56 protein-coding genes, 1 pseudogene and 1 riboswitch (2 of these 58 running past the window's edge) are annotated in these 55,981 nt (G+C 71.5%); of the genes and pseudogenes, 32 read left to right on the top strand and 25 right to left on the bottom strand.

From position 1 onward, the window contains the following. Both IPM43_11855 and IPM43_11850 read right to left on the bottom strand, forming a co-directional pair. Positions 1-172, bottom strand: the 5' end (the start) of a protein-coding gene (locus IPM43_11855; GenBank protein ID QQS24104.1) for a NifU family protein. 458 nt of this gene lie to the left of the window's left edge; the window shows 172 of its 630 coding nt (coding positions 1-172); the start codon lies at positions 170-172; the stop codon falls past the left edge of the window. A gap of 42 nt (positions 173-214) precedes the next feature. Then, positions 215-988 (bottom strand): SDR family oxidoreductase, encoded by a 774-nt coding sequence (locus tag IPM43_11850; protein QQS24103.1) that lies wholly within the window; start codon positions 986-988, stop codon positions 215-217. 18 nt (positions 989-1,006) lie between these two features. Between IPM43_11850 and IPM43_11845 the strand changes: the two genes are divergently transcribed. The 11 genes from IPM43_11845 to IPM43_11795 all read left to right on the top strand — a co-directional run bounded on the left by IPM43_11845 (position 1,007) and on the right by IPM43_11795 (position 11,321). Beyond that, positions 1,007-1,984, top strand: coding sequence for a cation transporter (locus tag IPM43_11845; GenBank protein QQS24102.1), 978 nt, complete (start codon positions 1,007-1,009; stop codon positions 1,982-1,984). After that, positions 1,981-2,919 carry a DMT family transporter gene (locus IPM43_11840; protein QQS24101.1) on the top strand — a complete coding sequence of 313 codons (939 nt, stop codon included), beginning with the start codon at positions 1,981-1,983 and terminating at the stop codon, positions 2,917-2,919. The genes IPM43_11845 and IPM43_11840 overlap by 4 nt, the downstream gene beginning before the upstream one ends. Then, positions 2,883-2,992, top strand: a riboswitch (TPP riboswitch). Its footprint overlaps the gene before it by 37 nt. Further along, a complete protein-coding gene (locus IPM43_11835; protein ID QQS24100.1) occupies positions 2,981-3,673 on the top strand; it encodes a thiamine diphosphokinase in 693 nt (230 codons plus the stop codon). It overlaps the preceding riboswitch by 12 nt. Then, complete coding sequence (locus tag IPM43_11830) at positions 3,673-4,776, top strand: thiamine ABC transporter substrate-binding protein (protein QQS26447.1); 1,104 nt, start codon at positions 3,673-3,675, stop codon at positions 4,774-4,776. The genes IPM43_11835 and IPM43_11830 overlap by 1 nt, the downstream gene beginning before the upstream one ends. Next, a complete protein-coding gene (locus IPM43_11825) occupies positions 4,752-6,404 on the top strand; it encodes an iron ABC transporter permease (GenBank protein QQS24099.1) in 1,653 nt (550 codons plus the stop codon). Before IPM43_11830 ends, IPM43_11825 begins: the two co-directional genes overlap by 25 nt. Then, the gene (locus IPM43_11820) at positions 6,401-7,129 is read left to right on the top strand and encodes an ABC transporter ATP-binding protein (GenBank protein QQS24098.1); all 729 of its coding nucleotides are present in this window, start codon (positions 6,401-6,403) and stop codon (positions 7,127-7,129) included. Before IPM43_11825 ends, IPM43_11820 begins: the two co-directional genes overlap by 4 nt. A 12-nt stretch (positions 7,130-7,141) precedes the next feature. After that, a complete protein-coding gene (locus IPM43_11815) occupies positions 7,142-7,738 on the top strand; it encodes a hypothetical protein (protein ID QQS24097.1) in 597 nt (198 codons plus the stop codon). Further along, complete coding sequence (locus IPM43_11810; protein QQS24096.1) at positions 7,735-8,763, top strand: Gfo/Idh/MocA family oxidoreductase; 1,029 nt, start codon at positions 7,735-7,737, stop codon at positions 8,761-8,763. The genes IPM43_11815 and IPM43_11810 overlap by 4 nt, the downstream gene beginning before the upstream one ends. Position 8,764: 1 nt before the next feature. Continuing rightward, positions 8,765-9,232 carry a GNAT family N-acetyltransferase gene (locus IPM43_11805; protein ID QQS24095.1) on the top strand — a complete coding sequence of 156 codons (468 nt, stop codon included), beginning with the start codon at positions 8,765-8,767 and terminating at the stop codon, positions 9,230-9,232. A gap of 69 nt (positions 9,233-9,301) precedes the next feature. Beyond that, entirely contained in the window at positions 9,302-9,568 is a 267-nt protein-coding gene (locus IPM43_11800; protein ID QQS24094.1) for a hypothetical protein, read from the top strand. A 10-nt stretch (positions 9,569-9,578) separates the two neighbouring features. Next, positions 9,579-11,321, top strand: a complete 1,743-nt coding sequence (locus IPM43_11795) for a hypothetical protein (protein ID QQS24093.1) — start codon at positions 9,579-9,581, stop codon at positions 11,319-11,321. Positions 11,322-11,334: 13 nt separating this feature from the next. Here the strand turns inward: IPM43_11795 and IPM43_11790 are convergent, their stop codons facing one another. Further along, positions 11,335-12,030 carry a maleylpyruvate isomerase N-terminal domain-containing protein gene (locus IPM43_11790; protein ID QQS24092.1) on the bottom strand — a complete coding sequence of 232 codons (696 nt, stop codon included), beginning with the start codon at positions 12,028-12,030 and terminating at the stop codon, positions 11,335-11,337. Between the two features lie 41 nt (positions 12,031-12,071). Here IPM43_11790 and IPM43_11785 point away from each other — a divergent pair, with 41 nt between their 5' ends. Continuing rightward, the gene (locus IPM43_11785) at positions 12,072-12,965 is read left to right on the top strand and encodes an EamA family transporter (protein ID QQS24091.1); all 894 of its coding nucleotides are present in this window, start codon (positions 12,072-12,074) and stop codon (positions 12,963-12,965) included. Between the two features lie 13 nt (positions 12,966-12,978). Here IPM43_11785 and IPM43_11780 read toward each other — a convergent pair whose 3' ends face one another. Genes IPM43_11780 through IPM43_11770 form a run of 3 tightly spaced genes read right to left on the bottom strand, consistent with a single transcriptional unit; the run spans position 12,979 to position 15,745 of the window. Continuing rightward, the gene (locus tag IPM43_11780; GenBank protein QQS24090.1) at positions 12,979-13,764 is read right to left on the bottom strand and encodes an ABC transporter ATP-binding protein; all 786 of its coding nucleotides are present in this window, start codon (positions 13,762-13,764) and stop codon (positions 12,979-12,981) included. Beyond that, positions 13,761-14,873: an iron ABC transporter permease gene (locus tag IPM43_11775; protein ID QQS26446.1), complete on the bottom strand. Its 1,113-nt coding sequence runs from the start codon at positions 14,871-14,873 to the stop codon at positions 13,761-13,763. Before IPM43_11775 ends, IPM43_11780 begins: the two co-directional genes overlap by 4 nt. Next, positions 14,807-15,745 (bottom strand): ABC transporter substrate-binding protein, encoded by a 939-nt coding sequence (locus IPM43_11770; GenBank protein ID QQS24089.1) that lies wholly within the window; start codon positions 15,743-15,745, stop codon positions 14,807-14,809. The genes IPM43_11775 and IPM43_11770 overlap by 67 nt, the downstream gene beginning before the upstream one ends. A 266-nt stretch (positions 15,746-16,011) precedes the next feature. On the opposite strand from IPM43_11770, the gene IPM43_11765 reads away from it, so the two are divergent. From IPM43_11765 to IPM43_11755, 3 genes are read left to right on the top strand one after another with little or no spacing between them, the layout of a single operon-like run. Beyond that, on the top strand, positions 16,012-16,584 hold the full coding sequence (locus IPM43_11765) for a bifunctional adenosylcobinamide kinase/adenosylcobinamide-phosphate guanylyltransferase (protein QQS24088.1): 573 nt from the start codon (positions 16,012-16,014) through the stop codon (positions 16,582-16,584). Beyond that, positions 16,566-17,573, top strand: a complete 1,008-nt coding sequence (gene cobT / locus IPM43_11760; protein ID QQS24087.1) for a nicotinate-nucleotide--dimethylbenzimidazole phosphoribosyltransferase — start codon at positions 16,566-16,568, stop codon at positions 17,571-17,573. Before IPM43_11765 ends, cobT begins: the two co-directional genes overlap by 19 nt. A 7-nt stretch (positions 17,574-17,580) precedes the next feature. Continuing rightward, positions 17,581-18,336, top strand: a complete 756-nt coding sequence (locus IPM43_11755) for an adenosylcobinamide-GDP ribazoletransferase (GenBank protein ID QQS24086.1) — start codon at positions 17,581-17,583, stop codon at positions 18,334-18,336. A gap of 12 nt (positions 18,337-18,348) precedes the next feature. Here the strand turns inward: IPM43_11755 and IPM43_11750 are convergent, their stop codons facing one another. Together IPM43_11750 and IPM43_11745 are read right to left on the bottom strand one after the other, a co-directional pair. Continuing rightward, positions 18,349-19,602, bottom strand: a complete 1,254-nt coding sequence (locus IPM43_11750) for an aminotransferase class I/II-fold pyridoxal phosphate-dependent enzyme (GenBank protein QQS24085.1) — start codon at positions 19,600-19,602, stop codon at positions 18,349-18,351. Beyond that, positions 19,547-20,762: pseudogene (locus IPM43_11745) on the bottom strand (pyridoxal phosphate-dependent aminotransferase). Before IPM43_11745 ends, IPM43_11750 begins: the two are co-directional and overlap by 56 nt. 27 nt (positions 20,763-20,789) lie before the next feature. Here IPM43_11745 and IPM43_11740 point away from each other — a divergent pair. Continuing rightward, on the top strand, positions 20,790-21,929 hold the full coding sequence (locus IPM43_11740; GenBank protein QQS24084.1) for a phosphoserine transaminase: 1,140 nt from the start codon (positions 20,790-20,792) through the stop codon (positions 21,927-21,929). Between the two features lie 4 nt (positions 21,930-21,933). Continuing rightward, complete coding sequence (locus IPM43_11735; protein ID QQS24083.1) at positions 21,934-22,830, top strand: PAC2 family protein; 897 nt, start codon at positions 21,934-21,936, stop codon at positions 22,828-22,830. A gap of 138 nt (positions 22,831-22,968) precedes the next feature. On the opposite strand, the gene IPM43_11730 is transcribed toward IPM43_11735, so the two are convergent. The 5 genes from IPM43_11730 to IPM43_11710 all read right to left on the bottom strand — a co-directional run bounded on the left by IPM43_11730 (position 22,969) and on the right by IPM43_11710 (position 28,725). Further along, positions 22,969-24,282, bottom strand: a complete 1,314-nt coding sequence (locus IPM43_11730) for a bifunctional o-acetylhomoserine/o-acetylserine sulfhydrylase (protein QQS24082.1) — start codon at positions 24,280-24,282, stop codon at positions 22,969-22,971. Between the two features lie 83 nt (positions 24,283-24,365). Continuing rightward, positions 24,366-25,394, bottom strand: a complete 1,029-nt coding sequence (gene ilvC / locus IPM43_11725; protein QQS24081.1) for a ketol-acid reductoisomerase — start codon at positions 25,392-25,394, stop codon at positions 24,366-24,368. Further along, a complete protein-coding gene (gene ilvN, locus IPM43_11720) occupies positions 25,394-25,945 on the bottom strand; it encodes an acetolactate synthase small subunit (protein QQS24080.1) in 552 nt (183 codons plus the stop codon). Before ilvN ends, ilvC begins: the two co-directional genes overlap by 1 nt. Next, on the bottom strand, positions 25,942-27,690 hold the full coding sequence (locus IPM43_11715; GenBank protein QQS24079.1) for an acetolactate synthase large subunit: 1,749 nt from the start codon (positions 27,688-27,690) through the stop codon (positions 25,942-25,944). The genes ilvN and IPM43_11715 overlap by 4 nt, the downstream gene beginning before the upstream one ends. A gap of 192 nt (positions 27,691-27,882) precedes the next feature. Beyond that, a complete protein-coding gene (locus IPM43_11710; GenBank protein QQS24078.1) occupies positions 27,883-28,725 on the bottom strand; it encodes a bifunctional 5,10-methylenetetrahydrofolate dehydrogenase/5,10-methenyltetrahydrofolate cyclohydrolase in 843 nt (280 codons plus the stop codon). A 122-nt stretch (positions 28,726-28,847) separates the two neighbouring features. Here IPM43_11710 and IPM43_11705 point away from each other — a divergent pair, with 122 nt between their 5' ends. Together IPM43_11705 and IPM43_11700 are read left to right on the top strand one after the other, a co-directional pair. Then, entirely contained in the window at positions 28,848-30,176 is a 1,329-nt protein-coding gene (locus tag IPM43_11705) for an inositol-3-phosphate synthase (protein QQS24077.1), read from the top strand. After that, a complete protein-coding gene (locus tag IPM43_11700) occupies positions 30,176-30,589 on the top strand; it encodes a DUF3054 domain-containing protein (GenBank protein QQS24076.1) in 414 nt (137 codons plus the stop codon). Before IPM43_11705 ends, IPM43_11700 begins: the two co-directional genes overlap by 1 nt. Before the next feature lie 87 nt (positions 30,590-30,676). On the opposite strand, the gene ilvD is transcribed toward IPM43_11700, so the two are convergent. Continuing rightward, on the bottom strand, positions 30,677-32,395 hold the full coding sequence (gene ilvD, locus IPM43_11695; protein QQS24075.1) for a dihydroxy-acid dehydratase: 1,719 nt from the start codon (positions 32,393-32,395) through the stop codon (positions 30,677-30,679). Between the two features lie 11 nt (positions 32,396-32,406). Further along, positions 32,407-33,672 (bottom strand): MFS transporter, encoded by a 1,266-nt coding sequence (locus tag IPM43_11690; GenBank protein ID QQS24074.1) that lies wholly within the window; start codon positions 33,670-33,672, stop codon positions 32,407-32,409. Positions 33,673-33,846: 174 nt separating this feature from the next. On the opposite strand from IPM43_11690, the gene IPM43_11685 reads away from it, so the two are divergent. The 6 genes from IPM43_11685 to IPM43_11660 are packed head-to-tail and all read left to right on the top strand — an operon-like array spanning position 33,847 to position 38,816. Further along, the gene (locus tag IPM43_11685) at positions 33,847-34,764 is read left to right on the top strand and encodes an SDR family oxidoreductase (protein ID QQS24073.1); all 918 of its coding nucleotides are present in this window, start codon (positions 33,847-33,849) and stop codon (positions 34,762-34,764) included. A 52-nt stretch (positions 34,765-34,816) separates the two neighbouring features. Next, complete coding sequence (locus IPM43_11680; protein ID QQS26445.1) at positions 34,817-35,986, top strand: acyl-CoA dehydrogenase family protein; 1,170 nt, start codon at positions 34,817-34,819, stop codon at positions 35,984-35,986. Beyond that, positions 35,983-36,747, top strand: a complete 765-nt coding sequence (locus IPM43_11675; protein ID QQS24072.1) for an SDR family oxidoreductase — start codon at positions 35,983-35,985, stop codon at positions 36,745-36,747. The genes IPM43_11680 and IPM43_11675 overlap by 4 nt, the downstream gene beginning before the upstream one ends. A gap of 50 nt (positions 36,748-36,797) precedes the next feature. Beyond that, positions 36,798-37,538: an enoyl-CoA hydratase/isomerase family protein gene (locus IPM43_11670; protein ID QQS24071.1), complete on the top strand. Its 741-nt coding sequence runs from the start codon at positions 36,798-36,800 to the stop codon at positions 37,536-37,538. A gap of 43 nt (positions 37,539-37,581) precedes the next feature. After that, entirely contained in the window at positions 37,582-38,259 is a 678-nt protein-coding gene (folE, locus tag IPM43_11665) for a GTP cyclohydrolase I FolE (protein QQS24070.1), read from the top strand. A gap of 2 nt (positions 38,260-38,261) precedes the next feature. Further along, positions 38,262-38,816: an NUDIX domain-containing protein gene (locus IPM43_11660; protein QQS24069.1), complete on the top strand. Its 555-nt coding sequence runs from the start codon at positions 38,262-38,264 to the stop codon at positions 38,814-38,816. Here IPM43_11660 and amrA read toward each other — a convergent pair. From amrA to IPM43_11640, 4 genes are all read right to left on the bottom strand, one after another. After that, complete coding sequence (gene amrA / locus IPM43_11655) at positions 38,797-39,423, bottom strand: AmmeMemoRadiSam system protein A (protein QQS24068.1); 627 nt, start codon at positions 39,421-39,423, stop codon at positions 38,797-38,799. The genes IPM43_11660 and amrA overlap by 20 nt on opposite strands. Beyond that, positions 39,420-40,229 carry an AmmeMemoRadiSam system protein B gene (gene amrB / locus IPM43_11650; protein ID QQS26444.1) on the bottom strand — a complete coding sequence of 270 codons (810 nt, stop codon included), beginning with the start codon at positions 40,227-40,229 and terminating at the stop codon, positions 39,420-39,422. The genes amrA and amrB overlap by 4 nt, the downstream gene beginning before the upstream one ends. A gap of 11 nt (positions 40,230-40,240) precedes the next feature. Beyond that, positions 40,241-41,350: an AmmeMemoRadiSam system radical SAM enzyme gene (amrS, locus tag IPM43_11645; protein ID QQS24067.1), complete on the bottom strand. Its 1,110-nt coding sequence runs from the start codon at positions 41,348-41,350 to the stop codon at positions 40,241-40,243. Between the two features lie 72 nt (positions 41,351-41,422). Continuing rightward, a complete protein-coding gene (locus IPM43_11640) occupies positions 41,423-43,165 on the bottom strand; it encodes an amidohydrolase family protein (GenBank protein QQS24066.1) in 1,743 nt (580 codons plus the stop codon). A 120-nt stretch (positions 43,166-43,285) separates the two neighbouring features. Here IPM43_11640 and IPM43_11635 point away from each other — a divergent pair, with 120 nt between their 5' ends. Further along, positions 43,286-44,224 (top strand): NAD-dependent epimerase/dehydratase family protein, encoded by a 939-nt coding sequence (locus IPM43_11635; protein ID QQS24065.1) that lies wholly within the window; start codon positions 43,286-43,288, stop codon positions 44,222-44,224. Continuing rightward, complete coding sequence (locus IPM43_11630) at positions 44,214-44,774, top strand: hypothetical protein (GenBank protein QQS24064.1); 561 nt, start codon at positions 44,214-44,216, stop codon at positions 44,772-44,774. The genes IPM43_11635 and IPM43_11630 overlap by 11 nt, the downstream gene beginning before the upstream one ends. A gap of 4 nt (positions 44,775-44,778) precedes the next feature. Here the strand turns inward: IPM43_11630 and IPM43_11625 are convergent, their stop codons facing one another. The 4 genes from IPM43_11625 to IPM43_11610 form a co-directional block, all read right to left on the bottom strand. Further along, positions 44,779-45,432, bottom strand: a complete 654-nt coding sequence (locus IPM43_11625; protein QQS24063.1) for an acetyltransferase — start codon at positions 45,430-45,432, stop codon at positions 44,779-44,781. Between the two features lie 32 nt (positions 45,433-45,464). Beyond that, complete coding sequence (locus tag IPM43_11620) at positions 45,465-46,613, bottom strand: acetyl-CoA C-acetyltransferase (GenBank protein ID QQS24062.1); 1,149 nt, start codon at positions 46,611-46,613, stop codon at positions 45,465-45,467. A gap of 84 nt (positions 46,614-46,697) precedes the next feature. Further along, complete coding sequence (locus IPM43_11615) at positions 46,698-47,900, bottom strand: lipid-transfer protein (protein ID QQS24061.1); 1,203 nt, start codon at positions 47,898-47,900, stop codon at positions 46,698-46,700. Then, positions 47,900-48,508 (bottom strand): OB-fold domain-containing protein, encoded by a 609-nt coding sequence (locus IPM43_11610; protein ID QQS26443.1) that lies wholly within the window; start codon positions 48,506-48,508, stop codon positions 47,900-47,902. Before IPM43_11610 ends, IPM43_11615 begins: the two co-directional genes overlap by 1 nt. On the opposite strand from IPM43_11610, the gene IPM43_11605 reads away from it, so the two are divergent. Genes IPM43_11605 through IPM43_11595 form a run of 3 tightly spaced genes read left to right on the top strand, consistent with a single transcriptional unit; the run spans position 48,507 to position 50,640 of the window. Further along, positions 48,507-49,817, top strand: coding sequence for an NAD(P)/FAD-dependent oxidoreductase (locus IPM43_11605; GenBank protein ID QQS24060.1), 1,311 nt, complete (start codon positions 48,507-48,509; stop codon positions 49,815-49,817). The genes IPM43_11610 and IPM43_11605 overlap by 2 nt on opposite strands. Then, positions 49,814-50,131, top strand: a complete 318-nt coding sequence (locus tag IPM43_11600; GenBank protein QQS24059.1) for a TusE/DsrC/DsvC family sulfur relay protein — start codon at positions 49,814-49,816, stop codon at positions 50,129-50,131. Before IPM43_11605 ends, IPM43_11600 begins: the two co-directional genes overlap by 4 nt. Before the next feature lie 5 nt (positions 50,132-50,136). Next, the gene (locus IPM43_11595; GenBank protein ID QQS24058.1) at positions 50,137-50,640 is read left to right on the top strand and encodes a DsrE/DsrF/DrsH-like family protein; all 504 of its coding nucleotides are present in this window, start codon (positions 50,137-50,139) and stop codon (positions 50,638-50,640) included. Positions 50,641-50,662: 22 nt separating this feature from the next. On the opposite strand, the gene IPM43_11590 is transcribed toward IPM43_11595, so the two are convergent. Continuing rightward, positions 50,663-53,278, bottom strand: coding sequence for an acyltransferase (locus IPM43_11590; protein ID QQS24057.1), 2,616 nt, complete (start codon positions 53,276-53,278; stop codon positions 50,663-50,665). A 115-nt stretch (positions 53,279-53,393) separates the two neighbouring features. On the opposite strand from IPM43_11590, the gene IPM43_11585 reads away from it, so the two are divergent. Continuing rightward, complete coding sequence (locus tag IPM43_11585) at positions 53,394-54,542, top strand: acyl-CoA dehydrogenase family protein (GenBank protein ID QQS24056.1); 1,149 nt, start codon at positions 53,394-53,396, stop codon at positions 54,540-54,542. Positions 54,543-54,545: 3 nt separating this feature from the next. After that, the gene (locus tag IPM43_11580) at positions 54,546-55,508 is read left to right on the top strand and encodes an acyl-CoA dehydrogenase family protein (GenBank protein ID QQS24055.1); all 963 of its coding nucleotides are present in this window, start codon (positions 54,546-54,548) and stop codon (positions 55,506-55,508) included. Here IPM43_11580 and IPM43_11575 read toward each other — a convergent pair. Then, positions 55,505-55,981 carry the 3' portion of a DUF4389 domain-containing protein gene (locus IPM43_11575; GenBank protein QQS24054.1) on the bottom strand. The gene runs 963 nt beyond the window's last position, so only the last 477 of its 1,440 coding nucleotides appear in the window; its start codon lies beyond the right edge, outside the window — the gene reads right to left on this strand; it ends in the stop codon at positions 55,505-55,507. The two genes, IPM43_11580 and IPM43_11575, sit on opposite strands and share 4 nt — an antisense overlap.

Below are 55,981 nucleotides of genomic sequence, written 5' to 3'. Positions count from 1 at the left end.
ACAGGTCGTAGGTGAAGTCCTCACCCGGGCGGCTGACGACCTCGAGCCGTAGCCCGAGGCTGTCCGCGTCGGGTTCGTCCTCGCGCAGCTCGATCAGCTTGGCGAGCGCGGAGGCGGTGATGGTGACGATGAGATCGCTGCTGTCGGAGGCAGCGGCGAGCGGACTACTCATGCCCGTCCACGCTATCGGCGGGTCGCGCGCTCGCACCGGGGGTCAGCGGCTGCCGCCTCCGTCGCACTCGATGCGCTGGCCGGTCACGTACCCGGCGCCGTCGCTGCACAGCCACAGCACGACCTTGGCCACGTCGAGCGGCTGGCAGACCCGCCCGAACGGCGACCCGGCGTCGAGACTGCGCAGGTCGTCGAGGTCGCTGCGGCCGCTGACCGCGCGGGCGAGGCGAACCCCCATGTCGGTCTCGACGAGGCCGGGGGCGACGACGTTGACGTGGATGCCGTGGCGGCGCTCCTCCTTCGCGAGCGTCAGCGCCAGCGCCTCGAGGGCCGCCTTGCCCATGTTGTACGGCGCCCCGTTGGCCCCCATGAACGTCGTCGCCACCGACGACACCATCACGATGTCGCCCCGCTCGCGGGTGCGCATCGACGGCAGCACCAGGCGGCAGAGGTGGTGCGGGCCGAGCGCGTGCGTGGCGACGACGCGCACCAGCTCGCTGGGTTCGGTATCGGCAACGGCAAGTCCACGTGACGCGATGCCGGCGTTGCACACGAGCAGATCGACGAACCCGTAGTCGGCGATCACCGCGTCGACCATCGCGGCGTCGGCGTCGGCATCGTCGACCGACGCCGCATACGCCGACGCCTGCCCACCGGCGGCGCGGATCGCGGCCACCGTCTCGTCGGCCGATGCGCCGTCACGGCGGTAGTTCACCGCCACCGCAGCGCCCTCCGCCGCCAACAGCTCGGAGATCGCCCTGCCGATGCCCCGGCCGCCGCCGGTCACGAGCGCCACTCGGGCGTCCAGTGCCCCCATCGCTTCCCCCTCTTCCTCATGCGCGGGGATGCCGCGCCGCAGGCTGCAGCTGCCCGCCTGTGCCATCCTTGCAGGGTGCAACAAGGCAGCCGCAAGGCGATCTTCGCCGCGTTCTTCGCCAACCTCGGCATCGCCATCGCCAAGTTCGTCGGGTTCTTGGTGACCTCCTCCGCCTCGCTCCTCGCCGAGGCCGCCCACTCGCTGGCCGACACCGGCAACCAGGCCTTGCTGCTGCTCGGCGGCAAGCGCGCCCGCCGCCAGGCCACCCCGGAGCACCCCTTCGGCTACGGGCGCGAGCGGTACTTCTGGTCGTTCGTCGTGGCGATGGTGCTGTTCAGCATGGGCGGGCTGTTCGCCCTCTACGAGGGCATCGAGAAGCTGCGCCACCCCCACGAGACCGAGAACCTCGGCATCGCGATCGGCATCTTGGTGTTCGCGATCGTGCTCGAGACCTTCTCGCTGCGCACCGCGGTCAAGGAGACCCGCCACGTGAAGCCCGCGGACATGGGCTGGTGGCAGTTCATCCGCCACTCCAAGCAGCCCGAGCTGCCCGTTGTCCTGCTCGAGGACACGGGTGCCGAGATCGGGCTGTTCTTCGCCCTCGCGGGTGTGCTGCTCGCGCACTTCACGGACGAGCCCCGCTGGGACGCCGCGGGCTCGATCGCGATCGGCGTGCTGCTCGTCGTCATCGCGTTCGTGCTCGCGATGGAGATGAAGGGCTTGCTGATCGGCGAGTCGGCGGCAGCCGGCGACCAGCGGCGCATCGTCGACGCGCTCGAGGCCTCGCCGCCGGTGCGGCGGCTGATCCACCTGCGCACCGAGCACATCGGACCAGAAGAGCTGCTCGTCGCGGCGAAGCTCGAGTTCGATGGGGCGTTGTCGGTGGCCGAGCTCGCCGCCGCGATCGACGAGACCGAGGTCTGCCTGCGCGCCGCAGTTCCCACCGCCCGTGTCGTCTACATCGAGCCGGACATCCATCGGGACCCTGAAAGGTGAGCCCGGGGCCCAACGGCCGGGCTCCGTCGCACCAGGCACTCGGCCTACTTGCCGTCGGTGTGGCAGTGCTGGCCTTCTCGGTGTCGTCCTCGATCGTGAAGTGGGCAGGCGTCCCCGGCTCGGTGATCGCGTTCTGGAGGATGCTCGCCGCGATCGTCGTCTGGTGGGTGATCGCTCGCGTCGCGGGCCAGCGCGTGACCTGGGACAGCACCCGGCGCACGCTGGTGCCGGGGCTGCTCTTCGGCGTCAACCTGGCGGCGTTCTTCACCGCGGTGACGATGACGAGCATCGCCCACGCCGAGTTCCTCGGCGCGCTGACCCCGCTCGTGCTGATGCCCGCCGGTGCGAGGCTGTTCCACGAGCACGTCGAGCGCCGCGCCCTGGCGTGGGGACTGGTCGCCGTCGTCGGCGTCGCGATCGTGCTGTTCGGCGGCTCGTCCACCGGCACCGCGTCGGTGCGTGGCGACCTGCTGGTGCTCGTCGCGATGCTGCTCTGGGCGGCATACCTGCTCGCCACGAAGCGCGCCCGCCAAGGGATGACGGTCAGCGAGTTCATGGCCTCCGTCACCCCGGTGGGGACGCTCGCGCTGATCCCGATCGTCGCGGTGCGCGGAGGCGTCACCGAGATGACGGCGCGGGGCTGGGTGGCCACGATGGCGCTCCTCGCGCTCACCGGGGTCGGCGCTCACGGCCTGATCGTGTTCGCCCAGCGCCACGTGCCGGTGGCGACGATCGGCGTGATGCAGGTCGCCCAGCCGGCGCTCGCGGTGGGGTGGGCGTTCGTCATCCTCGGCGAGACGATCCGCCCCGTGCAGATCGTCGGGATGGTGCTCGTCGTCGCCGGGCTCACGCTCTTCACGTTGGTCAGCACACGCGCCGGCGCGGCTAGCCTGAGCTCGTCTGACGACGGGGAGCTCGCAGGTCCGGCGGGCTGAGAGGGTGGTCGCCACCACCGACCCGAGACCTGATCTGGGTAATGCCAGCGGAGGGAGTCGAGTGGCCACGAGGCGTAGCACCCCAGCCGGACAGCGGTCCGCGGTCGTGGTCATCGGCGGCGAACCGCCCGACCCACAACTCGCCGGCCGGATTCCCGACGGCGCCGACGTGATCTGCGCCGACTCCGGGTTGGACCATGCACTCGCCCTCGGGCTCGACCCGGCGGTGGTGATCGGCGACCTCGACTCGGTCAGCGCCGCCGGGCTCGAGCAGGCCCGCCGCGCGGGCGTCGCCGTGCTGGAGCACCCGTGCGACAAGGACGCCACCGACACCGCGCTGGCGCTCGCGCTCGCCGCCGACCGCGGCTACGGACGGATTGTGGTGTTGGCCGGCGGAGGGGGACGCCTCGACCACGCCCTCGCCGCATTGCTCGCCCTCGCCGACCCCGACCTCGCCGAGGTCGGCGAGCTCGAAGCCTGGTTCGGGAGCACGCTCGTACGTGTGCTCCACGGGCCGGCCGAGACGACGGTCGAAGCGGTTCGGCCCGGCGCGACGGTGAGCCTGCTGCCCCTCGCCGGCACCGCCCACCAGGTGACCACTACCGGGCTGCGCTGGCCGCTCGACGGCGAAGACCTCCCCGCCGGCACCACACGCGGGGTCAGCAACGAGCTGGCAGGGCGCACCGCCACCGTGTCGGTCGCCGCCGGGGTGCTCGCCGTCGTCGTCCCGCAGGAGGAGGCCGAACAGTGCTGATCCGACGCTCGCTCCCTTCGCTCGCGGCCCTCGCCGCCCTCGCCACCCTCGCCACCCTCGCCACGGTCGCCTGCGGCGGCGACGACACGACCGACGACACGACCAACGACACGACCGACGACACGACCGACGCGCCGGCCAGCTTGACGCTGCTCTCCTACGACTCGTTCACGCCGCCCGAGGACGCGTTCGACGAGTTCACCGCCACCACCGGGATCGAGGTGGAGCTCGCCCTCGGCGGCGACGCCGGAGAGCTCGTCGCGAAGGCGGTGCTCACCGCCGGCAACCCCGAGGGTGACGTGCTGTGGGGCGTCGACAACACGCTGCTGTCACGCGCGATCGAAGGTGAGGTGTTCGAGCCGTACGAATCGACCGTCGCCGGGCTGGACCCCGAGCTGAGCGCGCTGGTCCCCGGCCACGAGCTGACCCCGGTCAGCTTCGGCGACGTCTGCATCAACTACGACGTCGAAGCGCTCGACGCGCTCGGCCTCGTACCACCTGCGGACTTCGCCGATCTCGTCGACCCCGCCTACGCCGACCTGCTCGTCGTGCCCAGCGCGGTCACCTCGTCGCCGGGGCTCGCGTTCTTGCTCGCCACCGTGGCCGAGCTGGGCGACCCCGGCTGGCAGCAGTGGTGGGAAGAGCTGCGCGAGAACGGTGTTCTCGTCGTCGACGGGTGGTCGGCGGCCTACGGCATCGAGTTCACCAGGGCCGGCGGTGACCGCCCGCTCGTCGTCAGCTACGGGTCGAGTCCCCCCGCCGAGGTGCTCTTCGCCGACCCGCCCCTGCCCGACGGCTCCCCCGCGCCGACCGGCGTGGTGGAGGCGACGTGCTTCCGCCAGGTCGAGTTCGCGGGCGTGCTGCGCGGCACCGAGCACGAGGCGGCGGCGGGCCTGCTGGTCGACTACCTGGCCTCACCCGCCTTCCAGGCGACGATGCCCGAGACGCTGTTCGTCTACCCGGCCAACACCGCTGTCGAGCTGCCGCCGTCGTTCCAGCAGCACGCCGTGATCCCCTCCGACCCGCTCCGGCTCGATCCCGACGAGATCGCCGCCGGCCGCCAGCAATGGGTCGACGAATGGACGGCCATCGTGCTGCGGTGACCGACCGCTACCCGACCCGGCTGCTCGTCGCGTTCGCCGCGGCGCCGGTGGTGTTCGTCGGCCTGCTGTTCGTGTGGCCGCTGGCGGCCATCCTCGCTCGCGGGTTCGACCTCGGCGTGCTCGCCGACCTCGTGCGCAACCCCGGCATCCGCTCGGTGGCCTGGTTCACCCTGTGGCAGGCGATCGTCTCCACGTTGGCCACCCTGGTCGTCGGGATGCTCCCCGCGTTCTTGATCGCCCGCTACCGCTTCGCCGGCCGGGGCGTGCTGCTCGCGATCGTCACCGTGCCGTTCGTGCTGCCCACCGTGGTCGTCGGTGCCGCGTTCCTCGCGCTCAGCCCGGAGCGCTTCGACCGGACGGTCTGGAGCATCCTCGCCGCCCACGTGTTCTTCAACATCGCCGTCGTGGTCCGCACCGTCGGCACGCTGTGGGAACAGCTCGACCCCGACCTCGCCGCTGCCGCCCGGACCCTCGGCGCGTCCAACTGGCAGGTGGTGCGCCACGTCACGCTGCCTCTGCTGCGCCCCTCGATCGTCGCCGCGGCGTCGATCGTGTTCCTGTTCACGTTCACATCGTTCGGCGTGATCCGCATCCTCGGCGGCCCCGCCCGGGCGACGATCGAGGTGGAGATCTACCTGCGCGCCGCGCAGCTCGGTGACCTGCCCGGGGCCGCCGGGCTGGCCGTCGTGCAGCTCGTCGCCGTCGGATCGTTGCTCTGGTGGTGGAGCAGGGACCAGGCCAGAACCGCGGTCCCGCTCGCCCTGCAGGCCGGTTCACCCCGCCGCCGGCCGCGCCCGGGGCGGGAACGGCGGCTCGTGATCGGGGGCGCCTTGCTGACAGGGGTGACCATGCTCGTGCCCGTGGTCGCGCTGGTGCTGCGCTCGTTCCGCGTCGGCGACCAGTGGTCGCTCAGCGCTTGGCGGCTCGGATCGGCCGAGTCCCAAGGCGCCTCGGCAGCTGCGCAGACATGGGACGCCGTGGCCACCTCGTTGCGCTACGCCTGTGCCGCGGCGATCGTCGCGCTCGTGCTCGGCGCGCTCGCGGCGTTCGCGATCGCCGGTAGCGGGCGGGCCGGACGGGCCCTCGACGTCGGCTTGATGCTGCCCCTCGGCACCTCGGCGGTCACGATCGGCTTCGGCATATTGATCACCTTCGACGAGCCGCCCCTCGACCTGCGCGACTCGGCGTGGCTCGTGCCGCTCGTGCATGCACTGGTCGCGGTGCCGTTCGTGGTCCGCGCCGTGCTGCCCGTGCTGCGCGCGTTACCCGCCGACCTGCGCCACGCCGCGAGCACCCTCGGGGCCGCTCCGCTGCGGGTCTGGCGCGAGATCGAGCTGCCCCTCGCCGCCCGCGGTCTCGCCGCCGGCGCAGCGTTCGCCTTCGCCGTCTCGCTCGGCGAGTTCGGGGCGACGAGCTTCCTCACCCGCCGTAACCGCGAGACGCTGCCGATCGCCATCGGCCGCCACCTCGGTCGGCCCGGTGAGCTGGTGCAGGCCGAGGGGTACGTGCTGGCCGTGATCCTGCTCGGCCTCACCGTGGCAGCCGTCGCGGCGCTGGGCATGATCGGTGCCCGCGACGTGATCGGCGAGGCCGACGCGCGAGCTCTCCGGCAGGGGTCGCGGCAATGACCCCGCGGGTGGGTGCCGAGGGGCCGGCGGCGTTGGAGGTCGTCGACGTGTCCGTGAGCTTCGGCCCCCGGACGGTCCTCGACCGGGTGTCGTTCGATGTCGCTCCGGGTGAGACGGTGGCACTGCTCGGCCCGTCGGGTTCGGGCAAGAGCACGCTGCTGCGCGTGATCGCCGGCCTCCTCCACCCAGACGGTGGCCAGGTGTTGATCGGCGGTCGGGAGGTCACCGAAGCGCCCACCCACCTGCGCGGCGTCGGCATGGTGTTCCAGGACGAGCAGCTCTTCCCCCATCGCGACGTCGCCGCCAACATCTCGTTCGGGCTACGGATGCAGCGCGCTCGCTCGGCGGAGATCGCGGCCAGGGTGGGGGAACTGCTCGACCTGGTCGGCCTGCCCGGTTTCGACCATCGCCGGGTGACGGAGCTGTCCGGCGGCGAGGCGAAGCGCGTCGCGCTTGCGCGCGCCCTCGCGCCACGGCCACGGGTGCTGCTGCTCGACGAGCCGCTGACCGGGCTCGACGCCGAACTGCACCGGCGACTCGTCGGCGACGTCCGGCGCATCCTCAGCTCCGCGGGCACCACCGCGGTGCACGTCACCCACGACCGAGACGAGGCCGTCACGCTCGCCGACCGGGTGCTGCAACTCGCCGACCTCGCCGACCTCGGCGACCTCGGCGACCTCGGCGATCTCGGCGACCGCAGCGACCTGGACGATCTCGGTCGATAGCGTCGAGGGTCGATGCGCCGACTCGCCACGCTCCTCGCCTGCGGGGCGATCGCCCTGCTCGCTTCCTGCGGTGGCGACGACGAGGCCGGCGACGACGCGACTTCGGCACCACCCACACCGACAGGCGCGACGACCACGACGGCACCGCCCGAACCCCCGTTGCCCCCGATCGAAGGCGTGCTGCGGCTGCGGGCGGTCCTCGCGCCGCTTCCGGTCGACGGCATGTCGCTCAACCCGATGGGCGGCGACGATCCCGACACGACCGTCATCGCGCCGGAGAACGCCACCGGGCTCGCCTACGAGCTCGGCCCGAGCGTGCTCGACGAGTCCGCGGTCGTGCAGGCGACGTCGGGCCTGGTCGAGGGCCAGTGGTCGGTCACGATCCTGCTCTCCCCGGTCGGGTCGGCCGCCGCCGACGACCTCGCCGGCCGCTGCGTGGCGCAGGATCCGACGTGTCCCCGCGGCCAGGTCGCGTTCACCGTCGACGGCTTCGTCGTCTCGGCACCGGTCATCTCCCAGCCCGTGCTCGGACCGGAGCTGGTCATCTCCGGCAGCTTCTCCGAGGCCGAGGCCGAGGCCCTCGCCGCGGCGCTCGGCGGCGCGGCATGACGCTGCGCATCGGCTTCCTCGGCGCCGGCCTGATCGCCACGTTCCATTCCAAGATGCTGCGCGGCGCGGGAGCGGAGATCGACCGGGCGGGCGTGTTCGACCCCGATTCCGAGCGAGCTCAGGCCTTCGCGGCCGCCAGCGGCCATCACGCCTGCGGCTCCGCGGAAGAGGTGCTCGACGGCTGCGACGCGGTGTACATCTGCTCGTGGACGTCCGAGCACCACCGGTTGCTGGCCGAAGCCGCTCGGCGAGGTGTCCACGTCTTCTGCGAGAAGCCTCTCGCCACCAACCTCGCCGAGGCCGAGCTGATGGCCCGCATCGCCGACGAAGCAGGCATCGTGCACCAGGTCGGGCTGATCCTGCGGCGCTCGCCCGCCTACCTGTTCGCCCGCCAACTCGTCCACGAGCCTGCCGCGGGGGCGGTGATGGCGGTCACGTTCCGCGACGACCAGTACATCCCGATCCAGGGGCAGTACGGCTCGACGTGGCGCAGCGACTCCGACCTCGCCGGCTCGGGCACGCTGCTGGAACACAGCATCCACGACGTCGACATGTTGCGCCACGTCGTCGGCGAGATCGACGTCGTCAGCGCCCACCAGTCCAACTTCCACGGCCATCTCGGCATCGAGGACGCGGTCGCCGCTTCGTTCCGTTTCGAGGGAGGCGCCACCGGCACGCTGCTCAGCGTGTGGCACGACAATCTGGCGCGCCCGAGCATGCGCCACTTCGAGGTGTTCTGCGAGCGCCGCTACGTGGCCCTCGACGGCGACGACTGGTTCGGCCCGGTGCGCTGGACGGATGCGAGCGGCGAGCAGGGCTCCCTCGGCGGCGAGCAGCTCGCCGCGCAGGCGGTCGACCTGGCCGATGGAGAGCTCAACCCCGACCTCGCGTTCGTCGCCGCGATCCGCGACTCCCGGCCGGCCTGGCCCGACCTGCACACCGCCGTCGCCGCTCACCGGGTGGTCGACGCGATGTACCGGTCGGCCCACATCGCGGGCGACGCCGTGCGCGTCACGGCCGGCTGAGATGGAACACAGCAGCGATGGCGATGCCGGCTGGCGGGTGAGCTCTGTCCCCGCGGCGGCCACTCACGGACTTCGCCGAACGGTGCTGCGCAACGGCACGCCGGTGAGCACGGTCACCTATGACGGCGACGACGACGCCGACACGGTGCACCTCGCCGTGCTCGCTTCCGGCGGCGAGATCGTCGCCGTCAGCACGTGGCTCCTCGACCCGTTCCCCGGCGAGGCCTCCCCCGCAGTGCGCTTGCGCGGCATGGCGGCCATGCCGGAGCACCGCGGCGAGGGCCACGGGTCACGTCTGCTCGCCGCCGGCATCGAACACGCCCGCAACGTCGGAACGGACACGGTGTGGGCCAACGCCCGCGACACCGCGCTCGGCTTCTACCTGCTTCACGGGTTCGAGGTGGCCGGCGAGAGCACGATCGACGAGACGACGGCACTGCCCCACCGCCTGGTGCGCAAGCAGATCTGAACACGGCTGCCGCGCCTCGCCCGCTCGCCCCCACACACCTGGGTGAGCGACCACCGGAGGGAGGCGACAGTGACCACGGCCGAAGAACTGGAACGCCGCGCGCTCGTTGGCGAGCGGCTCGCGCGCTCACTCGCGGGCGTCGAGATCGACAGCTTGCTGCGCGCCAGCGGGCCGGACACGTGGATCGGACCCACTGCCGACGAGCTCTGTCGCCTGCTGCGCGTCACCCGCGCGGAGCTCGCGGCAGCAACCTCCGACGCCAGGGCCGCGGCCCGCCGCCTGCATCTCGAGGCCCGCGCCGCACTGGCGCGGGAGTTGTCGGGACCGGGGCTCTGAGTTGGGCGGCATGCTCGCGTTCGACCGGGCGCGTGTGGACGCGCTGAGGCGGATGCTCGACGCGGCGCTCGGCGACCTCGACGCCGCCGCCTCCGTCGGCGCGGCGTCGCCCGAGCTCGCTTCGGCGGCGGGAACGGCCACCGCCGCGCGCCGGCGTCTCGCGCCGTGGCTCGATCGCCTGCGCGGACTGTCGACGTGTGCGGTGATGGAGGGCTACCGGCCGATCGCGCCCGACCCAAGCGACCTGGAGCATGCCCACCTCCTCGCGCTCGCTTCGCTGCCGGGATGGAGCTTCAGCACCGATCCCGCGGCCGGGCCGGGCAGCGGCGCGCGCGGGCTGCGCGGCGCGGAGTCGCTCGGGCACCAGCTCGCGCAGGGGGACCAGCTCGACGAGCTGCTCGACGGGGACGGGGTCGACGTGCTGGCGCGCCGGGCGGCGGAGATCGCGCGTTCCACCGAGGAGAGCGAGCACTTCCTGCACGAGCTCGGCACCGCGGGTCTGCTGCGGCTCGTCGACGCGCTCGGACGACGCCTGCAGGACGCCGAGCTGTCCGCCGCGGGCCGAACCCCCGGTGCGGACCGGGCGCCGGTCACCCGGCTCGAACGCACCCTGGTGCTGCTCGGCGAGGTGGTGGCGGCCGCCGGCCAGATCGGCACGGCGGTCGCCGTCGCGCGCCACGGTGACCCCCACGGCGCGGCGGTGCTCCTTCAGGGTGCCGAGCTCCGTGGCGGCGCGCTCGGGCTGGCCGTCGCCGAGATCCTGGTGCGCTGGTCCCGCGGTGGGCGCCCGTGGTGGATCGACCGGACGACGTCCGCCGCCACCGTCGCCGAACGGGTGCTCCCGCTTCTCGCCGGCGATCCCGAGGCGAGCGGGGTGGCGGTGGAGCGCCTGGTGCTCGACGGCGCTGTCTTCGCGCTGATGTTCGGGGCGCGTGATCCGCACCTCGCGTTCGCTGTCGTCCACGCGGCCACCGATCCGGCGACCACCGACGAGCGCCGCGCGGGTGTGCGCCTGCTCGGGCTGCTCGACGCGCTGCGCGACATGGTCGCCGACCCCGACTTCGTCGAGGCCTCCCGCCTCGACTGGTCCGTCGTCAACCAGTGGCACGCGGTGCGAGCTGCCCTCGGCGCGGTCGTCGCGCCGTGGCAGCTCCACCTCTCCCTGCTCGCGCCGCGCTGGGGTCGCCGCCCGGTGGACACCATCGGGCACCTGGTGTGGGTCGCCGACGATCCGCGCAGCGCCACTGCTCTCGCGGAAGGGCTCGGCCTGGCCGTCGCCCTGGCCGCCACCGGCCTGCCCCACGCCCGCGACGAGCGCCGCCAGGTCGTCGACGACATCGCCGGCGCGATCGGTGCGTCGGCCGAGGTGCTGCGTGACGCCGAGATCGACGAGTGGTCCGAGCGCAAGGCCCAGATCGCGGCCGTGGCTCTGCTCGCCGACCGGGTGCCGCTGGTCTCCCACCCGCTGGCCAAGCTGGCCAAGGGGATCGGGCTGAAGCTGCTCGCCAGCCGCCTCGCCGGCGACGGAGACGAGGTGGCGGACACCGCGCTGTGGGCCGAGCAGGACCGGCTGGCACTGATGGCCAGCCTGCTGGCGAGCGCGCTGCTGGTCGAGGCCGTAGCTGCCGGGCGGATCGACCCGTTCAGCCTGGAGCTCGACGAGGACGACGCGCTGGAGCTACAGCACGCCGCCGATGCCGTCTCCAACGCCGCCGGCCGCGGAGACGCGCTCGCCGCGGCGGCGTCGAACTGAGCCGGGCCGCGCTCTAGCGCATCAGGTCGGCAGGGGGGACACCGGGCAGCGCCAGTCGCCCGAGCAGCCAGGCGAGCTGGTCGTGTTCGGTCAACGCGGTGATCTCGGCGGGAAGTTCGCCGAGTCCCATCGGCCGGCGCGCCTTCCAGGCCATGCGCATGCGCGTCATCTCCGCCCGCACGTAGTCGCGTGGCCACTCGCCGGGAGCACTCGCCCCGGGCACTCCCGAGCCGAGGTCGTGGCGGTGCACCTCCACCTCGCGCCGGCGTCGGAACGGCAGGTCGGCGACCGCGATCAGGGCGCCGTCGGTGCCGCGCCCGTGTCCGGTCCAGCCCTCCGGTGTGCATGCCGCCCAGGCGTCCTCCAACAGCTGCGCCGAGCGACGCAGATCTTCGACGAGCGCGTCTGCCGACCGGGCTGCACCCTGGTCGATCTCGGCGGCGCGGGCCGCTCGCGAGTCGCCGCCGGGGAACGCGGGGTACTGCTCGGCGATCTCCCCCCGGCTCGCGGCGTCGAGCATCCGTCGGTGGCCGTCGGCGTTGCGGGCGATGTGGGTGAGCACATGGCCGACGGTCCATCCGGGCAGCAGCGAGGCGAGTCCGACGTGAGCGTCGCCGAGGCGCTCACCGCCGTCGTGGCCGCTGAGGGCGGCGAGCAATCGTTCGTGCGAGCGACGGGCAGCCTCGACGTCGGCAGAGATCGCGCGCATCGGTTCGCAACGTAGCTCTCCGGCGGTGCAGCCTGGCGGTGATGTGGGTCCCTGTCACGCTCCTCGCGACAGTGATCCAGGTGGCGCGCACCGCGTCGCAGCAGAAGCTGCGCGCGGTGCTCTCGGTGAGCGCCGCCGGGTTCGTCCGCTACGTGTTCGGGGCTCCGCTCGCGCTCGCCGCGTGTGCCCTCGTGTTCACCATCGGCGGGCGCGACCTGCCCGGCATTCCCTGGCGGTTCTGGCCGATCGTCGCCGCCGCCGGCATCGCGCAGGTGCTCGGCACCGTGGCCCTGATCACTGCGTTCGACCGCCGCGACTTTGCGATCGGCACCGTGTACGCGAAGACCGAGGTGATCCAGGTCGCGCTGTACTCGGCGCTGTTCCTCGGTGAGCCGCTACAACCGCTCGGCTGGGTGGCCGCGCTCGTGTGCATCGCCGGCGTGGTGCGCCTGGCCACCCCGCCAGGGGCGCCACTGCGGGCGCTGCACCACCTCGGCGACCGTGCCGCGCTCGCCGGGCTGGCTGCCGGCGGGCTGTTCGCACTCGCGGCCGTCGGCATTCGCGCCGCGTCGACGTCGCTCGGCGACGACCCCGCGGTGATCCGCGCGCTGGTCACGGTCGCCGCGATGAACACCATCCAGACGCTGTTCAACGGCGCCCAACTCGCGTTCGCCGAGCGGCAGCAGGTGGTGACGGTGTTCCGGCACTGGCGCTCCACGGTGCCCGTCGGCGTGCTCTCCGTGCTCGGCTCGTCGGCATGGGCGCTCGCGATGACGCTCGAGAACGCGGCCAAGGTGCGCACGCTCGGCCAGCTCGAGCTGCTGCTCACGTTCGCCGTTTCGCACAGATACCTCGACGAGGAGCACGTCGGAGCCGAGCTGGCCGCGAGTGCCCTCGTGCTCGCCGGGGTCGTCGGCGTCCTCCTCCTCGGCTGAGCGCAGGTGAGGCTCAGGCGAGTGGCGCGGTGCGCTGGGGCACGACCACGATCGTGCCGTGCTCGTCACGGTGGACGCTGACCGTGGCGCCGTAGAACTCCGCCAGGGCTTCCGCGTCGAGCACCTCGTCGGCCGGGCCGCTCGTGACGAGATGACCCTGGTGCAAGAGGGCGAGCCGGTCGCTGTACAGCCCGGCGAGCGTCAGGTCGTGCATCGCCGACAGCACGGTGAGCCCGTGCTCCCGGCGGAGGGAGTCGACGAGTTCGAGCGCGTGCTGCTGATGGCCGATGTCGAGCGCACTCGTCGGTTCGTCGAGCAGCAGCACCGGGGCCTCCTGGGCCAGTGCCCGGGCGATGACGACCGTCTGCCGCTCACCGCCGGAAAGGGTGTGCAGATGGCGAGGAGCGAACTCGCCGAGACGCAAGCGGTCGAGCACGCCGTGGACGAGCGCGCGATCATGACGGGTCTCGTTGCCGAAGTAGCCGACGTACGGATTGCGCCCGAGCAGCACGTACTCGAACACGGTCATGTCGTCGGGCAGCGACGGCGTCTGGGCGACGTACGCCACCTGCTCGGCGCGCCTGCGGTGCGAGGTGCGCGCGAGCGGCACACCGTCCACCAGCAGCTCGCCGTCGTAGCCGACGACGCCCGCGACGGCGCGCAGGATCGAGGACTTGCCGGCCCCGTTCGGCCCGATGAGGCACATCCACTCCCCCGGGCAGACGGTGGCGGTGAAGCCGGACACCGCGGTGCGCCGGCCGTAGCGCACGGTGAGCCCGCGGAACGTGAGCGTGCTCATCGCACGGTTCCCGGTCGCGTGCGCAAGACGAGGATGAAGAACGGGGCGCCGAGGAACGCGGTGACGACGCCGATCGGCGTCTCGGCCGGGTTGGAGAGCACCCGCCCGGGGACGTCGGCGACGATCAGGAACGCTGCTCCGACGAGGACGGTGAGCGGCAGCAGGCTGCGGTAGCTGGCCCCGGCGAGCATCCGCACCAGATGGGGCACCATGATGCCGACGAAGCCGATCAGCCCGCTGACGCTGACCACCGCCGCCGTCCCGAACGTCGCCGCCAACACGACCGTCAGCCGGACACGCTCCACCTGGGTGCCGAGGGCGGCAGCCTCGTCGTCACCGACGCGCAGCACGTCGAGCAGGCGGCGGTGCGCCAGCAGCGCCACGGTGCTGACCAGCACGTACGGCATCACCAGGCGGACGTCGGCCCAGGTCGCCGTGGAGAGCCGGCCGAGGATCCACGCGTACACCTGGCGCACGACGTCGCTGTTGCGCTGCAGGATGAACGTCTGGGCGGCGGTGACGAGTGAGGTCACCGCGACCCCGGCGAGCACGAGCGTCGCCGGAGTGCGTGCCGCGCCGAACGCGGCGCCGACGAGGTACGTGACCGCGACCGCCGCGAGCCCGCCGACGAACGCGGCGAGCGGCAGCGGGTCGATCGGCCACGACGCGGTGCTCTCCCGCCCGACGCTCAACACGATCGTCGCGCCGAGGCCGGCACCGGCGGCGACGCCGAGCAGGTAGGGGTCGACGAGCGGGTTGCGGAACACGCCTTGGTACGACGCGCCGGCAAGCGACAACATCGCCCCGACGATGCCGGCGAGGACGACCCGCGGCATGCGGATCTCCCACAGCACCGCATGCTGGGTCGAGGAGACGCCGGTGTCCACGTCGACGAGCGGCAGCCAATCGAGCAGCTCGAGCGGCACGCGCCACGCCGGCGGCCCGGCCGGCCCGACCATCGCGCCGAACAGGAACGCGATGGCCAGCACCGCGCTCGCGCCGGCGAGCCACCACCCGGTGCGATGTCTCCCGTCCACGACGCTCAGGTCGCGTGGGCGGCGACGGCATCTGCCGCCACCCGCAAGAGCTCGACCACGCGGGGTCCCCAGCGGGAGGCGACGTCGTCGTCGAGGGCGACGATGCCCCCTTCGCGGACCGCGGTCACGGCAGACCAGCCCGGCCGGGCGGCGACCGACTCCGCGGTCGTGCCGCAGCCGACGGTGCAGGCGAGGAAGATCAGGTCCGGGTCGGCGCTGACGACGAATTCCGCGGAGAGCTGCGGGTAGTCGGTGTCCACCTCGGTGAGGTCGGTGATGTTGCGCAGGCCGAGCAGGCCGTAGATCTGACCGACGAACGTGTTCGCGCTCACCGAGAAGTAGGTGTCGTCGAGCTCGTGGTAGTAGGTCAACGGCTCTTCGAGCTCGGGGGCGCCGGCGAGGATCGCCTCCACCTCGGCTCTCATCTCACCGACCAGCTCGTCTGCCCCGGCGGAGTGGGCCGTGACCGTACCGAGCTCTTGGATCTGGGCGTACACGTCGTCCAGGTCGAAAGGTGCGGGGCCGCTCCACACGTCGATGTCGACGGCAGCGAGCTGCTCGGTGATGCCGGTGAAGTCGTCGGAGATCACGACGAGATCGGGCTCGTACGCCGCGATCGCCTCGACGTTCGGCTCGAACGCGCTGAGCTCGGTGAGCACCGCAGCCGCCTCGGGCGGGTAGTTGGACAGCGAGTCGACGGCGATCACCTGCTCGCCGGCGCCGATCGCGAACAACATCTCGGTGTGCGTCGGGGAGAGCGACACGATGCGCGACGGCGCATCGGCGGCCGGCTCCGACGGTGCGCTATCCGCTGGGTCCGTCGAGGGTGACGACGTCGGCTCGACGGGTGCCGAGGTGTCGGTGGACGAGGCGTCGTCTCCCCCGCAGGCGCCGAGCAGCGCGGCGGCAAAGAGGGCGAGCGCACTTCGGCGCACTCGGTTCATGGGGAATCCTCCTGACGATGAGGAGGACAAGTGAGGGAAGTCGGGTGCTTCGACGCACCCGCGCTGACCACCCTTGCCTCGAGGGTCTTGGTTTCGCGCACTCGGTTAGGCGACCGGGCTCGGCCACCTGACCCCGTAGGGCCGATGGCACCACCGTTGCGGGACAGCGCCGGGATCTCACCGGACTTCGCTGGGACCTGTGCAGCCCGGGCGAACCCGGACGCCGACGACGGTAGCAGGCATGCCTACACTCGCCACCTTCCGCCATGCCTGCCGAGCCCACCACCAGCTCCCGGAGCGCCGCCCCTCCCGGGCTCACGTTGTTGCTCGGCGGCGCGCGCTCGGGCAAGAGCTCGCTCGCGGTCGAGATCGGTCGGCGCCACGGTGACGCGGTCGTCGTGGTCGCCACCGCCACCGCCGCCGACGACGACCTGGCCGAGCGCATCGCCCGCCACCGCGCCGAGCGCCCTGACTGGCCGACGATCGAGGAACAGCACGACCTGGCGGGCGCGCTCGCCACCATCGGGGCGGGAACGCTCGCCGTGGTCGATTGCCTGACGCTTTGGGTGTCGAACGTGATGTGGCTCGGCCACAGCGACGACGAGGTGCTCGAGCTCGCCACCCGCACCGCGTCGGCGGCCGCACGACGTGACGGGCCCACCGTGGTGATCACGAACGAGGTCGGGCTCGGGCTGCACCCCGAGTCTGCGCTCGGGCGCCGCTACCGCGACCTGCTCGGCCGGGTCAACCAGATCTGGGCGGCCGCCGCCGATCGCACGCTGCTGCTCGTGGCAGGGAGGGTGGTCGCGCTGGTTGACCCATGGAGGGCGCTGACGTGAGCGCGGGGTGGCTGCGGTCGTCGCTCGATTCGCTGCCCGGACCAGACATCGACGCCGGGAACGCCATAAGGGCGAGGGCGAGCGACATCTTGCGCCCCGCCGGTGCGCTCGCCCGCCTCGACGAAGTGGCGGCATGGGCGGCGGAGTGGCAGGGCAGCCATCGCCCTGCCGTGCGGCGACCGGCGGCACTCGTGTTCGCCGCCGACCACGGCGTGACCGCGGCCGGGGTCAGCCGCTACCCGGCCGACGTGACGGCGGCGATGCTGACCGCGTACCGGGCCGGCCGCTCGACGATCTCGGCCTTCGCCGCCGTCGCCGGGGCTCAGGTGTCCGCGATCGACGTCGGGGTCGGGCGACCGACCGGCGACATCCGCTACGAGCCGGCGATGTCCCCGGAGCGCTTCGACGAGGCCGTCGCCGCCGGGCGGGGCGCGGTCGAGGCGCTGGACGCCGACATCTTGGTGCTCGGGGAGATGGGGATCGGCAACACCACCGCCGCGGCCGCGGTGGCCGCCGCGTTGGGCGGGGGCGAGGTGGCCGCGTGGGTGGGGCGGGGAACCGGCGTCGACGACGCCGGCCTCGACCGCAAACGGGAAGCCGTGCGTGAGGCGGTGATGCGGGTGGCAGGCGTGCTCGACCCGCTCGAGGTGCTGCGTGAGGTGGGCGGCGCGGAGCTGGCCGCGATGACAGCGGCGATCGTCGCCGCCCGTCTGCGGCGCCTGCCGGTGATCATCGACGGATACGTCGTCACGGCCGCCGCGCTACCGCTGCACTCGATGCGCGCCGACGCGCTCGACCACTGCCTCGTCGGCCACTGCTCGGCCGAGCCCGGGCACCGGCGCCTGCTGCAACGCCTGGCGAAGGAGCCCTTGCTCGACCTGGAGATGCGCCTCGGCGAGGGCTCGGGGGCGATGGCCGCCCTGCCCCTCGTGGCGATGGCTTGCGCCGGGGTGACCGATGTCCCGACGTTCGGCGAGTGGTTCGGGTGATCCGCGAGTGGCGTTTCTCGGCGCGCTGACGTTCCTCACCCGGATGCCGCTGCGTCTGCGCCGGCCACCCGAGCTGACCGCCGCGGTCGCCTGGTTCGCCGTCGTCGGTGCGCTCGTCGGCGCGCTCGTCGGCGGTGTCGCCGCGGGACTCGGCGAGCTGGTGCCGGCATTCGTCGCCGGCACCGTCGCCGTGCTCGTCGGCGTGCTCACGACTGGTGCCTTCCACGAGGACGGTCTAGCCGACGTCGCCGACGCGTTCGCCGGTGGATGGACGCCCGAGCAGCGTCTCACGATCCTCGACGATCCCCGGCACGGCACGTACGGCGTCGCCGCGCTGGCCGGTTCGCTGGTGTTGCGCGCCGGCACGCTCGCCTCGCTGGTCTCGGTCGGCCCCGCCGTCGCGTTCGCCGGCGCGGTCACCGCGCACACGGTGGCGAGGGCGAGTGCGGTCGGTCTGATGGCGTTCCTGCCCACCGCCCGCCGCGACGGCCTCGGCGTCGACTACGTGCATGACCTGGCACGCACGCGAGTCGCTGCGGCGGTGCTTTCCGGCCTCGCGATCGGTGGTGCTGCCACCGGTTGGTGGATCGTCCCCGTCGCTGCGGCGGGCATCGTCGCCGCCGCGTGCACCGGTTGGCTGGCGATGCGCAAGATCGGCGGCATCAGCGGCGACGTGCTCGGTGCCACCGAGCAGGTGGCCGAGTGCCTGGCGCTCGTCGTCGTGTCCGGCCTGGCGCTGCACCACCAGCTCTGGTGGGGGTGACGGGCGCGACGGTCAACCAGTGAGCGACGCGGCCATCGCCTCGACGATCGTGGCCAGCACCGCCGCGGACGTGGCCATGTTCAGCCGCACGTGCCCGGCACCTGGGGCGCCGAAGTCGGGGCCGGCGCTGAGGTCGATCCCGTGGCGGCGGAAGTGCTGGCTCGGGTCGTCGCCCAGCCCTTGACCCTCCAGCGCGAGGAGTCGGCAGTCGAGCCAGGCGAGGTAGGTGGCATCCGGGGGCGTGTAGGCCACGTCGGGCAGATGCGCGCCGAGCAGATCGGCCAGCAGCCTGCGGTTGCGGTCGAGGTGGGCGACAACCGCCTGGAGCCACTCGTCGCCGAGCGACCACGCGGCCGTCGTCGCCTCTACCGCGAACAGGTTCATCGCCCCGAACATGTGGCTGTGGACCTGGGCGAGACGGTCGCGCACCCACGGCGCCCCGACGTGGGCCACCGCGTAGCGCAGCCCGGCCAGGTTGAACGCCTTCGACGCGCTGTGCAGCGTGACGGTGCGCGCCGCCACCTGCGGGCCGAGCGACGCGATCGGCACGTGGGCGAGCGGCGGGTACGTCAGGTCGGCATGGATCTCGTCGGCAACGATCAGCAGGTCGTGACGCTCGGCGAGATCGGCCAGGCGCGCCAGCTCGTCGCGGGTGAACACCCGACCCGTCGGGTTGTGCGGGTTGCACAGCAGCAGCACGCGGGCCGGCTCGTCACGGAGGCGCTGCTCCAACGCGTCGACATCGAACGCGAACCGGCTTCCGCCGGGCGCCTGCTCGACGCGGCGAGGGAGCTCGACGGGACGGCAGCGCGTCGCCGCGATCGCCTCGAAGAACGGCGGGTAGGCGGGAGTGTGCAGGATCACCCCGTCGCCGGGCTCGGTGCACAGGTGCAGCACCGCGAGGACGGCCTGCATGACGTCGCAGAACTCGCGCAGCTCGTGGACGTCGCCGATCTCCCAGCCGTAGCGCCGCGCCGCGCGGTCGACGAACAACTCACGCAGCGGTGTGCCCGCCCCCACACCTCGCCAGTTGGGATAGCCGAAGTCGCCGGCCTCGACCACTGCGTGCAGCCGCTCGACGATCACCGGGGCCGGGGGTAGGTCCATGTCCGCGACCCAGGCGGCGAGGGCACCGGGGGTGCGCTGCCACTTCTTGCCCGGCTTGGCACGCAGCCAGTCGAGCTCGATCGAGTCGAACCCGAAAGGTCGTTCACGAGCGCGCGACCAGCTCGGCGACGCGGCGCACGCCCTCTTCCAGGTCGGCATCGCCGAGAGCAAACGAGAACCGCGCGTAGCCGGGCAGGCCGAACGCCTCGCCCGGCACGATCGCCACCTTGGCCTCGGCGAGGATCAGCTCGGCGAGCTCCAGCGTCGAGCTCGCCGCCTTTCCGGCGAGCGGGCGCCCGAGCAGCCCGGACATGTCCGGGAAGCAGTAGAACGCGCCCTGCGGTTCGATGCACGTCACTCCGGGGATGTCGTTCAGCATGCGGTGCATCGCCTGCCCGCGCCGCTCGAACGCCTCGCGCATCGTCGCCACCGCAGTGAGGTCGCCGCTGACCGCGGCAAGGGCGGCGACCTGCGACACGTTCGCGACGTTCGAGGTGGCGTGGCTCTGGAAGTTGATCGACGCCTTCATCACGTCGGGGGGGCCGATCATCCAACCCACCCGCCAGCCCGTCATGGCGTATGTCTTCGCCACGCCGTTGACGATCACGCACTGCTCGGCGAGATCGGGTACCAGGGTGGGCATGCTCGCGAAGCGGTGGGGGCCGTACGTGAGGTGCTCGTAGATCTCGTCGGTCACCACCCAGACGCCGCGCTCCACCGCCCACCGGCCGATCGCGGCGACCTCTTCGGGCGGGTACACGGCACCGGAGGGGTTGTCCGGCGAGACGAACAGCAGCACCTTCGTGCGCGCCGTGAGGGCGGCCTCGAGCTGGTCGATGCTCACCCGGAAGCCGGTCTCGGCGGTGGTGTCGACCACCACCGGCACGCCGCCGGCCAAGGCGATCGCCTCCGGATACGTCGTCCAGTAGGGGGCTGGGCAGATGACCTCGTCGCCGGGGTCGCAGAGCGCGGCGAAGGCCGTGAACACCGCGTGCTTGCCGCCGTTCGTCACCAGCACCTGCGCCGCCGAGCACGCGAAACCGCTGTCGCGAGCGGTCTTCGCGGCGATCGCCTCGCGTAGCTCGGGCAGGCCGGCGGCCGGGGTGTTAGCGGTGGTAACGCGGATCCTGGCAAGCGGCGACCGCGGCGGCGACGATGTGCGCCGGGGTGGGGAAGTCCGGTTCGCCGGCTCCGAAGCCGATCACGCTCTCGCCCGCGGCCTGGAGAGCCTTCGCCTTGGCGTCCACGGCAAGGGTCGCCGACTCTTGGATCGCGCCGAGGCGCGCGGATACTCGATTCCGTTGGGGGGCGGCGGACATGGCTGCCATGCTGTCACAGTGACCCTCGTGGACCCCCTCACGATCCGTCTCCCGCGCGAGCTGCTGCCTGCCGACGGCCGCTTCGGCTGTGGGCCGTCCAAGGTGCGCCCCGAGCAGGTGGCCGCGCTGTCGGCCGTCTCCACGACCGTGCTCGGGACGTCGCACCGCCAGGCGCCGGTGAAGTCGCTCGTCGGCTCGGTGCGCGCCGGTCTGCGCGAGCTGTTCGCCCTGCCCGACGGCTGGGAGGTGATGCTCGGCAACGGCGGCTCGACGCTGTTCTGGGACGCGGCCACGTTCGGCCTGATCGAGCGCCGCAGCCAGCACCTGGTGTTCGGCGAGTTCTCCTCGAAGTTCGCCACCGCGGCCGCCGCCGCGCCGCACATCTCCGATCCGGTGGTCGTGGCGAGCGCACCGGGAACCCACCCCGTGGCGGTCGTCGAGCCCGACGTCGACGCATACGCGCTCACCCACAACGAGACGTCGACCGGCGTGATGATGCCCCTCACCCGACCGTCGGGACCCGGCGGTGCCTTGGTGCTCGTCGACGCCACGTCGGCGGCCGGCGGGCTGCTGTGGGACCCGGCACAGGTCGACGTCTACTACTTCGCCCCGCAGAAGTGCTTCGCCTCCGACGGCGGGCTGTGGGTGGCGGCCTGCTCGCCGGCCGCGGTCGAGCGGATCGAACGCCTGGCGGCGAGTGGGCGTTGGGTGCCGGCGTCGCTCGACCTCGGCATCGCGCTGTCCAACAGCCGCGCAGACCAGACCTACAACACGCCGGCGGTGGCGACGCTCGTGATGCTCGACGAGCAGGTGCGGTGGATGCTCGCGAACGGCGGGCTCGCCTGGGCGAACGCCCGCTCGCGCCGATCCTCCGACACCTTGTACGGCTGGGCCGCGGCCCGGTCGTGGGCGAACCCGTTCGTGGCCGAGGCCGCCGAGCGCTCCCAGGTCGTCGGCACGATCGACCTCGCCACCGGCGCGGACGGCGGCGCCGACGCGGGCGAGGTGTGCGCGGCCCTGCGCGCGAACGGCATCGTCGACACCGACAGCTACCGCAAGCTCGGCCGCAACCAACTGCGCATCGGCATGTTCCCCGCGATCGACCCCGACGACGTCGAACGCCTGACCCACTGCATCGACGCCGTCGTCGAGGCGTTGCAGGTCTGAGCGCGTGCAGGTCGACGAGACGCTGCAGTGGACGGGGCCGTCCGCCGCCTTGCACCGCCCGGTGCTGCTCGTCGCCATGAGGGGCTGGTTCGACGTCGGCCAGGCCGCAACTGCGGCCCTCGCCTGGTTGGCGAGCGGCCGGGGCGTCGAGGTTGTCGGCGCGATCGACCCCGACCCGTTCTACGACTTCACTCAGGAGCGCCCCGAGGTCGGCCTCGACGAGGACGGCGAGCGGTACCTGCGCTGGCCGTCGAACGAGCTGGTCGCGATCCGCTTCCCCGACGCGTCACACGACCTCGTGGTGCTGATCGGCACGGAGCCCCACGTGAGGTGGCGCTCGTTCGGCGACTGCGTGGTCACCGCGTACCGGCGCCTCGGGTGCGAGGCCGTCGTCACCGTCGGCGCGGCGGCGGAGCCGATCCCCCACACGCGCGAGCCGACCGTCGTCGGCAGCACCACCGACGAGTCGCTTGCGCGGAGCCTCGGCCTGCAGCGTCCCACCTACCAGGGGATCACCGGTATCGCCGGGGTGCTACAGGAGCGGTTCGAGCGTGAGGGCCTGCCAGCGGTGTCGCTGCGCGTCGGCGTCCCCCACTACCTGGCGTCGACCAAGCACCCCCAGTCGGCAGCTGCACTGTTGCGCCGCCTGGAACAGGTGCTCGGCGTCCCTACCCGCCACAGCGAGCTGGCCGGGGAGATCGCCCGCTGGCGCACCCTCCACGACGCCGCGGTCGAAGCCGACGACGGGGCCCGGGCGTTCGTGCGGATGCTCGAGATCGAGTACGACCGCCGCCGCCCCGACGAGACGCTGCCCTCCGGCGACGACCTCGCGGCAGAGTTCGAGCGCTACCTCCGCGACCGCCGCGAAGACGACCCCCCCAACCCCGACCCCAACTCGTAGCTTCCGCAGCTTCCGCGCCAATCTGTCAACGGAAGTGCGCGAGCCGCAGGTTCGTTGACAGATTGGCGCGATACCTGCGGTTTCGCGCCGAGTAGCTGTGGGTGGGCGGGCGACCGCGCAGCGTGCGTCAGCGCCGGGTCAGGCTTTGGCGGCCTGGAAGCCCACTTCCAAGTCGGCGAGGATGTCGTCGATCGCCTCGAGGCCGACCGACAGCCGCACCAGGCCCGGGTACACCCCGGTAGCAGCCTGCTCTTCCTCGGTGAGCTGGCTGTGGGTGGTCGAGGCGGGGTGGATCACGAGGCTGCGCACGTCGCCGATGTTCGCCACGTGGCTGTGCAGCTCGAGTGCGTCGGTGAACCGCTGGCCGGCCTCACGCCCGCCGCGGATGACGAACGCGAGCACCGAGCCGAAGCCTTTGCCCCGGAAGTACCGCTTCGCCCGATCGTGCCACGGGCTCGATTCCAGGCCCGGGTAGAAGATCTGTTCGACCTCGTCGCGGCCTTCCAGGAACCGAGCCACCTTGTACGCGTTCTCCCAGTGCCGGTCCATGCGCAGCGACAGCGTCTGGAGACCCTGCAGGAACAACCAGGCGTTGAACGGCGATACCGCCATGCCGAGGTCACGCAGCAACTGCACCCTGGCCTTCAGAATGAACGATCCCGGGCCGAGGGCCGGCCAGTACGGGAGCCCGTGGTAGCTCGGGTCGGGCTCGGTGAAGTTCGCGAAGCGCCCCGAGGCGGCGAAGTCGAAGGTGCCGCCGTCGGTGATCGACCCGCCGATCGAGCTGCCGTGGCCGCCGATGAACTTGGTGAGGGAGTGCACGACGATGTCTGCCCCCCACTCCAGCGGGCGGATGCCGTAGGGAGTGGGAACAGTGTTGTCGATGATCAGCGGGATCCCGTCCTCGTGGGCGACGGAGGCCACGCCTTCGATGTCGAAGATGTCGTTCTTCGGGTTGGCGAGGGTCTCACCGAAGAACGCCTTCGTGTTCGGGCGCACCGCGCTCTTCCACTGACCTAGGTCGTCGGGGTCGTCGACGAAGTCCACGGCGATCCCGAGCTTGGGCAGCGTGTAGTGGAACAGGTTGTAGGTGCCCCCGTACAGAGACGGCGAGGCCACGATGTGGTCACCGGCCTCGGCCAGGGTGAGCAGGGCAAGGAGCTCGGCCGACTGCCCAGAGGAGACGACGAGCGTCCCCGGCAGCCCGATCGCGGTGGTGACCCCGCCCTCCAACGAGTTGAGCCGGGCCTCGAGCGCACCCTGAGTGGGATTCATGATGCGCGTGTAGATGTTGCCGACCTCGGCGAGGGCGAACAGGTTGGCGGCGTGGGCCGAGTCGCGGAACTCGTAGCTCGTCGTCTGGTAGATCGGCGTCGTCCGCGCGCCGGTGGCCGGATCCGGCTCACCGCCCACGTGGATCTGGCGGGTCTCGAAACCCCACTCGTTCGACACAACGGCTCCCCTCGCTTCGACGACGAGGGATCAAACTAGCCACCTATTCCCGACTGAGCAAGTCGGGATTAATCGGTCGGAGATCAGCCCCCGGAGGCGTCGGCGACCTTGGTCTTGCCGGCGGAGATCCACGGCATCATCGAACGCAGCCGCCCACCGACGGCCTCGATCGGATGATCCTTGCCGCGCTGTTGCAGCCGGTGGTAGTTGTCGCGACCCGACTCGCTCTCGGCGATCCACTCGTCGGCGAACTGGCCGCTGCGGATCTCATCGAGGATCCTGCGCATCTCGGCCTTGGTCTCGTCGGTGATGATCCGCGGCCCGCGGGTGAGGTCGCCGTACTCGGCGGTGTCGGAGATCGAGTACCGCATGCCGGCAATGCCCTCTTCGTACATCAGGTCGACGATCAGCTTCACCTCGTGGAGGCACTCGAAGTACGCCATCTCCGGCGCGTATCCGGCCTCGGTCAGCGTCTCGAACCCGGCCTGCACGAGCGCGGTCAGCCCGCCGCAGAGCACCACCTGCTCACCGAACAGGTCGGTCTCGGTCTCCTCCGGGAACGTGGTCTCGATCACTCCGGCCCGGCTGCCGCCGATCGCGTCGGCGTAGGACATCGCCACCGCCTTCGCCTGGCCCGTGGCGTCCTGGGCAACGGCGATCAGCGCCGGCACGCCGCCACCTTCTGTGTACGTGCGCCGCACGAGGTGCCCGGGGCCTTTGGGGGCGATCATGATCACGTCGCAGCCCGCCGGCGGGGCGATCCGCCCGAAGCGCACGTTGAACCCGTGCGCGAACGCGAGCGCCTTGCCGGGGGTCATGTGCGCGGCGATGTGTTCGTCGTAGATGCGCTTCTGCTCGGTGTCGGGGGCGAGGATCATGATCACGTCGGCGTACGCGGCGGCGTCGTCGATCGACATCACGCGCAGACCCTGCGCGGCGGCCTTCGCAACCGACGACGAACCCTCCCGCAGGCCGACGACCACGTCGACTCCGGAATCCTTCAGGTTCAGCGCGTGCGCGTGCCCCTGCGACCCGTAGCCGACGATGGCGACCTTGCGGGAACGGATCAGCGAGGGATCCGCGTCGTTCTCGTAGTACACGTTGGCTGCCATCAGCCTGCCTTTCCCTTGACGGCGCGCAAGCGCGCCTCACGATCGAGCTTGGGCAGCGCCACCCGACCGGTGCGCTGCAACTCCACGATGCCATAGCCGCGCACCAGTTCCTCGAAGTCGTCGAGCTTGTCGGGGTGCCCCTCGAGCGACACGGTCAGCGCGTCGACGCCGACGGCGAGGATCTTGCCCTCGAAGATCGTCGTCAGCTCGACCACCTGCCCGCGCTCCTCGGGGGGCACGCGCACGGTGGCCAGCAGCAGTTCACGCTCCACGGAGCGCCGCGGGTCGAGCTCGGAGATCTTCACCACGTCGATCAGCTTGAAGAGCTGCTTGACGATCTGTTCGAGCGGGGTGGACTCGACGTCGACGACGATGGTGATCCGTGACTGGTCCGCGTTCTCGGTCGGCGCGACGGCGAGCGAGAAGATGTTGTAGCCGCGTCGGGCGAACAGCGACGCCACCCGCGCCAGGACGCCAGGGCGGTTCTGCACCAGCACCGACAAGATGTGGTGTGTCGGCGAGTGCCCGCCGAAGGGGTTGACAGCGGTCATCTCAACAGCTCCTTGCGGTCCATCTGTGATCCATGAAGGATCAGATCGTCGTTCGACTGGCCGGCGGGCACCATCGGGAACACCTTCTCTCGGGCGTCGACGCGGAAGTCGACCACCACCGAGCGGTCGTCGATCGAGTTCGCCTTCTCTATCGCGGGGGCCACCTCTTCGGGGCTCTCCACCCGGATCCCGACGCAGCCCATCGACTCCGCCCACTTCACGAAGTCGGGCACGTCCGGGGAGAGGTAGACCTCGCTGTAGCGCTCCTCGTAGAACAGCTCCTGCCATTGGCGCACCATGCCGAGGTACGAGTTGTTCAAGATCGCGACCTTGACCGGGATGCGCTCCACGGTCGCGGTGACGAGCTCCTGCGCCGTCATCTGGAAGCAGCCGTCGCCATCGACGGCCCAGACGGTGCGCTCGGGGCGGCCCACCTTGGCGCCGATCGCGGCCGGCACCGCGAAGCCCATCGTGCCGAGGCCACCGGAGTTGACCCACGTGTACGGCTCGTCGAAGCGCCAGAACTGCGACGCCCACATCTGGTGCTGGCCGACGCCGGAGACGAGGATCGTCCCCTCCGGCGCGCCGTCGCGCAGCTGCTCCAGGCAGAACTGGGGCTTCAGTGCGTCGCCCGGCTCGCTCTCGTCGTAAGTGAGCGGGAACTGCTCACGCCAGCCGGAGAGCCTGCTCTTCCACGCGGACGTGTCCGCCTGAGCGGCCCCGCCGGCGAGCATGTCCTTCATCGCCCGGACGATCTCTTCGATCACCAACCGGGCGTCACCGACGATCGGCACGTCGGGGCGGCGCACCTTGCCCTGCTCCGCGGGGTCGATGTCGACGTGGATCACCTTCGCGTCGGGGGCGAACGTGGCCACCTTGCCGGTGATCCGGTCGTCGAAGCGGGCACCGAGCGTGATCAACAGGTCGCTCTTCTGCATCGCCGTCACCGCCGTGGCGTTGCCGTGCATGCCGGGCATGCCGAGGCAGAGCGGGTGGTCGTCGGGAAGCACGCCGCGGGCCATCAGTGTGGTCACCACATGGATGTCGCCGAGCTCGGCCAGCTCACGCAACGCGTCGGCGGCTCGCGCTTTCAAGATGCCGCCGCCGGCGTAGATGACGGGGCGCTCGGCGGCGAGGATCATGCGCGCCGCCTCCTTCACCATCCGCGGGTGGCCCTTCGTCGTCGGCCGGTAGCCGGGCAGGCTGGAGGCGACGTCGTCGTCGGTCGGCCAGTTCCACGTCATCTGGTTCTGCAAGACGTCCTTCGGCACGTCGACCAGCACCGGGCCGGGGCGTCCGGTGGTGGCGATGTGGAACGCCTGACGGATGACGAGCGGCAGGTCGTCGCCCGACATCACCAGCTCGTTGTGCTTGGTCACCGACCGGGTGATGCCGACGGTGTCGCACTCCTGGAACGCGTCGGTGCCGATCGCCGCGGTGCCCACCTGGCCGGTGATGCACACCATCGGGACCGAGTCCATGTACGCATCCATCAGCGGCGTCACCATGTTGGTCGCCGCCGGGCCGGAGGTGACCATCGCCACCCCTGGGCGGCCGGTGACGTGCGCGTAGCCCTCGGCCATGTGCCCCGCGCCCTGCTCGTGACGCACGAGGACGTGGCGGATCGACGAGTCGAGCAGCGGGTCGTACGCCGGCAGGATGCAGCCGCCGGGCAGGCCGAACATGACCTCGACGCCCTCCATCTCGAGCGCTCGGATCAGGGCTTGGGCCCCGGTGATCTTCATGGGTGGATCTCCTGGTGTGGCGAGGGACAAAGAGCCTGAAAAAGAAGACGACCTCCCGTCGAGGGAGGTCGGGGACGCACGCGGCGAGTGGGGCCGGGTACGTCTTACACGATTACTACGAGCAGGTCGCGGGCGGGCATCGCCGTGCAGTCTGCCAGGGCCGCACGGCTCGGGCAACTCAACCCGGCCGTCTCAGCCAGGGAAGGCACCCTGCAGGCGGGCCGCGGCCAGGGTGTTCTGCAGCAGGCACGCGACCGTCATCGGCCCCGTGCCGCCCGGCATCGGCGTGATCGCCGAAGCGATCGCCTGCACCTCGTCGAACAACACGTCACCCGCGATGCCCGCGTGGGTGCGGGAGACACCGACGTCGATCACCGCCGCACCGGGCTTGACGTGCGCGGCCGTGACCATCCCCGCGTGGCCGGCGGCGGCGACGAGGATGTCGGCCTCGCGGCAGATGGGGACGAGGTCTCCGCTGCGGCTGTGGGCGAGGGTGACGGTGGCGTCGATGCCCTTGCGGGCGAGCAGCACGGCGAGGGGGAGCCCGACGAGGGTCGAGCGCCCGACGATCACCGCCCGCCGGCCCGAGACGGCCACCCCGTAGCGCTCCAGCAGGCGCAGCACGCCGAGGGGGGTGCAGCCGATGTGCCCCGGCGTGCTCCTCATCAGCCGGCCGAGCGAGGCCTCGGTCAGCCCGTCGACGTCCTTGTCGGCAGGGACGAGGCGCAGCACGGCGTCGAAGTCGAGCCCGTCGGGCAGCGGCGCCTGCACGAGGATGCCGTGCACCGCGGGGTCTTCGACGAGCGCTCCGACGACCTGCTCGACCTCGGCCTGGCTCGCCGTGGCCGCCAGCACCTCGCTGCGGCTCTGCATCCCCGCCTTGGCCGCCTGCGCGTGCTTGCTGCGCACGTACCGCTGGCTCGGCGGGTCGTCGCCGACGAGCACCGTCGCGAGGCACACCGGCGGCGAACCGGCCGCAACGACGGTGGCCCGCAGGTCGGCGACGATCTCGTCACGCAACCGGTTGCCGTCCATCAGCACCGCGCCACCGGGGGTACGGGCGAAATCTTCGGCGGGAGCGTCAGCAGACGGGGTGGGGGCCACGGGGCTCGATCGTAGGCGCGGCCCAGCTACCGAGCGCCTAGCCTGTCGACGCCATGACCACCCCGCCCACACCCTCGATCGCGCCGGCCGCAGGCCCCCTCGGAGTCCTGACGGTCGGCCTCGGTGCCGTCGCGTCCACCCTCATCGCCGGTGTCGAGCTGGTCAAGCGGGGCATGGGCAGTCCGATCGGCTCGCTCACGCAGTTGGACACCATCCGCCTCGGCAAGCGCACCGACAACCGCAACCCGCTGGTGAAGGACTTCGTCCCGCTCGCTTCGCTCGACGACATCGTGTGGGGGGCGTGGGACCCGTTCCCCGACGACGCCTACGTCGCCGCCACCCGGGCCGGTGTGCTGGAGGGGCCCAAGCACGTCGAGGCGATCGCCGACACGATGCGCGACATCCGCCCGATGCCCGCCGCGTTCGACCGCGCGTACGTGAAGAACATCGATTCCTCCAACACCAAGGGCGCGATCTCGAAGCGGGCGATGCTCGAAGCGATCCGCGAGGACATCAACGCCTTCCGCGACCGGAACTCGCTGGAACGGGTGGTGATGATCTGGTGCGCCAGCACCGAGATCTTCATCGAGCCCGGGCCGGCGCACATGGACCTCGAGCACTTCGAGGCCGCCATCGACGCGAACGACCCGACGATCGCACCGTCGATGCTCTACGCGTACGCCGCACTGCTGGAAGGCGTCCCCTTCGCGAACGGGGCCCCCAACCTCGCCGTCGACACTCCCGTGCTGCGCCAGTTCGCCACCGAGCACAACATCCCGATCAGCGGCAAGGACTTCAAGACCGGCCAGACGCTGATCAAGACGGTGCTCGCGCCGATGCTGCGGGCACGCCTGCTCGGGCTGTCCGGGTGGTACTCGACGAACATCCTCGGCAACCGCGACGGCGAGGTGCTCGACGACCCGGAGAGCTTCAAGACCAAGGAGGAGTCCAAGCTCGGCGTGCTCGAGCACATCCTCCACCCCGATCAGCACCCCGAGCTCTACGGCAACGTCTTCCACAAGGTGCGCATCAACTACTACCCCCCGCGCGGCGACAACAAGGAGGGGTGGGACAACATCGACATCTTCGGCTGGCTCGGGTACCCGATGCAGATCAAGGTCGACTTCCTCTGCCGCGACTCCATCCTGGCCGCCCCGCTCGCGCTCGACCTGGTGCTCTTTTCCGACCTCGCCCAACGTGCCGGGCTGGGCGGCATCCAGGAGTGGCTGAGCTTCTACTACAAGAGCCCCCAGGTGGCGCCGGGGCTCTATCCCGAACACGACCTGTTCGTGCAGCTCGCCAAGCTGCAGAACACGTTGCGGTGGATGATGGGCGAAGACCAGATCACCCACCTCGGCCGCGAGTACTACGACAACGCCTGATGCGCGGGGCCAACCGAACAGCGGCGCTGGCCGCCCTGGCCGACGTCGCCGCGGTGGTCGTCTTCGTGGCCTTCGGGCGACGCAGCCACGACGAGGCCAACTCCGTCACCGGCATCCTCGGGGTCGCGGCGCCGTTCCTCGTCGGGCTCGTGCTCGGCTGGGCACTCACCCGCGCTGCCCGCAGCCCGCTGGCGGTGACGACCGGGCTGGCCGTATGGGCGGTCACCGTCCCTGCGGGCATGCTGCTGCGCCGCTTCGCGTGGGATCGCAGCACCGCGGCCAGCTTCGTGATCGTCGCCGCGATCGTCCTCGGGGCGCTGCTGGTCGGCTGGCGGGCCATCGCCAATGCCATCGCCGCCCGCCAGCACCACCCCACCACCCGCCATCACCGCCCGACCACCCCCCGCGGCTAACCCCAAACCGCAGCTTCCGCGCCAATCTGTCAACCAAACGGCGCTAGCCGCAGGTTCGTTGACAGATTGGCGCGAGACCTGCGGTTTTTAGACGGGGTTGGTGATCGCGCCCTTGTCGGCGCCTTGGGCCAGCCTCGCGAACTTGGCGAGCACGCCGGTGGTGTAACGGGGCGGGTTCGGCGCCCAGCCCTCGCGGCGGGTGGCCAGCTCGTCGGGGTCGACGAGCAGGTCGAGCGACTTGGACGGCACGTCGATGCGGATGCGATCGCCGTCGCGCACGAACGCGATCGGGCCGGCGTCGACGGCCTCGGGCGCGACGTGGCCGATGCAGAAGCCCCACGTGCCTCCGGAGAAGCGGCCGTCGGTGACGAGCGCGCAGTCCGCCCCCCGGCCGGCGCCCTTCAGCGCCCCGGTGATGGCGAGCATCTCACGCATCCCCGGCCCGCCCTTCGGGCCCTCGTAGCGGATCACGAGCACCGTGTTCGGCTGGATCTCGCCGCCCATGATCGCCGCCATCGCCGGGTCCTCGCCGTCGAACACCCGGGCCTCGCCCTCGAACGTGCGCTGCTCGTGGGTGAGCCCGGCCACCTTCACGACCGCGCCGTCGGGCGCCAGCGAGCCGCGCAGCACGTTGATCCCGCCCTCGGTGTTGATCGGTGCGTCGAGCGGGTGGACGACCACGCCGTCGGCCGCCGGAGGGTCGATCTCGGCGAGGTTCTCGGCGAGCGTCTTGCCAGTGCAGGTGAGCGCGTCGCCGTGCACCAGGCCGGCGTCGAGCAGCAGCTTCATCACCACCGGGACTCCGCCGATGCGGTCGAGGTCGGTCATGTGGAACTTGCCGCCCGGCTTCATGTCGGCGATGTGGGGGACCCGCTCGGCGATGCGGTTGAAGTCGTCGAGCTCCAGCTTCACGCCCGCCTCGTTGGCGATGGCGAGCAGGTGCAGCACGGCATTGGTCGAGCCGCCGAGCGCGTTCGCGAGCGCGATCGCGTTCTCGAACGCCTTCTTGGTGAGGATGTCGCGAGGCCGGATGCCGAGCCGCAGCATCTCGACCACGGCTGCGCCGGCGCGCCGGGCATCGTCCTCGCGGCGGCGGTCGACGGCGGGGGGAGAAGCCGAGCCGGGCAACGACAGCCCGAGCGCCTCGCCGATCGAGCTCATCGTGTTGGCCGTGAACATCCCCCCGCACGCACCCTCACCGGGGCACGCGTTGCGCTCGATCGCGCCGAGCTCTTCTTCGGTGATCGCCCCCGACGCGCAGGCGCCGATCGCCTCGAACACGCTCGTGATGTCGAGCGCCTTGCCGTTCAGGTAGCCGGGCAGGGTGGAGCCGTTGTAGACGAACACCCCCGGCAGGTCGAGCCGGGCGATGGCCATCATCATGCCCGGCATCGACTTGTCGCAGCCGCCCGTCGCCACCAGGCCGTCGAGGCGCTCGCCGTGCATCACCGCCTCGACCGAGTCGGCGATGATCTCGCGGCTGACGAGCGAGGCGCGCATCCCCTCGGTGCCCATCGAGATGCCGTCGGACACGGTGATCGTGCCGAACTCCAGCGCCACTCCCCCGGCGGCGCGCACGCCCTCCTTCGCCGCCGCCGTCAACCGGCGCAGCGACACGTTGCACGGCGTGATCTCGTTCCACGAGGAGGCGATGCCGATCTGGGGCTTGTCCCAGTCGTCGTCGGTCAGCCCGACCGCGCGCAGCATCGCGCGAGCAGCGGCCTTCTGGATGCCGTCGGTGACGTCACGGCTGCGTGGCTTGACGTCGACGGGGGTGGAGGACTCGCCTGCAGGTGTCGCGGCCATGGGCTCGCACGCTAGTGCCGCGCCGGTGCGCCGAGCCCTTCCGCTTCGAGCCACGGGACGGGCTCCTCGTCGAGCGGGGCCGACCAGTCGGGCCTCAGCACCGCCGCGGCAGCCAGGGTGCCTCCGACCACGAGGCCGGCGGCGACCGTCACCTGGCGCAGGCCGACCTGGTCGGCAATCGCGCCCTGCACGATCGAGCTGAGCGGGTACAGCACGCCGAGGATGGTGTTGCTGACCGCCAGCAGCCGGCCGCGGAGCGCCGCGGGGGCGCGGGTCTGCACGATCGCCGTGAACGAGGCGAAGCAGGTCAGGTACAGCGCGCCCATCAGCACGAGTGCGGCAGTAGACGCGGCGACGCTCGGCGCCAGCCCGTACAGCACGTAAGCCGGGCACAGCATCGCCATCGCCGTGGTCAGCACCCGGCGCGGCCCGAACCGGTGCGTCAGCGAGCCCATCGCCACACCCGCCGCCACCGCACCGACGCCCTGGCCGGTGACCATGATCGAGTTGGCGACCTCGTCGCCGCCGAGCACGTTCTTCGCCATCTGCGGCACGAAGGCGATGAACGGCGAGGTGATCCCGACGATGAGGATCTGCGCGAGGAACATCGTCCGCAGCCCCGGCTCGGTGAAGCCGACGCGGAACCCCTCCTTGATCGACGCCAGCACCTTCTGCGCCGCGCGCCGCTCCGGAGGGTGGCGGGGGCCGAGCCAGACGGCGACCACGACGGCGAAGAAGCTGACCGCGTTCACGTACAGCGCCAGCTCGATGCCCCCGACGGCGATCGCGATCGCGGCGGCCAGCGGGCCGATGATCCGACCGAGGTTCCACTGCACCGCGAACAGGCTCGTGGCCGCGACGAGCTGCTCTTCGGGCACCAGCTCGGGCACGCTCGCCTGGAACGCTGGGAAGCCGACGGCGTTCGCGACGCCGGTGAGGAGAGCGAGCAGCGTGATCACCCCCGGGCCGGCCCAGCCGTCGGCGACGCCGTACGCGAGCACGGCGGCGATCGCCGCCTGTGACAGCGCCACCGCCATCATCACGTGCTTCTTCGGCAGGCGGTCCGCCCATACGCCCCCGACCGGGCCGAGCACCGCGATCGGCGCGAAGCCGGCCACCGCCACGAGCGCCGACCAGGTGTTGCGCCCGGTCAGGTCGGCGACGTAGTAGCCGAGGGCGACCGTCTCCATCCACGTGCCGACGTTCGACACGAACGCCCCGAACCAGCGCAGCCGGAAGTCGCGGAAGCGGAACGGGGCGAGAGCACGGCTGGACATGGTGGTGTCCAGCGACCCTACCGAGACCTGCTCTCCCGGGACTTCGCAAATGCACCTGCGGCCTGGCGGCGGTCGGTACCGGCCGTGCTACCGTCCACGATCTGACGCGGCGTCAGATTCCGACGTTGACGCCCAACGGCTTCGCGCAGCAGTCGTGCGCGGGAGGGATGAGACGTGGCTCGGTTCCTGCAGGACAAGGTCGTCGCGATCACCGGGGCAGGGAGGGGCATCGGGCGCTGCATCGCGCTGGACGCCGCCGCCGCGGGAGCGAAGGTGGTCGTCGCCGACTACGGCGTCGGCATGGACGGCTCGGAGCCGTCGAGCGAGATCGCCGACGGCGTCGTCGCCGAGATCACCGCCGCCGGCGGCGAAGCCGTCGCCGTCGCGAGCGACGTCTCGACGATGGACGGCGGGGCGGCGGTGGTGCAGGCGGCGATCGACAACTGGGGCCGCATCGACGGCGCGGTGTGCGTCGCCGGCATCCTGCGCGAGCGGATGCTGTTCAACATGAGCGAGGATGAGTTCGACGCGGTCGTCCGCGTGCATCTGAAGGGCACGTTCACGGTGTACCGCGCGGCAGCGGCCGTGATGCGCAAGCAGGAAGGCGGCGGCTCGCTGATCGGGTTCACGTCGGGGGTGTGGGCGCTCGGCTCCACCGCGCAGGCGAACTACTCGGCGGCCAAGGGCGGCATCGTGTCGCTCACCTACTCCGCCGCGCTCGGCCTCGAGCGCTACGGCGTGCGCGCCAACTGCATCGCACCCGTGGCCCGCACCAGGATGAGCGCGAACGTGCCGATGGACCTCGCGGAGATCGGCGACGCCGAGGACGTGGCGCCGATGGCGGTGTTCCTGTTGAGCGACGCCGCCCGTGACGTGACCGGGCAGGTGTACACCGTCGTCGGCGACAAGATCGCGGTGTGGAGCCAGCCGGCGGAGCAGCGCGAGATGCACGCCGGCCACCGCTGGACGCCCGAGGAGATCGCCACCCGGCTGCCCGGCGAGGTCGGGGTCGAGAAGCTGCCCTTCTTGGAGAAGGTGCAAGAGATGCGCGAGGCCGCCGCGAGGGCCGCCGAGAAGCAGGCCAACGCCTGAGCGGCCGCAGCGGAGGACGAACGGCCCCGTGACCGGCACCGATGCCGTATCCATCGCCTCGCTCGGCGACGACGGCGAGGCGTTCCGCGCGCTCGCCCGCGACTGGCTGAAGAGCCACGTCGTCGGCGAGTTCGCCGAGCTGCGCGGGCGCGGCGGACCGGGCGACGAGGACGTCGGCTTCGACGTCCGCGTCGAGTGGGAGCGCCTCCTCGGCGCAGCAGGCTGGATCGGGCTCGGCTGGCCGACCGAGCACGGCGGCCAGGCGGCGACGCTCGCCCAGCAGATCATCTGGGCCGAGGAGTACACGAGGGCCGAGGCGCCGGCGCGCGTGAACCACATGGGCGAGAACCTGCTCGCGCCGACGCTCATCGAGTACGGCACGCCCGAGCAGTGCGCGCGCTTCCTGCCCGGCATCCGCCGCGGCGAGGTGCGGTGGTGCCAGGGCTACAGCGAGCCGAACGCGGGCAGCGACCTCGCCAACGTGCAGACGAAGGCGGTGCTCGACGGTGACTCGTGGGTGGTGAACGGCCAGAAGGTGTGGACCTCGCTCGCCCACGTCAGCCACTGGTGCTTCGTGGTCGCCCGCACCGAACCGGGGTCACAGCGCCACCGGGGGCTCACCTTCTTGCTGGTCCCGATGGACCAGCCCGGCGTCGAGGTGCGCCCGATCGAGCAGATCACCGGAGGCGGCGAGTTCAACGAGACGTTCTTCACCGACGCCCGCACCGAGCGCTCGCTCACCGTCGGTGCTCCCGGCGAGGGCTGGAAGGTGGCGATGGGCCTGCTCGGGTTCGAGCGCGGCATCTCGACGCTCGCCCAGCAGGTGGGTTTCGAGCGTGAGCTGCGCACGACGATCGACCTCGCCCGCGACCACGGGTGCGGTGCCGACCCCGTCATGCGCCAGCGGCTCGTCGGTGCCTACACCGGGTTGCAGCTCATGCGCTGGAACGCGCTCCGCTCGATGTCTGGCAAAGGCGTGCCCGGGCCGGAGGCGAGCATCTCGAAGCTGTTCTGGGGCACCTGGCACCGCGACCTCGGCGAGCTGATGATCGACGTGATCGGCCCGTACGGGCTGATCGCCGAGGATTTCCCCTACGAGCTCACGCTGGAGCAGAAGCTGTTCTTGTTCACCCGTTCCGACACGATCTACGGCGGGTCGAACGAGATCCAGCGCAACGTGCTCGGCGAGCGCGTGCTCGGCCTGCCGAAGGAGCCCTCATGACCACCGTGCCCCCCAAGTACGTCGCCGGCCACGGCCTGCTCGCCGGCAAGGGAGTGCTCGTCACCGCCGCCGCGGGCAGTGGCATCGGCTCGGCCACAGCGCGCAAGTGCCTCGAAGAGGGCGCCCGAGTGGTGATCAGCGATCGCCACGAGCGGCGCCTCGCCGAGACCGCCGCCGAGCTGGGGATCACCGGCGTGCCCGGCGACGTCACCGACGAGGCGAGCGTGCAGGCACTCGTGGCCGCCGCGGCAGCCGAGCTGGGGGGCATCGACGTGTTCGTCAACAACGCCGGCCTCGGCGGCACCGCCGAGTTGCACGAGATGACCGACGAGCAGTGGTCCGTGGTGCTCGACGTGACGCTCAACGGTACGTTCCGCTGCACGCGCGCCGCGCTGAACCACATGTACGAGCGCGGTTCGGGTGTGATCGTGAACAACGCCTCGGTGCTCGGTTGGCGGGCACAGGCGGGCCAGGCGCACTACGCCGCGGCCAAGGCGGGGGTGATGGCGCTCACCCGCTGCGCGGCGATCGAAGCCGCGCGCCGCGGCGTGCGGGTGAATGCCGTCGCCCCGTCGCTCGCCATGCACGCCAACCTGGCGAAGGTGACGAGCGACGAGCTGCTCGCCGAGCTCACCGAGCGCGAGGCGTACGGGCGGTACGCAGAACCCTGGGAGATCGCGAACGTGATCGTCTTCTTGGCGAGCGACTACTCGTCGTACATGACCGGCGAGGTCGTCGCGGTCAGCTCCCAGCACCCGTGACGTCGGCGCGCGCCCGACGGCGCCCGCCCGGCGCGAACTAGGTTGCCGGCGTGCCGATCCACGTCGCCGACCACGGTGCCGTCCGCCTGCTCACCCTCGATCGACCGGAACGCAAGAACGCACTCGACCAGGCCCACTACCGCGCGCTCAGCGCCATGCTGGCCGGCGCCGCCGCGGACGACGCGGTGCACGTCGCCGTGCTCACCGGCGCCGGCGACGTCTTCTGTGCCGGCCAGGACCTGCAGGAGATGGCTCGGCTCGCGGCCGGCGAGACGCTCGACGACGGCCCCGCGGACGGCTTTCCCCTCCTGCTCGACCAGCTCGTCACGTTTCCGAAGCCGCTGATCGCCGCCGTCAACGGTGCCGGTGCAGGGGCCGGGATGACCTTGTTGCTGCACTGCGACATCGTTTTCGTCGCCGACCGCGCCCGGCTGCGGGTGCCGTTCGCCGAGCTCGGAGTGCCACCGGAGGCCGCGAGCAGCGCCTTGCTCGCCGACCGCGTCGGCTGGCAGCGTGCCGCCGAGCTGCTGTTCACGGCGCGCTGGGTGAGCGCACCCGAAGCCGTCACGATCGGCCTCGCGCTCGCTTGCCTGCCCACGGCCGAGCTGCTCGGCGAGGCGATGGCGCTCGCGCGCGAGATCGCCGGGCAGAACCCGTCGGCCACCCGGGTGGCGAAGGAGCTGATGCTGGCATCACGTGCCGAGCGCACCAGCGCCGCCCGCCAACGCGAGGACGCGCAGTTCGCCGCGCTGTTCCGGCGCGGGCCGCAGGCCGCGCCAGGCGACGTGTGACCGGTGTCGCCCGCGGGTACCACCTGTCGACGACAGGATTGAGATGCCAGGAGCCCCAGTGAACGAACCGGCCGATCCGACCACCTCCACCAAGCCCACGACCACGTCCACGACCACGTCCACGACCGCGTCTTCGACCGTGGCAGTAGCGCGCGGGGTCGACCACGAGCGGGCGGCCAGGGCGGTGCGCGAGCTGATCGAAGCGATCGGCGAGGATCCCGACCGCGAGGGCCTCGTCGACACCCCGGCGCGCGTGGCCCGCATGTGGGCCGAGATGCTGTCCGGGCATTTCACGGACCCCGACGAGCACCTCAGCCGCACGTTCGAGATCGAGCACGACGAGATGGTGATGGTGCGTGACATCGAGTTCTCGTCGATGTGCGAGCACCACATGCTGCCGTTCTCCGGCCGGGCCCATATCGCCTACCTGCCCGGCACCACCGGCCGGTTCACCGGACTCTCCAAGCTGGCTCGCCTCGTCGAGGGCTACGCGCGCCGGCTGCAGGTGCAGGAGCGCCTGACGAGCCAGCTCGCGGACGCGATGGTCGACATGCTCGACCCCGCAGGGGTGCTCGTGGTGGTCGAGGCCGAGCACAGCTGCATGGCGCTGCGGGGCATCCGCAAGCTCGGATCGCTCACCGTCACCACCGCGGTGCGCGGCATATACCGCACCGATCCCGCCGCCCGGGCCGAGGTGATGGGCTTCGTCAGCGGTCGCTGACGATGGGCTTCCCGCACCCGACGATCGACGTGCCCGGGCACCACCCCGGGCTGGCCGCCGAGCTGAGCGGTCTCCATGCCGACCCCGACGGCCTCGGGGCCGCGCTGGTCGCCGCCTGCCACGGCGCCGAAGCGACCCCGGGTCACGTGTGCGCCACGGCGTGGGTGTTCTCGACCGACCGCAGCGAGATGCTGCTGGTGCGCCACCGCCGGCTCGGCTGGGCCACGCCGGGGGGACATGTGCACATCGGCGAGTCGACCCGTGCAGGGGCGCTGCGCGAGCTGCACGAGGAGACCGCCCTGACCGCCGGCGACGTCCGCCCGCTGCTCCCCGACCCCGGTCCGGCGATCGTCCACGTCACCGACGTCGCCGCGCCCGGCGAGCCCGCGCACCGGCACTGGAACGTCGGCTGGTGCTTCACCGCCGACAGCAGCCTCGGCCTGTCGGCGGGCCATGGGGCGCGCTGGTTCGCCGTCGACGACCTGCCCGACGACGCGCCCGACGACCTGCGTCCGGTGACGGCAGTGCTGCTGACGCTCAACCCGAGCGAGGGCTGAGGACACCACGGCGCTCGCTGCTCGTCGCGGTGTACACGCGCACCTCGATGCCGGGCGGCCACGCCCCGGAGCGCAAGCCGGCCTTCTCCCACAACACCGCGCAGAACTCGACGGGATCGGGCAGCTGCTCCCACACGGAAGGCAACAAGGTGGCCCGACGCCCGGGCGCTTCGACGATCACGCCGTGCACGCCGGGCTCGAGCACCGCGAGCAGCTCGGCGTGACCGCCCACCGCGAGCGTCCTCTGCTCGCCGATCACGGTGACCTCCACCTCCAGCTCGTCCAGCTCGGCGGCGCGCACCGGGGCGAACCGCGGATCGCGCGACGCGGCAGCGCCTGCGCGCTCGACCACCTCGTCTGCCAGCGCTCGGCTCGCGGACAGCCCACCGACGCATCCCCGCAACCGCCCTTCGACGCGCAGCGTGACGAAGGCCGCCCTCGGTTCGCCGAGGGCGGGGTCGAGCGGTGCCGGCGGTGTCCAGCACTCGCCGGTGACCTCGGCCACCACCGCCGCGGCCGCCAGCTCGGCGAGTGCGTCGAGCGCGTCCAGCTGCGGTTGGCCGAGCTCAGCCGGGACCGCCGAAGGTGGACCGGCGTGTGTGGTCACGAACGGACGATCGCGAACGCGCCGTAGCCGACGACCCGCTCCGGGTCGCCGGCACTGTCCGCCGACGTGCCGGCGGCGAGCCTGCGCACCCTTGCCCCCGAAGCGGAGGCGAGCGCGAGCAGGCCCCTCAACGGCACCGCCCCGCAAGCGTCGCTCGGCTTGATCGCATCTGCGTCGGCGGCGACGATCGCCGCCGCCGTCTGGGCGTCGACAAGCCGCGCGGCGCAGTCGTCTAGATAGTGGCTCAGGTCGGTGCTCACCACGATCACCGTGTGCGGCTGCTCCCATGCCGGGCGCAGCACGTCGGCGACCACCTCTGGCGAGGCACGCCCGGCGACGAGCGGGACGATCCCTACGTCGCCGACGGCTCGCTGCAGGAACGGAAGCTGCACCTCGACGCTGTGCTCGCAGGCATGGGCGCGGTCGTCGACGTGCACGGCGGAGTGCTTCGAGAGCAGGCAGCGCATCTCGGCGTCGACGGCGACGATGCCGAGCGGCGTCGCGAACGCATCGGCACTCGTCGTCGCGATGCCGGCCACGGGCACCCGGTGGGCCGGGCCGACGACGACTACGCGCTCGACCTGCTCGCGAACGGGGCGTAGCAGGCTCCAAGCCGCGGCTGCGATCGCACCCGAGTACACATACCCCGCGTGGGGCACGACGATCGCGAGCGGCGCCTCGGCAAGTGGCGGCTCCTCGGTCGCCGCCGCGGCGTCGAGCAGCCTGTCGACCATCGCCGCCAGGTCCTTCGCGCGTGCCGGGTAGAAGAGCCCGGCCACAGCGCACGGGCGCACGTGATCGGGCACGGGACGCAGCGTCACGGTGCGACCCCGATCACCGGCAGCGGGCCTTGCGCGAGGCGCACCGGCTTGCGACGCGGGCCCCACTCACCAGGTGGCCCGTCGAACACGCCCGGCACCACGGCGCCGCACACCCGGCACGCACCGCCGCCGTCGAGCAGGTACTTCTTCATCAGGTACCAGTCACGCTCGACGACGGTCACCCCGCAGCCGGGGCACACCGTGCTGCCGCCGGGCAGGTCGTGCACGTTGCCGGTGTAGACGTAGCGCAACCCGTTGCCGATCGCGATCGAGCGGGCGCGGGTGAGCGTGCTCGGCGGCGTCGGCGGGACGTCGCGCATCTTCCAGTCGGGGTGGTAGGCGCTGAAGTGCAGGGGGACTTGTGTGCCGAGACGGTCGTGGATCCACGACGTCAGCGCGTGCAACTCGGCATCGCCGTCGTTGTGGCCGGGGATGACGAGGGTGGTGATCTCCACCCAGGTGCCGGTCTCGTGCACCAGGTACTCGAGTGTCTCGAGCACGGGTTGCAGATGCGCGCCTGTCGTGCGTACGTAGAACTCCTCGGTGAACGCCTTCAGGTCGACGTTTGCCGCGTCCATCACCTCGAACAGCTCGCGTCGCGGCTCGTCGCAGATGTACCCGTTGGTGACGGCGACCGTGCGCAGCCCCTCGTCCTGGCAGGCGCGAGCGACGTCGACCGCGTACTCGAGGAAGACGATCGGGTCGTTGTAGGTGAAGGCCACGCTCGCGCACCCGAACTCTCTCGCCGCGCCGGCGATCTGCTCCGGTGACGCCGCGTCGGCGAGGGTGTCGGTCTGCCGGCTCTTCGAGATGTCCCAGTTCTGGCAGTAGCGGCACGCCAGGTTGCAGCCCGCGGTGCCGAACGACAGCACCGAAGAGCCGGGCAGGAAGTGGTTGAGCGGCTTCTTCTCGATGGGGTCGACGCAGAACCCGCTGGAGCGGCCGTACGTGGTGAGCACCACCTGGTCGCTCTCCCGGGCACGGACGAAGCACAGGCCACGCTGACCCTCGTGCAGCTTGCAGGCCCTCGGGCAGACGTCGCACTGCACCCGGCCGTCGTCGAGGAGGTGCCAGTACCTCGTCGGGACCGTGGAGGGCGCGTCCACCCCGTCACTCTCGCTCGGTCGTGCCGACCCCGCCACGGTCCAAGGTCACCCGCGTGGCGGGCCTGAGGCGGCTTAGCGGTGGGTGGCGCGCACCAGCCGGCCCGGGCGAGCCCCGGTGTCGGCTCCGTCACGACGGGTCACCTGCCCGGCGACCACGGTCGCCGTGTACCCGGCGGCCTCCTGCAGCAACCGCCTCCCGCCCGCGGGCAGGTCGTCGACTGCGTGCGGGAAGCCGAGCGTGAGCCGGGCGAGGTCGATCACGTTCAGGTCGGCGCGTTTGCCGGACTCGATCGTGCCCCGGTCGGTGAGCCCGGCCAGCGCGGCAGTGTCGCTGGTCTGCAGCTTCACCGCCTGCTCCAGGCTGAGCTTCGGGCCTCGTGAGCGGTCACGGGCCCAGTGCGTCAGCATGTACGTCGGGATCGACGCGTCGCAGATCATCCGGCAGTGGGCCCCGCCGTCGGAGAGCCCGCTGACCGTGGCCGGGTGCTGGAGCATCTCGTAGATCGCGTCCTGGGACCCACCCACGTAGTTGAAGAACGGCAGCATCATGAACGCCCGGCCGCCGTCCTCGTTCATCAGGTCGTACGCGGCCTCGAGCGGGTCGACGCCGCGCAGCGCGGCGATCGCCGTCACCGTGCGGTCGGCGCGGGGCTCGTAGTCGGGCGGGCTGCCCATGGCGTAGATCTTGTCGATCGAGCCCTGGAGGAAGCCCCCGATCCCGTCGAACTGCACCGCCGGGTCCGGTTCGAGGTCGGTCTCGGCCAGGATCTTCGCCTTCACCTCGGGACGGGCGAGCTCGGCCAGCAGATCGTCGGTGCCGAGCCGCGAGGCGAGCTCGACGTAGGTCGGCCGTTTCGCGAAGAGGTGATAGCCGGCCCAGCCGATCATCATCCCGAACGGGCGCGCCGCCACCTGCGGGCGCATCCGACCTCCGGCGGCGTTGGTGCGGTCGACGATGTCGAGCGCGTCACGCCACGACGTCGGGTTCAGCTCGTTCTGCAGCATCGCGAACGTCACCGGCAGGCCGGTGCGCAGCGCGAGCTCGGCCATCCAGTCGACCTCGGCGAGGAACACCGGGGCGTCGAACTCGAGCCCCTGGGGCGCGACCTCGAACAACGCCCCACCGGCCGCGACGACGGCCTGGGCGATCCCGTCGAGCTCGTCCATCGCCGCGAACGTGCCCGGCACGGGCTCGCCGTCGCGCGCCTTGTGGTTGAGCGTGCGGCTGGTGGAGAACCCGATCGCGCCGGCGTCGAGGGCCTCGTGCACCAGCCGGGCCATCTCGGCGATGTCCTCTGGCGTGGCGGGCTCGTTGCGGGCGCCGCGCTCGCCCATCACATAGGCACGAAGCGGCCCGTGCCCGACGTACGCGGCGATGTCTGCCGAGTACTGGCGGGCGTCGAGCGCGTCGAGGTACTCGGGGAAGCTCTCCCAACCCCACGTGATGCCCTCGTGCAAGGCCGTGCCGGGGATGTCCTCGACGCCCTCCATGAGCTGCACCAGCCAGGCTTCCTGGCCGGGGCGCACCGGCGCGAAGCCGACGCCGCAGTTGCCCATCACCATCGTCGTCACGCCGTGGCCGCTCGACGGGTCGAGCAGGGTGTCCCACGTCGCCTGGCCGTCGTAGTGGGTGTGGATGTCGACGAAGCCAGGGGTGACGACCTTGCCGGTGGCGTCGATCACCTCGGCCGCCTCGCCCTCGATGTGCGGGGCGACCTGCTCGATGCGCCCGCGGCGCACGGCGACGTCGCCGACGTAACGGCTGGCACCTGTGCCGTCGACGATCGTGCCCCCTCGGATGACCAAGTCGAACATCTCCTGCACCCCCTGCCGGTCGACCGAAGTCGAACCTAACAGCCCTTCGGGCACGGCGTCCGGCCGGCGCGTACTCTCGGGGCAGCACCGTTGCACGTGCGGAGAGGGTGGGAGGAACCGATGCGCGTCGTCGTCACCGGAGGGGCCGGGTTCATCGGGTCGAACCTGTGCCGTCAGCTGCGCGCCGCCGGCACCGACGACGTCGTCGTCCTCGACGACCTCTCCACCGGCAACCTCGCCAACCTCGCCGGCATCGACGTCGATTTCGTCGAAGGCTCGATCCTCGACGACGCCGCGCTCGACAGGTGCCTGGCCGGTGCGGGGGCGGTGGTGCACCTCGCGGCGCTCGGCAGCGTGCCGCGCAGCGTCGCGAACCCGCTCGCCACGCACCGGGCCAACGTCGACGGCACCGCCCTCTTGCTGGAAGCAGCGCGCCGCCACGGCGGCCTGCACACGATCGTCGCCAGCAGCTCCAGCGTGTACGGAGCCAACCCCGAACTGCCCAAGCACGAGGGGCTCGTTCCCCAGCCGGTGTCGCCGTACGCGGCGAGCAAGCTCGCGACGGAGGCCTACACCCTTGCGTGGGGGCGCACCTACGGCCTGCCCGTCCTCGCGTTCCGCTTCTTCAACGTGTTCGGGCCCGCCCAGCCCGCCGGTCACGCATACGCCGCGGTCATCCCCGCCTTCGTCGACGCTGCGCTGCGCGGGTCGGCGCTGCCGGTGCACGGCGACGGCACCCAGAGCCGGGACTTCACCTACGTCGACACCTTGGGCGCGGTGATCTGCGACGCCATCGGCCGCCGGGTGAGCGACCTCCAGCCGATGAACCTAGCCTACGGCAGCCGGGTGACCCTGCTCGAAGTGATCGCCGAGCTGGAGCGGATCCTCGGTCACCCCCTGGAACGGCACCACAGCGAGGTGCGCGCCGGAGACGTGGCGCACACCCAGGCCGACTCGCGGCGGCTGCTGGCGCACTTTCCCGGGATCGACCCGACGCCGTTCGCCGCCGGCTTGGAGGCGACCGTCGACTGGATGCGCGGAGCAAGCCGTGCCCGCTGACGAGGGACGTGGACCACTGTCGATCCTCGTCCTCTGCTCGCACAACCGGACCCGATCGGTGATCATCCGCGCCTTGTTGCATCTGCACCTGAGCGAGCTCGGCGTCGATGCCGACATCGCCACGGCGGGGTTCCACGACGACGGGATGCCACCGACGGCACCCACCGTCACCCTGCTGGCGGAGCGCGGCATCGACGTCGGCGGGCACAGCAGCAGACGCGTCACCGGCGGCGACGTGGAGCGTGCCGATCTCGTCGTGGTGGCCGAGCGCGACCACGTCGTGCGCATCGCGGCCGACCACGGTGGCTTCGCGAAGACGTTCACGCTGCCCGAGCTGGTCAGGGAGGCCGAGCTGACCACGCCGCTGCAGGGGGCGCCGATCGGGCCCTGGCTGGAGCGGATCAACGCGCGGCGCCCGGCGGGAAGGGCCTACCTGGCGAGCGCGGTCCCGGAGATCGCCGACCCCACCGGGCACACCCGCCCGACCTGGGAGGCGACGATCGCCGAGATCGACGACCTCACCGCCCGGCTCGCGCGCACTCTCGCCTGATCGCTCACGCCCGGCGCGCGGAGCGCTTGATCGGGCGAGCAGGGGTGCCGACGACGGTCATCCCGGAGGGCACGTCGTGCACCACCACCGAGCCCGCGCCGATCACCGCCCGGTCGCCGATGCTTACGCCGGGGATCACCTTCGCGCCGATCCCGATGAGCACCTCACGCCCGACGGTCACCTCGCCGGCGATGGTCGCGGCCGGGGCCAGGTGGGAGAACGCGCCGACCACGCAGTCGTGGTCGATGGCGGCGTTCGTGTTGAGCACCACGCCGTCGTGGACGACCGCGGCGGCGTTCACGAGCGAGCCGGGCAGCAAGGCCACTCCCCCGCCGATCTCTGCCGTAGGTGACACGTGAGCGAAGCGGCTGATCGCGCTCACCAGCCGCAGACCGGCGTCGGTGCAGCGTTCGGTGAGCATCGCCCGGCGGTGGTTGTCACCGATGGCCACGAACACGTGCGTCGCCCGCAGCTTCGCGGCCACACGTTCGAGATCGGCGTCGGAGCCGACGATCGGCGACGCTCGTCCCTCGCTCGCCCCCTCCCGGCTGATGCATCCGAGGACACGGTTGTCGGGGTCGTCCTCCAGCGCCTCGATGCACACGCGGGCGTGCCCGCCGGCACCCATCACGAGCACTCGCCGGAGCGGTCTCGTCACGGGCGGCTCGCTCTCCCTCGCCGGAGCGCCGCTTACAGCCGCTCGATGATGGTCACGTTGGCCTGTCCGCCGCCCTCGCACATCGTCTGCAGCCCGTAGCGGCCGCCGGTGCGCTCGAGCTCGTGCAGCAGCGTGGTCATCAAGCGGGCGCCGGTCGCGCCGAGCGGGTGGCCGAGGGCGATCGCGCCGCCGTTCACGTTCACCTTGGCGTGGTCGAAGCCGGTCTCCTTCATCCACGCGAGCACGACCGGTGCAAAGGCCTCGTTGATCTCGACGAGGTCGATGTCGTCGATCGTCAAGCCCGTCTTCGCGAGCGCTCGCCTGGTGGCGGGGATCGGCGCCGAGAGCATCATGATCGGGTCGTCGGCCAGCACGCTGATGTGGTGGATCCGGGCGCGGGGCGTGAGCCCGTGGTCTTTCACCGCCTGCTCCCCGGCGACGAGGATCGCCGCCGAGCCGTCGGAGATCTGGCTGGCGCACGCCGCCGTGATCCGTCCGGTCTCGGTGAGCGTCGGCAGCGAGCGGATCTTCTCCCAGTTCGGCTCCCGGGGGCCCTCGTCGTGGGCCAGGCCGTTCAGCGGGGCGATCTCGGCCTCGAAGCGGCCCTCCTGCCTCGCGCGGATCGCGCGCAGGTGGGACTCGACGGCGAACTCCTCCATCTCCTCACGGCTGATGTCCCAGTGGCTGACCATCATCTCGGCGCCGACGAACTGGCTGACCTCGTCGGCGCCGTAGCGGCCGACCCAGCCCTGCGAGCCGGTGAACGGGTCGTCGAAACCGAGCGCCTGGCCGGCGGTCATCGCCGACGAGATCGGGATCATCGACATGTTCTGCACGCCGCCGGCGACGACGAGGTCCATCGTGGCGCTCATCACCGCCTGGGCCGCGAAGTGCACGGCCTGCTGCGACGAGCCGCACTGGCGGTCGATCGTCGTCCCCGGCACGTGCTGGGGCAGCCCGGCGGCGAGCCAGCAGGTGCGGGCGATGCAGCCCGCCTGGGGGCCGATCGAGTCGACGTTGCCGAACACCACGTCGTCGACGGCGCCGGGGTCGACCCCGGTGCGCTCCATCAAGGCGGCGATGCTGTGCCCGCCGAGATCCGCGGGGTGCACGCCGGACAGCGCGCCACCGCGCCTGCCGACCGGGGCGCGGACAGCGTCGATGATGTAGGCCTCGGGCATGCCGGCCACGCTACCCCGCCTCCGATTCTCGGTCGGATTCGTCGCGCTATGCGTCACTAGATCGACCGAGAACGCGAAGGTGGGCTAGCGCGTGACGATCACCGAGGAGCCGTGGCCGAAGAGGCCCTGGTTCGCGGTGATGCCGGCCCGGGCGCCTTCCACCTGACGGCCTGCCGCCTGGCCGCGCAGCTGCCAGGTCAGCTCACACACCTGTGCGATGGCCTGGGCGGGGATCGCCTCGCCGAAGCACGCGAGCCCGCCGGAGGGGTTCACCGGGATGCGGCCGCCGAGCGTCGTCGCACCGCTGCGCAGCAGGCCCTCGGCCTCGCCCCGCGGGCAGAGCCCGAGGTGCTCGTACCAGTCGAGCTCGAGCGCGGTCGACAGGTCGTACACCTCGGCGACGTCGACGTCGTCGGGCCCGATGCCCGCCTGCTCGTAGGCCGCCCACGCGATCGAGTCCTTGAAGCCGCGCTCGGACGGGGCGACCACCGCCGTCGAGTCGGTGGCGAAATCGGGCAGCTCGAGGATGCTCTGCGGGTACGACGGTGTCACGGTCGACACCGCCCGCACCCGGGGCACGCCGTCGAGCGAGCCGAGGTGGCGCTTCGCGTACTCGGCGCTCGCCACCACCAACGCGGCCGCGCCGTCGGAGGTGGCGCAGATGTCGAGCAGCCGCAGCGGGTCGGACACCACCGGGCTGTTCAGCACGTCGTCGACGGTGGACTCCTTGCGGAAGCGCGCGTTCGGGTTGTTCAGGCCGTGGCGCGAGTTCTTCACCTTCACCTGCGCGAAGTCCTCTGCCGTCGCGCCATAGAGGTCCATCCGGCGGCGGGCGAAGAGGGCGAAGTACACCGGGTTGGTGGCGCCGAGCAGGTGGAAGCGGAGCCAGTCGGGATCGGACTTGCGCTCGCCGCCGACGGGGGCGAAGAAGCCCTTCGGGGTGGTGTCGGCGCCGACCACCATCGCCACGTCGGCAAAGCCGGCGAGGATGTTCGCCCGCGCCGATTGCAGGGCCTGCGCGCCGCTCGCGCACGCCGCGTAGCTGGACGAGACCGGGGTGCCGTTCCAACCCAGCTTCTGCGCGAACGTCGAACCGGCGATGAACCCCGGGTAGCCGTTGCGGATGGTGTCGGCGCCGGCGACGAACTCCACGTCGGTCCAGGCCAGCCCGGCGTCGGCGAGCGCGGCCCGCGCGGCCACCACGCCGTACTCGGTGAAGTCGCGTCCCCACTTGCCCCAGGGGTGCATCCCGACGCCGAGGATCACGAGGTCGCGGTCGTCGGCCATCAGCTCGCCCCTCCCGCAGCAGCAGCCGGAGCAGCCGGGGCCCAGACGTAGACCAGGTGGTCGACACCGTCCTCGCGGTACAGCACGTCGAGCTCGAGCTGCATCTCCATCCCGACGTGCAAATCGCCCGCGAGCACGCCCTTCGGCGTCTGGCCGAGCACGATCAGGCCCTCGTGCGCGAGCTCGACGGCGGCGAGGGCGAACGGCTCGAACGGGTCCGACGCGCGGTACGGAGGCGGCGGCGCGTACTGGTTCTCGGTGTAGCTCCACACCCTGCCACGCCGGGAGAGCGGCACCCGCTCCAGATCCTCGCTGTCACACGTGGGGTTGGGGCACCCACCGTCGCGGGGCGGGAACACGTACGTGCCACAGCCTCCGCATCGGCACCCGATCAGCTCGGGCAGCTCAACGCTTCCGGGTGCGGGCACGGTGAACCAGCCTTCGACGGCAGGCACTCGGGACGCGGTTTCTGACACACCGTCAGAGTAGACGGCCGGCCGACGGCGCCGAGAAGGGCCGGGCCAAGCGGTCCGCCCCGCCAGGACGTAGGACCCTACCCATGGGGGTATCGGGCAGCGAGGATGGGACGAAGAAAGCGAGGGCCACATGCTGAAGCGCATCGTCATCCTGGGCGGTGGCACCGGCGGGACGCTGACCGCGAACCGGCTGCAGCGGCACTTCAAGCACGACGACGTGTCGATCACCGTCGTCGATCAGGACGGAGACCACGTCTACCAACCCGGTCTGCTGTTCGTGCCGTTCGGGCTGAGCCAGCCCGAAGACATCGTGCGATCTCGTGAGCGCCAGCTCGCGAAGGGCATCGTGTACATCGAAAAGCCCATCGAGCGCGTGGACATCGAGACCGACACCGTCGTGCTCGAAGGCAACCACGAGCTGCCGTACGACGTGCTGGTGATCGCCACCGGATCGCGCCTCGTGCCCGAGGAGACCGAAGGGCTCACCGGCCCCGGTTGGGGTACCAGTGCGTTCACGTTCTACGACCTGCCGGGTGCGACCGCGCTCGAGCAGGCGCTCGAATCGTTCGACGGGGGCCGGCTGGTGGTGAACATGGTCGACCTGCCGGTCAAGTGCCCCGTCGCCCCGCTCGAGTTCTGCTTCCTCGCCGACTGGTACTTCCATCAGCGCGAGATGCGTGACCGGGTGCAGATCACCTACGTGACACCGCTCGATGCAGCGTTCACCAAGCCGGTCGCCTCACGCACGTTGCAGGGCCTGCTCGCCGAGAAGGGCATCGAGCTCGTCACCGAGTTCAACACCGGCCAGGTCGAGTACGCGACGAACGAAGACGCCAGCCCCGCACGGGGCGGCAAGCTCGTCGGCTACGACGGGCGCGAGGTGGAGTTCGACCTCGCCGCGGTCGTACCCCTGCACAGCGGCGCCGAGTTCGTCAGCCGCTCACCGGGGCTCGGCGACGAGCTCGGCTTCGTGCGCACCGACCCGTCGACACTGCAGTCGAAGGTGAAGGAGAACATCTTCGCCATCGGCGACGCCACCGACGTCCCGGCGTCGAAGGCCGGCTCGGTCACCCATTTCGAGGGTGACGTCCTGACAGAGAATTTGATCGCCTTCCTCGAGGGCGACGACCTCGACGCCAGCTACGACGGGCATGCGAACTGCTTCGTCGAGACAGGGTTCTCGAAGGCGCTGCTGATCGACTTCAACTACGACACCGAGCCGCTGCCCGGCCACTTCCCCGGCCCGGTCGGTCTGCCCTTGCTGAAGGAGAGCCGGCTCAACCATCTCGGCAAGCTGATGTTCCAGTGGTTCTACTGGCACAGCCTGCTGCCCGGGCGCGACATTCCCGGCATCACCACCGACATGCCCCATTTCGGCAAGCGCGGCGCCGACTCCGGCACCGACGCGGCCGACTCGACCGACGAGGAGACATCTGCATGACCACCGCCACCTATGCCGGCGTCACGGTCCAACTGAACGACGAGGGGTTCTTCGAGCACCCCGAGGAGTGGACCCGTGAGATCGCCGTCGAGCTCGCCAAGGGCGAGGGCATCGAAGAGCTCACCGACCAGCACTGGCAGGTGCTCGACTTCATGCGCAAGGAGTACTTCGAGAAGGGGACGGGCCCGACGGTGCGGATGCTCGGCAAGAGCTCCGGCGTCAGCGTGAAAGAGCTGTATCAGCTGTTCCCGAAGGGCCCGGCGAAGATGGCCGCCCGCATCGCGGGCATCCCCAAGCCGAAAGGATGCATCTGACCACCATGTCCGCGACCGACACCACAAAGCCCGAGCCGGATACGCCCGAGCCGATCCAGAAGGTCTCGATCATCGTCTCCAAGGGCTCCTTGGAGGGCATCTATCCGGCGCTGATCATGGCCAACGGTGCTCGCGCCGAGGGGATCGAGGTGAACCTGTTCTTCACCTTCTTCGGCATGGACGCCGTGCACCGCAAGCGGATCGAGCACGTGAAGGTGGCCACGGTCGGCAACCCCGGCATGCACATCCCGACGCTGCTCGGCGGGCTGCCCGGCATGTCGGCACTCGCCACCCACTTCATGACGAAGAAGATGGACGCGCTCGACATCCCGCCGATCCCGGAGTTCATCGAGATGATCGGCGACACCGGCGCCGGGATGTACGCATGCCAGGCCTCTGTCGACATGTTCGGGCTGACGAAGGACGACTTCGTCGAGCAGATCCAAGACATCATCACCGTCGGCGACTTCTACGAGCTCGCCGCCGGCGGCCAGATCATCTTCACCTGAGCGCCACTCGCGCCCTTCAGGCTCAGAAGGGCTGGGCGCAGATGGTGAGATCGAGGCGGCCGTCGGGGCGGCAGCCGCTCGCGGCGAGCTGCTCTTGCAGGCGCGCGGTGGTCTGCTCGATCGCCGGCGCGAGGTAGTCGCGCACCAGGGCGGCGAGAGGCTCGGGGTTGACGTGCACGCCGTCGTCGCGCAGTGACATCCCGGCCGCGTCCTCGGCGGCGAGCAGAGGCGCGGTCCACGGGAGCACCTCCACCGATTGCCACTGCTCGGCCCAGCGCGCCAGCTGCTGGTTCCAAGCCTCGACCCGGTCGGTGTCGGCCATTTCGGCGCCACTGAATGCGCCGGACGTGATCGGCGGCGCGTCGGTGAGCAGCACCACCGCGCCGTGCTCGGCGGCCAGCCGTTGCAGATCGAGCATCGCCACGTCGTGCGCGGCGACGAAGGCGTCGTCGCCGGGATCGTGCCAGCGGTCGTCGCCCGGGTAGCGCTGGCGCGCCTGCTCGGGCAGCGTGGCGATGCCGAGGATCACGTCCGGTCCGTGGTCCGCGGCCACACCGGCCCACAGCCCGCCGGCCTGCGGGCAGTGCCCGCTCGGGAACGAGGCCCCGTCCCACCAGAACACCTCGTCGACGGGCAGCAGCGGGCAGTTGTTGCGCCCCGCCCACACCACGTCGAGCCGTTCGCCGGCCTGGCGGTCGAGCTCGACCGCGATGCCGTAGGACGTGCTGTCACCGATCACCATCACCGCCAGGCGCTCCACCGGCGCAGCGGCATCCTCGGTGTCGACACCTGCGGCCTGCGTCAGCGCGCGGAGGACCTCGTCGTCGGGCAGCGACAGGTCGACGGTTGCGGCGTCGGAGGCGACCGCCGCCTCGGCGATGATGTCGGCGACGAGGTCGTCTCCGCCCGGGTCGGCGAGGAGCACCGGGACCTCTCCGGCGGCGAGCAGGCCGATCGCGGCGACTGAGCGCTCGGCGATGTCTACGGTGCGCTCGAAGCGCTCGTTCCTCGACGAGCCGGCGGCTTCGACGGCGGCGAGCGCCACCCGGTCGGGCTCACCGAGCGCGACCGCGAGCAGGTCGACGTCGCCGGCCGACGTCGCCGCGGCGACCACCTCGCCCACGGGCGCGCACCCCTCGGGCAGGGCGACCGCGTCAGGCGCGTCGAGCAGGTCGTGCACCAGCGGGCAACCGGGTGGAGAGCCGTCGACCAGCTCCACGGGTGCCTCGGCCGACAGCCGGGACAGGCGCAGTCGCAGCAGCGGGTCGCCGCCCAGCACCAGCACGCGCAGCGGCTCGGGCGCGACGGTCGAAGTCGTCGTGCGCGGCGGCCCGTCGCCGGACTCGCCGGCAGTTCCACCGCCAGGCCCGCTCGCGCCAGCGTCGGAGGGATCCGCGGCGGCGGCACCCGCGGCGCCGCGGCCGGGCTGGCCCGGCTGGTCGAAATCGACGACCTGGTCGGGTGCGTCGGCGTAGGACGGGTCGGGCTCGGCGTAGGGCATCAACGCGGCTACGGCGACGAGCGCCACCATCGCGACCGCGTAGGCGCTCGCCGCGGCGGGCATCTTCGGGAGCAGCCGGCGGTGCCGGATCGGCTGTTCGAGCAGGTGGTACGAGGCAGCGGCGAGGGCGCCGCTGACGGCGACCCGCAGCGCGAAGAGCCCCGGCCCGGCGAACCCGACCCGGTCGGCGTCGAGCGCCAGGAACACCGGCCAGTGGTACAGGTAGATGCCGTAGCTGGCCTTGCCGACGGCGACGACCGGCGCGATCGACAAGGCGCCGCGCAGCGGCCCGGGCACCACAGCACCGGCGATGAGCACCGCCCACAGCAGCCCGAGCGCGCTGAACCCGCCGCGGTAGAGCCACCCCGCCTGCTGATCGGTGGTGGCGACGAGCGCGAGGAACCCCACCACGGCGACCAGCGACAGCCAGGCGGCCGAGCGGGACGCGACGCGGGAGGCGAGCAGCCCGCGGCCGACGGCGAGGGCGAGCAGCGCTCCGACGAGGAACTCGGCCGCGCGGGTGTGGGTGCCGTAGTAGGCGAGGTCGCGATCGGCGGTGGCGACGAGCGCCCCCAAGGAAGACAGCGCCAACCCGCCGAGCACCACCGGCATCACCCACCGGCGGCGGCGGGCGACAGTGAGCGCGCCGAACATGACGAGGGGGTACACGAGGTAGAACTGCTCCTCCACCGCGAGCGACCAGAAGTGCAGCAGCGGGCTCGGCGCAGAGGCGAACATGTCGGCGTAGGACTGGCCGCCCAGCACGAACCGCCAGTTGGCCACGTAGGCGAGCGTCGCCCACGCATCACCCGCCAGCGCCTGCTGCTGCTCGGCATCGAGCAGCCAGCGCGCGGTGACGAGCACCAGCGCGACGCAGGCGAGCGACGCCGGGGCGAGCCTGCGCAGGCGGCGGCTCCAGAACCGCCCGAGCGAGACCGAACCGGACGCCGCGTGCTCCCGCACGAGCAGCGAGGTGATCAGGTAGCCCGAGAGCGTGAAGAACACCGACACGCCGAGGAACCCGCCGCGCCCGCCGGAGAGCTCGCCGTGGTACACGAGCACGGCGACGACGGCCAGCGCGCGCAGGCCGTCGAGCCCCGGCTCATACGCGATCTGGCGCGCCCCCCCGTCGTCCACGAACGGACGAGGCTAACCGCGGGCAACGAACAGGTGCCCGCGGCCCGCGCGCCGCCGAGATGACGCGCCGCCCAAATCTGACGGATCGTCAGAAACTACTAGGGTGGCCGTTCGTATGGATCTCACGTACACCGACGACGAGGCGGCCTTCCGGGCCGAGGCCCGGGCCTGGCTCGAGGCGAACGTGCCGGCGGCCCCGCTGCCGAGCTTCGACACCGCCGAGGGCTTCGAGCTGCACCGCCAGTGGGAGCGCCGCCTGCACGAGGGCCGCTGGTCGGCGGTGAGCTGGCCCGTCGAGTACGGCGGCCGCGGCGCCGACTACATCAAGTGGCTGATCTTCGAGGAGGAGTACTACCGGGCGGGCGCGCCAGGGCGGGTCAACCAGAACGGCATCTTCTTGCTCGGCCCGACGATCATGGAGGTGGGCACCGAGGCCCAGAAGGCGCGCTTTCTGCCGACGATGGCGTCGAGCGAGATCGTGTGGGCACAGGCGTGGAGCGAGCCGAACGCCGGCAGCGATCTCGCCGGCATCCGCGCGAAGGCGACGCGCGACGGCGACGACTGGGTGCTGAACGGCCAGAAGATCTGGGCCAGCCGGGCGGTGTGGGCCGACTGGTGCTTCGGGATCTTCCGCACCGACCCCGAGGCCGAGCGTCACCGCGGGCTCACCTTCGTGCTGTGCCCGCTCGACTCCCCCGGGGTCACGGTGCGCCCGATCGCCCAGCTCGACGGCGACACCGGATTTGCGGAGATCTTCTTCGACGACGTGCGCGTCCCGGTGGAGAACACCCTCGGCGACGTGGGCCAGGGGTGGCGGGTGGCGATGGCGACGGCGGGCTTCGAGCGCGGCGTCAGCCTGCGCAGCCCGGCCCGCTTCAGTGCGGCGGCCGACCGGCTGGTGCAGCTATGGCGCGACCATGCCGACCCGAGCGACACCGCGCTGGCCGACGCGGTGACAGACGCGTGGATGCAGGCGGAGGGCTACCGCCTGCACACATACCAGACGGTGACAGGGATGATCGAGGGCCGCTCGATCGGCGCCGAGGCGAGCCTCAACAAGATCTTCTGGAGCGAGATGGACGTGCGCATCCACGAGCTCGCTCTGCAGATCGCCGGGCCCGAGGCCGAGCGCATGGACGGCGACTTCGAGCGCTGGGTGGACGGGTTCTTGTTCTCGCTCTCCGGCCCGATCTACGCCGGCACGAACGAGATCCAGCGCAACATCATCGCCGACCGCGTGCTGCAGCTTCCGAAGGGGATGTGAACGATGCGCTTCGCGTTCACCGACGACCAACGTTCCTTCGCGGAGGGCCTGCGCGAGCTGCTCGCCAGGGAGTGCCCCGCCTCGCTCGTGCGCTCGGTGTGGGACGACGGCAGCGGCCACTCCCCCGCCCTCTGGCGGCGCCTCGCCGACATGGGCGTGCTCTCCGTGCTCGCCCCCGAGGCCGACGGCGGGATCGGCGGCTCGCTCGTCGACGCCGTGCTGCTCTTCCAAGAGCTCGGCCGCGCAGCAGCGCCGGGCGCGGTGCTGGAGCACGTCGCGGTCGTCGCTCCGCTCGGGACGGCCACGCATTGGTCGAGCGGGCTGCTCGACGGCTCCACCGTCGGCACCGCCTGGTTGGACGCCGGCCCTTACGTGGCGCACGGGGCGTCAGCCGACGTCGTGCTCACCCGCACCGGATGGCGCCACGGGTTCGACGTCTCCCCCGTCGAGGGCATCGACGGCGGCCGGCGCCTGGCCACGATCGCGGGCGGCGACGAGGTGCCCCACGGGCTCCCCGCCGACCAGATCGACAAGGCGTTCGACGCGATGGCGCTGGCGAGCAGCGCCTACCTGATCGGGCTCTCCGAGCAGATGATCGACATCGCCGCGGAGTACGCCCGCCAGCGCGAGCAGTTCGGCAAGCCGATCGGTTCGTTCCAGGCGGTGAAGCACCTGATGGCCGACGCGCTGCTGAAGGTGGAGTTCGCGAAGGCCCCTACGTACCGCGCCGCGTGGAGCCTGGCCACCGGCCACCCCGATGCCACCAGGGACGTGAGCATCGCCAAGGCGTTCGCGAGCGAGGCCGCGTACCGCGCCAGCCGCAGCTCGATGCAGGTGCACGGCGGCATCGGCTACACGTGGGAAGCCGACCTGCAGCTCTGGATGAAGAAGGCGTGGGCGCTGATGCGCGCGTACGGCGACGCCACGTTCCACCGTCGCCGGGTGGGGGCCGCAGTGCTCGGCTAGGACGATTCCGATTCCTCGCCGCCCTGGTCGAGGCGGAACGGCGGGTAGCGGTCGGTCAGGAGCGCCAGGTACGCGACGACGCGCAGCACCCACCGGTTGCAGCCCATCACGAACGCGAACACCCCACGCGGGTAGCGCCCGGTGAAGAGCAGCACCACCGCGGCGACGAGGACGAGCACGGCGATCAGCCCTGGAGCAGCGGTGCCACCCCGATCGCCGTCGTCGCCCCACCCGAACACCACCCAGCCTGCGCCTCCGCCGAGCAACGCGAGCACCAGCAGGTGAGGAATCGCGAGCAGCCACTTGACGAGCCACAGCAAACGGTGCAGCCGCGCCGGCTCGTCGATCTCGAGCTCGGCGGGGTAATCGGCGGGGGCGAGCGTGAACGGCGGGTAGCGGTCGGTGGCCAGCGCGCCGCTCGCGTAGAACGACACCCGCCACGTCCAGCGCAGCACACCGCTCGAGTACCTGAA

This window comes from Actinomycetota bacterium, assembly GCA_016700055.1.
Lineage (GTDB): Bacteria > Actinomycetota > Acidimicrobiia > Acidimicrobiales > Ilumatobacteraceae > Kalu-18.
This window is presented reverse-complemented; position numbering and strand designations above follow the sequence as displayed.

Coding starts and splice junctions, on each gene's coding strand:
- IPM43_11610 (QQS26443.1), bottom strand. CDS start 48,508: ATGTGGCCCTCGCTTTCTTCGTCCCATCCTCGCTGCCCGATACCCCCA.
- IPM43_11580 (QQS24055.1), top strand. CDS start 54,546: ATGCGCTTCGCGTTCACCGACGACCAACGTTCCTTCGCGGAGGGCCTG.
- IPM43_11810 (QQS24096.1), top strand. CDS start 7,735: ATGACGCTGCGCATCGGCTTCCTCGGCGCCGGCCTGATCGCCACGTTC.
- IPM43_11620 (QQS24062.1), bottom strand. CDS start 46,613: ATGCCCGAGGCCTACATCATCGACGCTGTCCGCGCCCCGGTCGGCAGG.
- IPM43_11660 (QQS24069.1), top strand. CDS start 38,262: ATGGGCTTCCCGCACCCGACGATCGACGTGCCCGGGCACCACCCCGGG.
- IPM43_11850 (QQS24103.1), bottom strand. CDS start 988: ATGGGGGCACTGGACGCCCGAGTGGCGCTCGTGACCGGCGGCGGCCGG.
- IPM43_11635 (QQS24065.1), top strand. CDS start 43,286: ATGCGCGTCGTCGTCACCGGAGGGGCCGGGTTCATCGGGTCGAACCTG.
- IPM43_11705 (QQS24077.1), top strand. CDS start 28,848: ATGACCACCCCGCCCACACCCTCGATCGCGCCGGCCGCAGGCCCCCTC.
- IPM43_11585 (QQS24056.1), top strand. CDS start 53,394: ATGGATCTCACGTACACCGACGACGAGGCGGCCTTCCGGGCCGAGGCC.
- IPM43_11805 (QQS24095.1), top strand. CDS start 8,765: ATGGAACACAGCAGCGATGGCGATGCCGGCTGGCGGGTGAGCTCTGTC.
- cobT (QQS24087.1), top strand. CDS start 16,566: ATGGAGGGCGCTGACGTGAGCGCGGGGTGGCTGCGGTCGTCGCTCGAT.
- IPM43_11780 (QQS24090.1), bottom strand. CDS start 13,764: ATGAGCACGCTCACGTTCCGCGGGCTCACCGTGCGCTACGGCCGGCGC.
- IPM43_11595 (QQS24058.1), top strand. CDS start 50,137: ATGTCCGCGACCGACACCACAAAGCCCGAGCCGGATACGCCCGAGCCG.
- ilvC (QQS24081.1), bottom strand. CDS start 25,394: ATGGCAGCCAACGTGTACTACGAGAACGACGCGGATCCCTCGCTGATC.
- IPM43_11600 (QQS24059.1), top strand. CDS start 49,814: ATGACCACCGCCACCTATGCCGGCGTCACGGTCCAACTGAACGACGAG.
- IPM43_11815 (QQS24097.1), top strand. CDS start 7,142: ATGCGCCGACTCGCCACGCTCCTCGCCTGCGGGGCGATCGCCCTGCTC.
- folE (QQS24070.1), top strand. CDS start 37,582: ATGCCAGGAGCCCCAGTGAACGAACCGGCCGATCCGACCACCTCCACC.
- IPM43_11700 (QQS24076.1), top strand. CDS start 30,176: ATGCGCGGGGCCAACCGAACAGCGGCGCTGGCCGCCCTGGCCGACGTC.
- IPM43_11825 (QQS24099.1), top strand. CDS start 4,752: ATGGACGGCCATCGTGCTGCGGTGACCGACCGCTACCCGACCCGGCTG.
- IPM43_11675 (QQS24072.1), top strand. CDS start 35,983: ATGACCACCGTGCCCCCCAAGTACGTCGCCGGCCACGGCCTGCTCGCC.
- ilvN (QQS24080.1), bottom strand. CDS start 25,945: ATGACCGCTGTCAACCCCTTCGGCGGGCACTCGCCGACACACCACATC.
- IPM43_11690 (QQS24074.1), bottom strand. CDS start 33,672: ATGTCCAGCCGTGCTCTCGCCCCGTTCCGCTTCCGCGACTTCCGGCTG.
- IPM43_11710 (QQS24078.1), bottom strand. CDS start 28,725: ATGGACGGCAACCGGTTGCGTGACGAGATCGTCGCCGACCTGCGGGCC.
- IPM43_11845 (QQS24102.1), top strand. CDS start 1,007: ATGCGCGGGGATGCCGCGCCGCAGGCTGCAGCTGCCCGCCTGTGCCAT.
- IPM43_11795 (QQS24093.1), top strand. CDS start 9,579: ATGCTCGCGTTCGACCGGGCGCGTGTGGACGCGCTGAGGCGGATGCTC.
- IPM43_11715 (QQS24079.1), bottom strand. CDS start 27,690: ATGAAGATCACCGGGGCCCAAGCCCTGATCCGAGCGCTCGAGATGGAG.
- IPM43_11785 (QQS24091.1), top strand. CDS start 12,072: ATGTGGGTCCCTGTCACGCTCCTCGCGACAGTGATCCAGGTGGCGCGC.
- IPM43_11615 (QQS24061.1), bottom strand. CDS start 47,900: ATGGCCGACGACCGCGACCTCGTGATCCTCGGCGTCGGGATGCACCCC.
- IPM43_11770 (QQS24089.1), bottom strand. CDS start 15,745: ATGAACCGAGTGCGCCGAAGTGCGCTCGCCCTCTTTGCCGCCGCGCTG.
- IPM43_11750 (QQS24085.1), bottom strand. CDS start 19,602: ATGCCGACCTGGAAGAGGGCGTGCGCCGCGTCGCCGAGCTGGTCGCGC.
- ilvD (QQS24075.1), bottom strand. CDS start 32,395: ATGGCCGCGACACCTGCAGGCGAGTCCTCCACCCCCGTCGACGTCAAG.
- IPM43_11640 (QQS24066.1), bottom strand. CDS start 43,165: ATGTTCGACTTGGTCATCCGAGGGGGCACGATCGTCGACGGCACAGGT.
- IPM43_11765 (QQS24088.1), top strand. CDS start 16,012: ATGCCTGCCGAGCCCACCACCAGCTCCCGGAGCGCCGCCCCTCCCGGG.
- IPM43_11605 (QQS24060.1), top strand. CDS start 48,507: ATGCTGAAGCGCATCGTCATCCTGGGCGGTGGCACCGGCGGGACGCTG.
- IPM43_11820 (QQS24098.1), top strand. CDS start 6,401: ATGACCCCGCGGGTGGGTGCCGAGGGGCCGGCGGCGTTGGAGGTCGTC.
- IPM43_11790 (QQS24092.1), bottom strand. CDS start 12,030: ATGCGCGCGATCTCTGCCGACGTCGAGGCTGCCCGTCGCTCGCACGAA.